Origin of the sequence: Allobaileyella intestinalis (genome assembly GCF_009695865.1) — a bacterium.
GTDB classification, from domain to species: Bacteria; Bacillota; Clostridia; order Peptostreptococcales; family Anaerovoracaceae; genus Allobaileyella; species Allobaileyella intestinalis.
In genome coordinates this window covers 172091-229761 of sequence record NZ_VUNB01000002.1, presented here as the reverse complement: position 1 = coordinate 229761, position 57671 = coordinate 172091, and the positions used below count along the sequence as shown (strand labels likewise).

The following is a 57671-nucleotide window of genomic DNA, read 5'->3' as shown; positions in this document are numbered from 1 at the left end:
AATAGTAGCGAACATTGACCCGATATATGCCGGCAGGCCAATTCTGTCCAGGAAAAGGATGATTGGAATGTCCAGGCAGATATTGACTATGATTCCGGTAAACTCGTTGAGATAGACTACCTTGTACCGCTTCATGCCCTGAAGCATCATGTTTATAACCAGCTGAAGGCTGAAGAAAATACATACCACCGCCATTACCGCAGTTACCAGACCGCCGTATGGACTTTTTCCATAGAAAATATCATATACTTCGTTGCGGAAAATGATTACGATGGCCGCCAGAGGTATCTCTGCAATGAGTATGGTGTTTATGGCTGTGTTGAAGTTCTTGTTAAGTCCCCGGATATCCTTCTCTACGTAGCAGGTTACCACGAAAGGAATTATGCTGGAGCACAGGCTGAGTGCAAGGGCCGTCAGGAGAACAGTTATCTTAGGAGCCCAGGTAATTACCACGCTTCCCAGAAGCTCGCTCTTCTCCGCAGAATAGCCGGCCATGTAGAGACCTTTTACAAGAAGCTTAAGGTCTGTCATCTCATAGATATTCTGAGCAAGAGCCACAATTATTACAGGAATCGCATATGTGATGATCTTCTTTATTATGGTCTTGCTGGAATCTGTGGCATCGGCAATAGATGTAAAGCCTTCTCTGATCTCCTTTCTGTTGCGATGGATCTTGATTCTAAGGTATACAAGGGCAGCCGCACCGCCCAGTACCGTTCCGGTAAGAGCCACTGCAACACCTACAGGCACTGGAGTGCTCAGAAGATTCAGGGCAACATAGGCACCGATCAGGGCAACGGCAACTCTTACAACCTGCTCTATGAGCTGGCTGAATGAAGAATTGGCCACATATCTGTTTCCCTGCAGGTATCCTCTGGTAACACTGAGATAAGGAATTACCAGGAGGCAGAAGGACAGAGTCCTGACTACAAGCTTAATGCTCTCTATAGAGGTTCCGCCTTCAATATCCCCTACAAAGAATTTTCCAATCTCTGCTGCAAAGAAGAACATCAGGAGGAAGGCCAGAGTTGACACTACTCCGATGAACTTATATGCCAGGTTTATTGTCTTCTCCTTGTCGTTATACAGCTTCATGGCACTGTATTCAGCCACTATAATGCTGACGGCAGTAGGAATGCCGCTGGTGGAAAGGCTGAGGAAAAGGTTGTATACATTGTATGCGTATGAATAAAGGACTCCGCCGGAAGTGCCTATGATCTTGTAAAAAGGGATCACGTAAATGGCGCCCAGCACCTTTGTGGTTATAATTATGATATAAGCCACAAGAGTTCCTTCAAGCAGTGAATTTTTTTTCATATTTCTCCAATTACCGTGTTTCGTAAAATCTGCACAATCATGTGATTATATATTATTGTTTGTGATGATTCAATGAACACAGGTGAGGACATTATGTACAGAAGGAAAGATAATGGAAATTCCTCTGTTATCTTCAACGGAATGCGTGTATTATGATATACAATGTTTTTTTACTGAAGACTCTCACAATTTGATTATAATATATAAGAATCTACTTAAATTTACTGGAGGAATCAAATGGGCAAAGCTAAATATCTTCTTGGACGGATCAAAAGCATGGACTACGGTCAGTTTTTTGACGCCATCAATACGGCGCACAAGAAGTCAGGCAGGAACAAGGTCTCACTGTTTTTTGATGTAATCGGAACAGGCCTTAAATACCAGGCAGGATACACAGACTATATCAGCGCAGGCATGTACAACATGACTCCTGAGCAGAAGGCCGATGTAATCACAAGAGGCGTAAACAACTCCTACGTAGTGAAATACAACGACCCGGCGTATTATCATTTTTTCAATGACAAGGCTGACTTCGACACTAAATTTGCCGACTACATGAAGCGGGACTGGATGGTCGTAAGAAGTGAAGCTGACAGAGACAAGTTTATGGAGCTGATTCAGGGAAAAGACCAGATTGTCATCAAACCTGCCGGCGGAATGGGCGGAGACGGAGTAAGCATTCAGCCTGCCGAGGCAGAGACTTTTGAAAAGTGCCTTAAAATGATACCTTGCATCGCAGAGGAAAAGATAATACAGGTTCCGGAAATGGCCTCCCTTAATTCCAGCAGCGTAAACACCGTAAGGGCTCTGACCTTCCTGGGAGAAGACGGTCCCCACATTCTGGCTGCCTTCCTGAGAATAGGAAGAGGGGGAGACGTGGACAACTTCTGCAGCGGTGGAATGGTAGCCCCTGTTGACCTTGATACCGGCCTTGTAACTTACCCTGCCGTTGACGGCAACAACGATGTTTTCAGCAAACATCCTATTACCGGAGAATCCATTACCGGATTCAAAATTCCTTTCTGCCATGAAGTAAAGGAAACGGTTCTCAAGGCTGCCACTGTAGTTCCTGAAATCAGATACGTTGGATGGGATGTGGCCATCTCTACAAAGGGTGTTTGCCTCATTGAAGGAAACGAATACCCGGCTCACGCCTTCTTCAGTTTCCCGGCCCAGCATCCTGACGGAAAGGGAATGAGACACATATTTGAAGGAATTATGAACGGGTCATCTTCAAAAGAATAGAACCAGTTCAGGCAAACAGATCCAGGATTTCTGATTCCTGGGGAGTAATACGCAATAAATTAACAGGGTGCTCATTTTTTTCAAATGGGCACCCTGTATCAGTTTCTTTATTTTACTCAGCTCTTAAGCATCTTGAGCTGGGTTTGTTTTGTCCCGGTTTATACCAGAACCTTATCCCAGAGTCCGGATAAGCTCAGCCTTTCTGTATTCATAGGCTTCCATTGCTTCTTTTTCAAAAAGGAGTGTATCATCCAGTCCCAGCTTGCGAAGAAGATACTTTGCAAAAGGCGGATTCATTATGAGGCATGGACCCAGGGAATAAGTGGCGAAGAAATTATTGTAGTGGATTCCTTCATCCTTTGTATCAGGGTTCATTCCAATACCGATGCTGATATCCAGCCATTTCTTGTGGCTGAAGTCTCCATAGGCAAAGGAGAACTGGCTTCTGTGACCCAGCATGGTCATCTCTTCCCCTTCATCGTTTACGAAAGTTCCTATGTACTGAGAGTTGTGGCGCTCCCTGTTCATGTATCTGGTAGCTGTAAAATCAAAGATACCCAGTGCGGGAATTACCCTGTCTCCGTCAGTAATTGATTCTCCGAAAATCTCAATGGCATTTCCTGTAATCAGGAACAATGTACCCTTGTCAATAAGCTCTCTTATTCTGTCCTTATAAGGCATGAGGAGGCTGATGATGTGTTCCTGTTTTCTCTCAGGACTGCAGCCCAGATAGATCATATCTACATCCCGGTCCACAAAGGCGGGAGTTTCTCTGTTGTTAGTTCTGATTACGTTTATATCAGAGCTGCATCTGCTGAGATACTCAATGCTGTAACTCTCACCGTAGATGTTGCAATACTCGGGGTATAACAGCTCAATATTTTTCATTAGTTGTCCCCCCTTTCATTAACCTTGTCCCCTTCGAAGGTGGAAGCATGGCCCACATGGGCTGCTGCTTCCGTTTCACCGGCAAGTTCCAGGGCTCTCTTGTAAATATTGTCTCGCCAGGTCTTGCCCTTGGTTACGAAGTCTATTTCGTAGAGAACATAGACTCTTTCTATGCCCTCTGTGTCCACGTACTGAGGCACCAGAGAATCATCCTCTACTGCCACGATTTTTTCCTCCGGTATGCCGGCCAGCAGAAGTCTCAGCTTGTGGTTCAGGTACATGTGACCTCCCACAATAATCTTTTTGATATTAGGACTGTTCAGGGCCTCGTAGTCTGTTTCGTAAAGCCAGGTCAGAGTTTCCGTAGGGTGGTTCTTGTCCTGAGCTTCATCCAGACAGAAAACCACGTCCTTGGCAGATGGCTCCTTGGCCATATATTCAAAGACAGTGGAAGCAGCGCTGACGTTCTGGCTCTTAGTTCCGTATGCGTAGTAACGGATTCCATTAAACTCCTTGTAGGTCTCACGGATTTCCGTAACCTTCTGCCTGGACAGGAAGTCGCTGATGTCCTCTTTCTTCTGGCCTGCAGATCTGAGAACTGCCACAGCAGATACTACGTTAAAGACGTTGAAAACTGTGTCCGAGATCAGCGGATAGGTTGTCACTTCTCCCTTCTCCCTGATCTTGACCTTCCTGTTATCCAGATCAAAGGACTCTGCATAGAAGTCTGCTTCCGGGGTTCTGAAATCACATTCAGGATTCTCACAGTAGAAATCCCCCAGATGGCGGTAGAACCTGTAATTATACTTGATGAAGCTTCCGCACTTAGGGCATACGGTTATGTCTTTTACAATGTTCTCATATGGATTCAGGCCCATATCTGCCATGCCGTAATAGACGGTCTTTGTCTTCGTTCCCTGAGTAAGCTGTGAGCTTATTGGATCATTGGCATTGAGAATCGCCGTGGTCTGATCCCCCAGATTCTCGAAAGTCCTCTTTATGCAGTCAAAGATATATTCCGGATGACCATTTCTTCTCAAGGAATCCTTGCAGATATTTGTTACAAGAATAAAGTCCGGCTTGATCATGGTCATGGCATCTGCCAGAGACTTTTCGTCTGCCTCCAGAACTGATGCATCCATTCTCGGCTTGTTGAAAATATTAACTGCCCTCATGAGATTAAAGCAGAAACCGGCAGAAAGATTTGCGCCCCAGTCGTTGAAGCTTACTGTGTAACCTGCGTCTCTCAGCTTATCTGTGACGAGAGTGCTGGTAGTGGTCTTTCCGTTAGTGCCTGTTATGGCAATCACAAGGCCCGGTTTGTTAATCCTGGCCAGAAAATCAGGGCATATCTTGCATGCCAGCAGCCCCGGTCTGTCGTTTCTTTCCTGTCCCCTCAGTTTGTACACCCAGGCAGCAAACTTGGATGCCCACAGGGCAATGAAAAATCTTACCATTCATTCCTCCAATTATCAGAATTATCCGCCGGACTAAATCCGGCACGGTGAATCCATATTATACCACCTCACATAGGAAATTGGGCCAGTTATCAGGAATTGTGTTCAGATTCCCATGAGATGGGGGGATTCTCAAATCAAGAAAAAAGAGATGCGGCGTTAAGCAGCAACTCCTTTTTCTTATATTATGGAACAACAGCTCATAACTAATTCAAAGGCAGGACTCTTTAACGCGCCTGCATGCAGCATTTATGTTACTTGCCAATAAACGAAGTCATCTTATTGCCGCATGCTAATGGGTAATCCCTGCGGTTTCATCCCCTTCCAGAGGAAGACTTTTCAGATCTTTTATGAAAGTCTCAACTGCTGCCTTCAGTCCCGCAGCAATGTCTTCTGCAGACATGCTTGGCGCACCACCTTTGATGTTAACTGTCTGCTGGGGCAGGAAAGGCACATGAATAAATCCGCCTTTCATTTCCGGATATTCTGTGTTGATTAAGTGCAAAAGGCGATACATCAAATCGTTGCACACGAATGTCCCCGCTGTATATGAAACCGAAGCTGGTATTCCAGCATCCTTCATGCTCTTCACCATGGCCTTTACAGGAAGAGACGTAAAATAAGCAGCGGGTCCATCTTCTTCCACATTCTTGTCAAAAGGCTGGTTTCCCTTGTTGTCAGGGATCCTGGCCTCCATCAGGTTAATGGCCACCTTTTCCGGGGTAATTCCATTTCTCCCACCGGCCTGTCCTACGCAGATTACTCCGTCAGGCCTGAAAGCCGCCACTTTTTCTTTAAGAACCTGTCCGTCCAGGCCAAAAACCGTCGGCACCTCCACTTTCACAATCTCAGCGCCATCAATAACATCAGGCAGTTTTTTCACTGCTTCATAGGCGGGATTGATTGTCTCTCCTCCAAAGGGATCAAAACCCGTAATCAATATTTTCATTGTTACTTCCTTTCTCTCAAACGTAAATCACCTGAAATACGAGAGACCTGGAACCCTCCACTTATCTAATAAACCTGAGGCTGTGGCACGATTATTCTTCCCGTAGAAATCAGCTTCCTGTTGTCTGCGTACAAATCGGGCTTCCTGGCTATCAAGTCGAAGTGTCCAGAGGCCTCATGAACCCCTCCCAAGGCGATATTCCTGCCGAACCCGATGTGAAAAGTTCCGTAGGCAGACTCGTCCTCTATGTAGCAGTTGCCTGTGCAGCAGCTAAGGGAATTCAGGCCGATTCCCAGCTCGCCGGCAACATACATATCTGGATCATTGTAGCTCTCTAGATATTTCCTAAGCCTGAGACCGTCCTTTGTCTCCTGTATTTCTGTAATCTTCCCTTCATGTATCACAATTCTGAAGGGCTCGTCAACCCGTCCGATGTAACCAAGAGAACCATCCACCACCATGACCCCCTCGGTCTTCGTTTCTTCAATAGGCACATAGACCTCAATGGAAGATGAGGAAAATCCTTTTCCAGCTCTCACGTCTCCGTTAAAGAAACCTGGAGTCCTGTCTTTCTTGGAAAAAGTCAGTTCCGACCCCCCTGGTGTGGCGACTCTGACCAGAGTTGCGTCATCCAGGTACTTCTTAAATATCTCAGCCATCAGTTTGCTCTTGCCGGTGTCCATTTTCAAAAAGGAATACTCAAGTACGTACCGGCCGTCGTTAGTGGAGCAAGGAAATGAAAGGAATCTGCCGCCCCTCTGTATCATTCTTTTTACAGATGTAGTTGTAACTATGGAATATGCAGTAGCACCTACCACCACATCATATGGATCGAAAATATCTTCTCTTTCGTCAAAATAGACTGAGGTAGTCTTGCCGCTGTCAGGACATATCATTATCTCCACAGATGAGGCATAGCTGCGAAATGCTTTCTGCATGATTCTGGCCACAAGATAGTCCTTGTTTGTAGTTACTATAAGAACCTTGTCCTTCCAGCGGAGATGCAGCCACCTTCTTCCGATGATGGCCGCATTCTCTTCCATTGCTTTTTTCCTTCCGTCAGATACATCCATAGATAATTCACTTCCGGTTTTACAAAAGTTATTTGGCGATAATCATATAGATAATCTGGAATACAATGAGGAACAGAGCCGGAACGATCTGGTTCTTGATAACGCCCCACTTGTCCTTCATGTCCAGCATAGCTACAGGTACGATGTTGAAGTTAGCTGCCATTGGTGTGCAGAGAGTTCCGCAATATCCGCATGTCAGGGCAATCATTCCGATGACCACCGGATTCGCACCGTAGTTAAGAACAAAAGGTGCACCAATGCCTACAGTCATTACTGTGATAGCGGCAAAACCGTTACCCATTATGATTGTAAAGAGCATCATTCCTATGGCAAACACGATAATGCCTACATTCACATTCCCTTGCGGTATAACTTTTCCTACCAGAGATGCGATGACATCGCCTACTCCGGCTGCAGTGAATATTGCGCCCAGTGATGCCAGAAGCATAGGGAGCATAGACAGAGGTCCTACTGCTGACATGAGCCTCTCCGAGTCGTTAAGGAACACCTTAGGCGTGTTGTCCCTGTCGAATGCAATCAGAAGAATAATGGATACGATTATTCCGGCTCCGATGCCCACGATTGCACCGATGGCAGGAAGGAAGATGGCAAACAAAATAGCGAAAACTCCGATGGACAGTGCTGGCAAGAACACTTTCATTCCTACCTTTTCAAACATGGCCTTCATGCTTTCTTCTGAAGGTGCATCTACCTTGCCGATCTTTACCTTCTTGAAAATAGCAGGTATGGTCATGATCAGAACCAGTACGCCCACTGCCTTAGGAGGGATCCATCTGCCAAAGGCCAGTACAACTCCCAGCGTGCACCAAAACAGTGCTGTTCCGAATCTCGATGGATTTTCCTTGTCGCGAGCATTTTTTATTCCTGTATAAAGTGTTATCAGTCCGATAACTATATAAATCACTTCCAGGAGCTTCTGTCCTGTAGTGAAATCTGAACTGGTGAAGAATGACATGTTTTTTCTCCTTTCGAGCTACTTCTCGTCGCCGTAATACTTTTTCCTCAGCTTCTTGTCCTTCAGATAGTAGTAAACAATGCCCACAACCACTGCGAAGATGGCCACAGGAATCTCCACCTTTGCCAGATCCAGAAGGCTCACATCATATCCCAGAGGAGCCAGTGTGGACTGAACAAGAAGTCCTCCGGCACCGCCTACGAACAGCACCTGGCAGAAGAACCATGCGATATTCTCCATTCCGGAGGCCATACCCTTCAGCTCCTCTACGTGCTCTTCATTAGGCTCGTGTCCTTCTGCCTCAACAGCGCCGATGGCCATTGGCATGATAATCGGCCTTACGAATCCGGCAACGCCGCCGAAGCTTACGTTGAAGGCTGCGAAAATACCTCTCATTATTCCGTAGGCTCCAATGACCTTGCCTGAAGATGCGTTCTTAACCTTTCCAATCAGGTGAGCTGCTGCATCTTTAAGGCCGTTTCTCTCCAGGGTACCTGTTACCAGCATGATGAGGATGAAAATTGCCATGCTCCGGTTCGCAACAAAGCTGGTGCCCAGAGTCTCCAGAAGTCCGCCTACTCCCAGTCCACCAAGCAGAGCTGTAGCCACAGAAGCCACCACTATGATGAGGATGGAATCAAGTTTCAAGGCGAACCCGACAATAACGATTAAAATTCCTAACAATACCAGATAATGCATAATTACCCTCCTTGGTTATTAAAGGCCTCCTGAGAGGCAATACTAATCTTACTGAGCGACCACAGGCCTCTTTCTCACGTGCTTCACAGCAGCATTTTCAGGTCCCTGCTCATCCTGGTTGTCGTAGACCTTGCCGGCCTTCATCAACATGTCCACCACTGCCAGGTCATGGATCAGATGAGCTCTAGCACAGGAGTGGAGATATTCTCCCTGAGCAGTTTCATCTGCCACCTCGCTGACATAATCCACGCTGAGTATCCATGGGTACCTGACAGATGGGTACCTGTGTGTCGGATCGTATACGTGAGGTATCCAGTAGGTGATCATGTTCTTGTAGTACGATGCCGGGAAGAGCTTAGGCATCCAGCCGTGTGCATATTTCTCGAACTGCCTTGCCCACATCAGGTTCTCCCTGGTGATTTCCCGGTCAGCCAGGAAGGCGTCTGCGATTACATCTTCCATCCTGTGACACAGATTCAGACTGCTCCTGTACTCATCTCCGGCAATGTGGAAAAAGTATCCATACAGCAGGGACCTCGGTAGCCAGAACCCCTTGAAGGAAGGTGATGTGTATCCGGAGAACTGCTGCTCCCACTCGTGGCTAGGCACTCCGTGATTATCCACTATTACATCTGGAAGGAGCCTCATAAAAAGCCGTCTCAGGCTCATCGCTTCAGTGTGTATGGTGTGGATTTTGAAGTGATCATAGTAAAATTCTTTTCCAATAGCGTTGAATCTTGCTACATGGAACTTCCAGTGAGGGTTATCCTTCTGAAGTTCATAGTGGATCGCCGCTCCGTCCACATTTTCCATAGGCACGATTGCCAGATTCATGTGTTCAGTAAGGTCTCTGTATTTGTCATCCGTAAGCAAAGCCTTTATGAGCATGAAAGCGGAATTGGTGCTGGACACCTCGTTAGCGTGATGCCTGGATGTTATAAGCTCTCCAGGGTATTCGGTTATCCTCTTTGTCCTGGAAACGTATCCTCTTCTATCGGGTCTGAACTCAACAGCATATATGGACCTTCCCTTATATGATCTTGCCGTTCTGTAGACATTAAGGCCTTTCACGTGTTCCAGCTGCCTGATGACGTTCAAGTACTCTTCGTACCCCATGAGCTCATTTTCGGCGATGTTCACATCACTGATGTTTATATTTTTCTCCGGAATCTCTGCCGGGCTGACACCGGCTCTGTATTTTCCTGAATCTGTAAAGAATTCCACAACATCAACGTCGTCAATCTGATGACTTATGGAAAGCACTCCCTTATCCATAAGAGCCGCATAGGACGAAACCAGTTCATCAGGTACACCAGCCACATAAATAGATGCCACGGTTTTTCCATCTTCGGAATAAAGGCCCTTGAGGCGCACATCCATATCGTCGTAATCGGCCAGCCTGGTAATGACAGACTTTTCCGTTTTTATTTCAGGCTGGTCTGACTGCTGGGCGAACACGGCTGCTTTTATGTATGCTCCCCTGCCGTTTATCTTTCTTATTCTTGGAAGGATAAGTCCCGGTGCGTCGGTTATCTCACCGCATTTCTCGTAGCCGTAGTTCTTGAAATAATCAGTTCCCACGAAGTACATGTCTTCATGGAGTCCGTCCAGCGAAGACATGAGATCTTCTCTGGATTTCAAACGTTCGTTAGGCTCACTGGTCTCAACCTGGATCTCCAGTTTGTTGAAGAAAGGCTGAAGGTCCGGAAGTTTCTCCTGTCTCCCGGCAGTCTTCTGGTCTACATACTCTCTTATATCCGGCAGAATCTGGCGCTGATAGACGTCCCAAATCTTCTCAACATCAGTTTCTATGTGCTCTTCGCAAGAAAGCTTTCCATCCCTGAAGATTCGTATATATCCTGTGGAAGGATGAACCAGGCCCATTTCTCTATAGGCATCAAGATAAGGTCTCTCATCCCATGCTGCCTTGTACATCTCTGACCACAGAACATCACCATCTTCGCTCATTGCTTTGAAAAGATATGTTATGTCCTGGTCGCCCTTGTATTCACTGAATTCCACGTCATCGCCGGAAATACCCAGACTTTCAGTCAAAATGTCCTCTACAGGATAGAGCTCCTGCAAGTATCTGATTGGAAGATCATACCATCTGTCCGGATCCCCGTTACCTCCTACGTTCGTGTATGAAGGGGTAGCTCCGTCCTCGTCCTGCCACTCGGTCTCCCCTGGTTTTAGGAACGGCTTGAAAGCTATCTCCACCCTGGAGATCTTTTTCCCTCCTTGTTTTTCTACGGTCAGGAGTTCCGGGATAACACGGTCCTGTATCCAGGAAAAGCCCTGTTTGTATGAGCAGTAGACTCTCACGTCGATGTTCTCCGGAGCGAGTTCTGCGATGTATTTCTTCAGATCTTCTCTTACGCTGCCATCCTCACTGACCGCAACGTCGATCCTCAGGTTCTCTCCGGACTCTTTTTCCAATAAAGCTCCAAGGCGCTCCTTCAGGTCGTCCACCTCCCATGAGAGGTGATATTCTTTTTCGTAAACCTTCTTTTCATCTTTATAGCTTACGAAGGAAAAATCTGGAAAAGCCTTTTCTACTTCCGATCTACGTCCGGGGCACATGTCAATTTCAGGGTCTACGAAGGCCTGTCCACTGCTGGCAAAGGCATCTGCATAGGCCATTTGCCCATCCAATGTGTTCATCCGGAGGCCTTCGCCAATCTCCTGGAGCCTGTCGCTCCAGTCATCGAATTGGCCTTGATACGGGAACTTTTCACACATTCTGGACACAAATTCCACCAGATGGTCCGGTCGGCCCTGCACTACTACAGTTATGCAGTCATCATTTCTCTGCCATGTGACCTCTTCTCTGGATCCTCTCTTTACGATGACCTTGTTTCCCTCTGTCTCCAAATCGCAACTCAGGAGCCTTCCACTATATGCAGTGACTTCCATGCCCCAACGAAAGGCCAGGTTGCACGCCGCTTCCAGCAGAAAAGGCTCATCAGAATCAAGGATCAGGTGAAAATCCATTTCATCCGGAAGCTGATCCAGGTCTCTGTCCACCAGCAGATCCCCTTTGGTGAAAAGAATCTCCAGTCCTTTCTCCTTACGCCAGTCAAAATCCGGCATAGGCCTGGCCTGATCTGACGCCGCCAAATACCCGTCAGGATGTATGCTCAACGAAAAATCTTCGTACTTGCCGAAGTCCTCGTACTTGTCCGGTACCTTGATTCCGCACTTTGACGAAGTTATCGGAAATTCTGCGGCTTCTGTCTGGAATCCCATGAATCTGGCGAATTCCACCGCCCTTTCCTGGTATTCCGGACTGTTGTCCGGTTCCAGCAAAATTGTATTGTCCCATTGTTTAATCACAATATCGCCACCTTTCCGGATTAACTATTGCATTTTAAAATCAGTATAGTATGTTTTATATAGTACTTCATTCCGTATTCTGTTCCATGTTTTGGTACAGTATAGAGTAATGTTAAGAGATTGTCAATAATAAATTGAAGTATCTGACCAGATAAAAAAAACACGAAAATCACGGCAAATGCTGTTAAAATAAAATCCTTAGATGTTAGACGGGAGGTCATCAAAAATTGAGATCAACAAGGAACACTGCAAAAGAGAAGATAATTGACGCTGCATGGGAACTGTTCCAGGAAGTGGGATACGAAAACGCCACTGTCAACGATATAATTAAAAAATCAGGTACATCCCGAGGGGCTTTTTACCATCACTTCCGGGCAAAGGAAGACCTCTTGTTCCAGATGGCCTGGTACTTCGATCAGGGATATGAAGGATGGCTGGAGAATCAACCCGAAGATCAGAATCCTATAACCACGTTATACAAATTCCTTATATTCACTTTGGAATCAGTGGAAAATAGCAAATATAAGGATTTTTTATCTCAACTTTACGGCTACGAGGTTATGACTGACGGCGACCGCCCTATCATCGATGAGCAGCGTCTATATTTCAAAACTCTGCTGAGTCTTTGCGCAGATGCGAGGAATAAAAAACTCATATCTGAAGAATGGTCTGAGTACACCTTGGCCAGAACACTGGCAGGACTGGGCAGAGGCCTGACTTACAACTGGCTTCTGGAAAAATGCCGCTACTCCCTGACCCGCACTGCAGAACGGGTCTTCAAATCTCTTCTGAAGAGCATTGCTACAATAGATGTGGATCTTACATAATTGAAATAAACCAGGTGGATAATTGGCAGCAGTCCTGTTGATTCCACTGATATAATCTGATTTGTATAAACTGGCTGAGCTTTCCATTGGATAAGGTATCAGCCAGCTTTTTCGAAATTTTACTGTTGACAATTATCCCTGATGCTGTTATTATAATAAGGCTTTGTGCGTCATTAGCTCAGCTGGCAGAGCACCTGACTCTTAATCAGGGTGTCCAGGGTTCGAACCCCTGATGACGCACCAGTTCAAAAGCCTGCAACTTAAGGGTTGCAGGCTTTTTTCGTGCCTGAAAAAAGAAGCCTCAAGGTGCTCAAATTTGCGCGATTTGGCACAGTAAGTGTGTCATTTGATGTGATACTTTTTGAAGTCACAGTGTATTCCGTTGTGGGGGCACGATACCCTGGAGGTTACAGCGCCGTTACGGAGGGGGCACGATAGGGTGAGGATGTGATCTGGGTGGAGTCTTGATTGGGTCAGGATGGGATATGGACGGGGTCCGGACTCCATGAATACCCCGAGATTTACAAAAACCGATATCTCAGGGTAAGGTACAAGATTTTTTTGTGGGAATGTACCGCGGGATTGCCAATTCTGCAAATCCCGCGGTATTCGTAACACCTAACCACGTAAAAAAGAGGCATCTGTACTCTTGAAATCTCAATATACTCGAGAAAACACGAAGTACAGATGCCTCTTTCCTTTCTTGCAGGACTGAAAAGTACAGTGGGATTCAAGAAATTTTCAATCCCGGGGCAGAAAATCTATGTTTTTTTGGACAGCGTACAGCAAAGTACAGCGAGATTTTGAAAATCCTGAATCCCGCCGTACCCTCCGTCCCTACCGAACAAGTGCAAGTCAAATGTCTCCTGTGCACCTGTCTCACAGCAGATAGGATTCTATTTCTCAGCAGAGGAGAATCCCATGTAGTGGTACCCTGTCTTTTCAATGACTTCCTGAACTACCTGTGGATCGACAGGCTCCCCTGTCTGGAACACCGCGTTGTTCTTGCGCCTGGACGCCTTTATCTTTTTCGCATCCGGAAAAGCCTTCCGGAGCTCATCGGCGATGTGGGATTCGCACATGCCGCACATCATTCCATCTATTTTTACTTCGTTCTTATACATCTCTTAATTCCTCTATTCTGTGCATGATCCGGTGCGTTACACTATCTCCCGTACAAACCGGGTATGGATAAGGCCACAAGGGAACGCTCCGCTGCGGACATCTGTTATTTTGTTTTTTCTGTTGTGCCGCAGCTGTGTCCGCAGGAACTGCAATTTCCTCCGCAATTTTTGCAGGAACTGCCGTTCTTAAGACTGTAGCCCATGGCCAGGACGGCCAGCACAGCGATCACCAGTGCAACAATAATGCTTGGAAAATTCATTTTCTTCACCGCCTTTGTTTATGCTTCTGTGGCCATAACGGCTCCATCCAGAGTGTTATTTTTCCTGTAAGGATTTCTGCGGAAGATGAAGTAAAGGGCTGCAACGATTAATGCAACTGCAACGGCAGTTCCCAGAGTGAAGGCGCCGCCAGATAGGAATGCGCCGATCTGATATGTGCACATTGCCAGGACATAGCCTATTCCCATCTGGTATCCCAGAGTGATCCATCCCCACTTCCTTGAACCCATCTCACGGAATGCAGTGGCGATAGCAACCATGCAAGGTGCGTCGAAAATATTGAACAGGAGGAAGCTCATTCCCACCAGCTTGCTGCCGCCGAACATAGCGTTGATGGCGGTGGCAACAGCCATCTCTGCATCGCTGGTAGCGTGAGCCAGCATTCCGAGAGTAGCTGTAGCCTGCTCCTTTGCCACCTCTGCGGATACCGAGGCAACGGCTCCCTGCCATGTGCCGAATCCCAGAGGCATGAATATCCACTTCAGTACCTCACCGATGTACCTCAGGAAGGAGCTGTCGATGTCGTCAGCCAGGAAACCGGACGGGCCGAAGTGCATCAGGAACCAGATGACGATACACATGGTGAAAATTATTGTACCTGCCTTGATGATAAACGCTTTAGCTCTCTCCCATACGTGGATGAGCACACCCTTTACTGTAGGAATATGGTATGCAGGAAGTTCCATTATGAAAGGTGCCGGATCGCTGGAGAAGTACCTGGTCTTCTTGAGGGCGATACCCGAGCAGATCACGATGGCCAGTCCCAGGAAATACATGCCAGGTGCAACGAACTTGCTTCCAGGGAAGCAGACCAGAGTCATCATTGCCACGATTTCCATTTTGGCACCGCAAGGCATGAAGGTTGAAAGCATAATGGTCATGCGGCGGTCTTTTTCGTTCTCTATGGTACGGGCCGCCATGATAGCCGGAACACCGCAGCCTGTTCCTATGAGCATAGGAATGAAGGATTTTCCGGACAGTCCGAAGCGGCGGAAGATACGATCCATGATGAAGGCCACTCGCGCCATGTATCCGGAGTCTTCAAGAATGGACAGGCACAGGAAAAGGAGGATCATCTGAGGCACGAATCCCAGCACTGTTCCCACACCGCCGATTATACCGTCAACCAGCAGGCTCTCCAGCCAGCCCGGAGCTCCAATGGCATCAAGTCCCGCAGTTGCACCGTTGGTTATCCATGTTCCGAAGAAAACATCATTGGTCCAGTCCGTGAGCCAGGATCCAAGGGTTGTAACGGAGATGAAATACACCAGCCACATGATTCCCGCAAAAACAGGCAGTGCAGCGTAGCGGTTGGTAACCACTCTGTCGATCTTGTCAGAAGTGGTCATGGCGTGCTTCGCCCGTTTTTTCTTTACCGTATGGGCCACCATATCCTGAATATATGTATATCTCTGGTTCGTGATGATGCTCTCAGCATCGTCGTCCATTTCTTTTTCGCAGTCCTGTATGTGGAGGTTGATATGCTTTATGAGCCCTTCCGGGAGCTGCAGCCCCTCTGTTGCTTTGGTGTCTCTTTCAAAAAGTTTTACAGCGAACCAGCGGAGGTTTTCGGGATCCACTGCGTCCTGTATTGATTCTTCGATATGGGCCAGGGCGTGTTCAACGCTGCCCGTGAAAACATGGGGCAGCTCCCTGTGGACTCCTGCAAGCTGTTCCTTTCTGAAGGCCTCTGCCTCCTGTATAGCCAGTTCTGCAGCCTTCTTCGTGTTCTCGCTGTGGAGTGCGCTGATTTCGATGGTCTTACACCCCAGCTCCCTGCCCAGCTTTTCTGTGTCAATCTTGTCGCCGTTCTTTCTTACAAGATCCATCATGTTGAAAGCCAGGACCACAGGCAGTCCTATCTCAACCAGCTGTGTGGTAAGGTAAAGGTTCCTCTCAATATTCGTGCCGTCCACAATGTTCAGAATCACATCCGGCTTCTCATTTACCAGATAGTTTCTGGAAACTACCTCTTCCATTGTGTAGGGGCTTAGGGAGTAGATTCCCGGCAGGTCCTGGATAATCACGTCCTTATGTCCGGACAAGCGCCCTTCCTTCTTCTCCACCGTTACTCCCGGCCAGTTGCCCACGTACTGGGTACTGCCGGTGAGATCGTTAAACAACGTTGTTTTACCGCAATTGGGATTTCCCGCAAGTGCTATTTTTATACTCATTCCTTCCTCTTTTCTGTACTATAGTTCTCCCCGTTTCTCATCTTTTCTCATCGTTTTTCATCTTAGCCCGGGGAGCTTTGATGTACTGTTCTCTTTTGTGAGCCCTTTTTGATCCGGGCTCTGAGATCTTTGAAAAAGCCGTATCAGGTTATCAGCTCATCTCAAGAATATCGGCATCTTCCTTGCGGACAGACAGTTCATATCCTCTGACTGTGACTTCCACCGGGTCTCCAAGAGGCGCCACTTTGCGGACATAGATCTCTGTACCCTTTGTAATGCCCATGTCCATGATCCGCCTCTTCAGCGCACCGCTGCCGTGAATCTTTATTACGGTAGCGCTTTGACCTATGGGAACATCTCTCAACGTTTTCATATCTCACCCTCCTTGTTCTTTTATATAAACAGGCCCTGAAGGCCTGATTCGTACCAGTTTTGAACCTGTGAGCTGCCAGATAACAGGCGATTCGCCGCATACCTCCGGCTACAGAATTACAAAGATTTTTTCTGCCATCTTTGAAGTCACCGCCAAGGTGGAATCCTTCACCTTGATAATAAGATTTCCCTTCCCCGGAGCCGAGACCACTCTCACCTCTGTGCCCGGAACAATGCCCAGGTCCTCCAGATGCTTTTTCGTCTCAGGACTTCCTCCAACCCGGGAAACCATCAGCTTTTCCCCTGCATTGGACATTGACAATGGAAGCATGAACTCATCTCCTTAACAAATAAAACTAATAAAACAGATATTTGATTAGATGCATCTAATTTTGTTATAATTATATAACTAAGCAAAAGAATGTAAATTTAATTATTATTTATTTGTTTATTTGAAGTTAGATTGGTTTTATGCACTTAGATTGTTTAACTTAAAGGGACGATACTGATATGAGGAGGTTTATTTGCAATGTCCAGATCTGAACAGATGAAAAGCATATACCGGACTTTTGAAGATTATCTGGAGGCCATACTTATAATAAAAGAACGCCAGGGCTACGTCCGTGCCACAGACGTAGCTTTGCAGCTGGGGGTTTCTCAGCCCAGCGTTTCATATTCAGTAAAAAGAATGGAAGAGAGAGGCCTTGTTTCCAGGGATCCCAACAACATGCTGCTCATCACAGAAGAAGGATTGAAAATAGCAAGGAGGACATACCAGCGTCACAAGTGTCTGGAAAAAATTTTTCTTTCCCTTGGGGTTGATCCGGAAACTGCCAGAAATGACGCCTGCACTGTAGAACACGATTTAAGCGAAGAAACTTTTCAGCTTCTGTGCGAACACTTTGAAAAAATACAATAAAGTCAGCCCGGCGACATTCTAAACTATGAACGTAAAGCGCAAAAAACGTCTGCCCCCTTCATGCTAGTCATTTTCATGGCACTTCGGGGAAACAGACGCTTCTTCATTTCTTATTTGCTTTCGTTCGCAGCCTTGCTGCTCTGTTTTCTACTTTTCTACCAGATCCATGCCGGCCTTCCAGGCACCGGCAACCTCTTCACCGTACCTGTAGTACTTGCGGCCGAAGGTATCGAAGATCAGTGGATCCATTTTTCTGATATCCACGTTGCCCTCTTCGTCCAGAAGGCTGTCGTCCACCAGCACTCCGAGGATGTCTCCGTACACGTGCAGACAGGTCTTGCCCTGGACAATCTCGCTGACCTTGCACTCCAGAGTCACCGGATACTCCTCAACAACAGGAGCGTCTACCTTCTCGCTTTTTACGGCGTGCATGCCGGATCGCTGGAACTTTTCAGGGTCCTTGTTGCCAGTAGCGATTCCGAAGAAATCAGACTCCTTCACATGGGCTCCATCAGCCACGCTGAGGGTGAATGCTCCTCTCTTCCTCAGGTTCTCCGTGGTCTTGTGACCCTCGCTTATGTTGAGCACCACTTCCTTGGAGCCGCAGACGCCGCCCCAGGCCATGTTCATTACGTCAACAGTTTCATTCTCGCTGTAGGTAGCGATCATCAGCACCGGCATAGGTGCCAGCAGCGGCTTTACACCCAGATCTTTTTTCATTTCCTGTTCCTCCTTTTAAAAAAAGTATCTCGCAAGCAGGTCATCCACGGCGGTCTTCCCTTTTCTACGGGAACCTGTGCCGTCAGATATTGACTTTCTCACGTTTATATCATATAAGTTTACTGCTATATTTTATCAGCTGAGGTCCGTCACTTCATCAATAAAATGATATATGAATCACCAGAACACCCTGTTAACGAGAAAACTCAAAAAAAACTGTTGACGTGGTCCCTCTGTAGTGGTAATATAATTGAGCGTTCAGCGATATGCGTCATTAGCTCAGCTGGCAGAGCACCTGACTCTTAATCAGGGTGTCCAGGGTTCGAACCCCTGATGACGCACCAGTTCAAAAACCTGCAACTCAAGAGTTGCAGGTTTTTTCGTGCCTTCAGAACGGGGCTTTCAAAGTCGTCTTTGTCAGCATCTTTTATCAGCTCTTTAAGCCTACTCTTCTCTTTCCGAGAACCGGAACATGGAATGTCTCAGCTCGTTTGTCTGGTCGTATCTCTTTCCGCCCCAATAGAGTCTGCCCTGTATCTCGCACTTAGGGTTCGGATGAACGTCTCTCATTATATATGACAGGAACTCTTCAAATCCGGTGCGGTCCACAATGTAACCGATGTGCTCCTTAGATTCTACCGCCTCTCTGTCCAGATACTTATCCAGATAATCGTAAACATTGCAGATGATCTTGAACACCGTATCTCTGTCTGCCCACTTCATGAAGTCCTGGGCCAGTCTTGGATTTTTCTTGCCTGTCCTGCCCAGAAGAACAACCCGGAAATACTCTTCCTCACTTCTGGTCCAGGCTCTTGTCGGGCAGTAGTTAATGCAAACACCGCATCCTATGCACTTGTTGGTGTCCCTCTCGACCTTTCCGTTTACGATTTTCAACGCTCCTACAGAACGCTTTTTACAGTACTTAACACACTGCTCGCAGCCGATGCATCTGTCTCTGTTGTACTGTGGCTCGGTCTGGCCCATTATGCCGAAGTCATTCAGCCTTACGTGAGCACAATCATTGGAACATCCGGTAAAAGCAATTTTCACATGGTGATCGTTAGGGAAGATCGCCTTGTCTATGTCCTGGGCAAATTTCTTGGTGTCGTAGCAGCCGAAAGGACAAAGAGAAGATCCAGGACAGGCCACAACGTTTCTTGTGCCCGATGCCGGATACCCTCCTTCGTACTGTTCCTGATTAACCCCTCTGTTTTCAATGATGAGCTGAAGGGCCTTGTTGACTTCTTCCACATCCTGCAGATCGATACCGGGAATCTCGAAGCCCTGACGGTTGGTGAGGTTCACCATTCCCTTCCCATATTTTCTGGCGATGTCCACCACCCTCTGCAGGGAATCCACGTCGATTTCCCCACCTGGGCAGCGGACCCTGGAAGCCGTTTCACCCCTGACCTTCGAATGGCGGAAGGCGTTTTTCTTCAGCTTCTTCATATTCGTATCATAGCTCGTTCTATTCATATCAAGGCCTCCCTAATCTACCAGCCACTTGTGATCCGAGAAGCGGAACACAGGTCCGTCAATGCATACGTACTTGTCGTTTATACGGCAGTGACCACATTTTCCAATGCCGCAGCTCATCCTTCTGGAATCTGAGATCCACACATTTTCCTCTCTCAGTCCCCTCTTCATCAGCTCTATCATGGAGAATTTAATCATTGGCGGCGGACCCACAACAATAGCCATGCAGCTTTCCATATCCCGCACAGGAACATCCGGAATGTACTTTGTGACCATTCCCACTTTTCCTTCATAGTCCTCAGGAGCACCGTCTACAGTAAGAGTCAGGTCTATCTGATTTTCCCAAGCTTTGAAGTCATCCTTGAACATGATCTCATCAGGATTTTTAAATCCCGCAATAAGGTGGCAGTCCTGAGGATGGTCTCCTCTGCACAGGTACTGAACTACTCCCCTGATTGGTGATACGGCAGTACCTCCAGCCACGATTATGATCTCCCCCTTGCTGTACAAGTCCACATCGAACCCGTTTCCATAAGGTCCTCTGAGGAAAAGAGTGTCTCCTTCTGTTACGTTTTCGAAGAGCCAGTCAGTGACTTTTCCTACGCAGCGAAGGGTCAGATCTACGTAGCCCTCTCCGATTCCGCTTACAGAGATAGGACATTCACCGACCTTCGGTATGGAGATCTGGAAAAATTGTCCTGGCTTCACCGGACCATTGTGGGAGAACCGGAAGGTCCACTCCTGGTCAGTGTGTTTTATCAGCTCCAGCACCTTTGAAGGAATTGGAAGATACTCGTTCTTACCTGCCATTCTGTTCTACCTCCAGTTCTTTAACTCTTCTATCCAGTTTGTTTATACAGTTTGACATGGAAATGTACTCAGGGCAGACTGTGTCGCAACGGCCGCACCCTACGCACATATCGTATCCAAATCTTTTACGGAAATCACTTACCTTGTGGAGAACTTTGAACCTCATTCTCTCTCCGTTGGTTTTCCTGAGCTTCAGCCCCCCTGCCACATCAGTGTAACCGTCGATCATACAGGAAGCGCAGACTCTTCTTCTCTCTCCTACCTTGCCATTGTCTGTGTAAAAGAGATCCTGAATGGTGAAGCAGGTGCAGGTAGGGCAAACCAGGGTACAGCGGCCGCAGTTAATGCATCTGGCGGAATACTCGTCCCACATACTGTCGTTGTAGATGCTCACAGGAATCTCCTCCGGTCTGGAAACTTCCTTTTCGCTCTTCTCAACGAACTGGGGAACAACCTTTTCCTCTTTTCCATCTGACTCTGAAAATGCCTTCCTCAGGCTTTCATCTTTTACATCGCAGAAAACCTGTCCATCTGCCACGTCAATAGAAAAAGCGTATTCATCGGTTTTGTTGCTTCCCATGCTCACGCAGAAACTGTTGGCACATGGCGTGCCGCATCCGATTAAAGCTAATTTAACCTTTTCCCTGCGGCGCTCATAATAATAATCATCATTCTCACCGTTTCCCAGAAACATCTGGTCCAGTCTCCTGACTCCGTGAATGTCGCAGCTCCTCATGAAAACTATGACCGGCCTCTGATCCAGGCTGGATTCCCTGATCTGATCTTCAGTGAAAAAGAACATGGTTTCAGACAGAGGAATCACAGCGTCTTTGAAGGAATAGTCAGACCGGATATCCAGTTCCATTTCATCAAGGCTGTTAACAAAGTCGTAACGGACTACATCTGTGTCTTTGAACCGTCCTTCTCCATTCTTCAGCGCTGGAGCGAAGATCCTGTAATCCGCGCTAAGATTGTGAAGAACCTGATCAAAGCTGTCTCTGCTCAGCACATAACCCATTGGGGCCTCCTTTTTGTGTTTATGCATATTTATGCATAAAATATACACCGTTAAAAAACTATCATTGTGTTCCTCGATTATATGTTACCCAGGCCCCTGATTTCTACCGTTTTCGGCCCATTTGCCTATTTTAATTCATTGAAAAACAAAGGCCGGTTCATGCATATTTTTATGCATGAACCGGCTCATATTGTTGCTTTTGCAACAGCATAATTCAGCTGTGTTATTTCGTCACGCAAAGGGGTCCCAGGCTGCAGGGTCATCTTTCACTCCCATACCCTGTTCTTTTTCTTCATTTCTCATGATGTTGGCTGCCTCGAGAAGGACAGCAGAAAGCTCTGTGTTTTTCATTGCAACAGCCTTGTCTGTAAGATTTTGGATGCAGTCGTAAGGCAGGAGCTTCCTGTCAAGGATGAACACAAGGGCCTGCTTGTCATTGCTGTCCAGGACCAGAGAACCGAATTCCTCTGGATCCTCCGAAACCATAGCTGAAAGGATTCTTTCTTTTTTCTCAGGGATTTTCCCCTGGCTGCCTCCTCCCCAGCTGCTCATAAACGTAAGGGCTGCCTGGTTCTGATACTTTTCTGGAAGGAGCTTTATCTGCTCCGGGTCAATATGGATTCTGCTAAGGGAGAATGCACCGGAGAAACAGTTCCTGTCTATTTCCTGAACCGTTTCTGGCACCCACACCTCCTTCAACTTCCCGCAGCTGCCGAACATAAAAGCATCCATTTTTTTCACCCCTGAAGGAATCCTGAGTGACAGAAGGCTTCTGCACTGAAGGAACACCTGGCTGCCCATTTCCTCCACCTGATCCGGAAGGCCTATGTATTTCATGGAGATGCACTCCCTGAAGGCCTCGTCCCCTATTATGCCAACAGACTGAGGAACCTGGAGAGCGGCCAGACGGCTGTTACCATAGAAGGCCCTTGCGGAAATTTCGTTGATGTAGTCCGGCACCTTATATTCATCTGTATCTATGTCGAAGCTTACCAGCTTCTTTCCTATAATCAGAGATGGCATCTGTTCTCCCTGTTCTTAATAAACTTCAGTTTCAGTTGTTATTTCTCCAGTTGGCCGATTCTTTCCTGAAGGTCCTTTTCTCTATCGTAAAAAAGAACTTCTTTATTGTGCCGGAAATATCCGTCACTGCCGTATTTTCCGATGAACCGGGAGCTGTATTTATTTTCTGTGAGAGTGGTTACGAACACCAGCATCTCGTTATCGTCTCCGTAGGCCTTTTCCAGGAAACCGAAGGCATTCTCCAGCCTGGCCGACCCGTTTTTAACCAGCTCTTCCTTCTTTCCGTTTCTTCCTCCCATGTATCCGCGGATTACAGACACCGGGTCGTCCCTGCCTGTGGTGGCACCTGAGCTTAAGAGTCCGCCTATTTCAGAAAGAGCAGAAATAACTGCCAGGCTGACTCTCTTCTGCCCTCTGGAGATGGAATGAGCTCTGCTCTCCCGCTGAACCTGGCTGCGCATTTCCTCTCTCCTCTGGTCCAGAAGGGTAACTGCCTGGGCACAGCCTCCCCGGGCCAGCCTGTCCCTGTCTCCCTTGATTATTTCCACCAGCTGGCCGATTACTTCGTCTTCCTCGTTTATTTTCCTGAAATCCGAAATAAGACCGTCGCTCAGCATTCTTATTATTGTAATTCTCTCGTCAAAGGCTGCTTCCCCTGCCTTTGCAGCAACATCCGGGTCCCATGTGCCATTGAGAATATCTGTCACATCGTATTCCTGGCGGAATTTGTAGAACAGGTCATAATAGGCCGCAAAATCTCTGGCTATTCTCTGGTCCTGAATGTACTGGCTTATGAGGTCGATGTCCACTGGAAGGTGGTTTTTCTCGTACAGATCTATGATGCCTGCCAGATCCACCCAGCCTCTTGCGGTGACGAACAGCTTTCCATCTACCGTTGTCTGAACCGAATAAAAATCGTCTTTTTTTATCTGCAGATAGCTGAGAACCGCACTGTTGACCCCTTCGTTTTGCGCATATTTCTGCCAGACAGCAAGGTCAGGCTCCACATCTATTCTCTTCAGCCTGTCCAGGGTCACAATGTCCATTTCCCGGACTGAATCGTTGTATTCCGGAGGATTTCCAGCTGTTACCACCACCCATCCTTCCGGCACCTTATGTCTTCCGAAGACCTTGTACTGAAGGAACTGGAGCATTGAAGGCGCCAGTGTTTCCGAAATGCAGTTGATCTCGTCGAGGAAAAGGATACCTTCCTTGATGCCTGTGTCTTCCATGGTGTCGTATACGCTGGCGATGATCTCGCTCATGGTATATTCAGTGGTCCTGTACTCCTGACCGCCATATTCCTTCTCATGAATAAAAGGAAGGCCCAGGGCGCTCTGCCTGGTGTGATGGGTCATAGAATAGGATACAAGGCCGATGCCCATCTCCCTGGCCACCTGGGACATTATGTCCGTCTTTCCGATTCCCGGCGGCCCTACCAGAAACAGAGGTCTCTGCCTCTCTACGGGCACAATGTACTCTCCGAACTCGTCCTTGCTTAAGTATGATATTACAGTATATTTAACCTGATTCTTTGCCTGCTCTATGTTCATGATATTTCTACTCCTCTGAAAATTCCACCTTCATGGCCCAGTCAGGAACCTGCACATCCTCCTGGTCATCAGTAAAGATAAAAGCCGTGTCGTAAGAAGGTTTCTTCTTTGGAAAAATTCCCTTTCCGTCTGTGAAATAAAGGAGCCCTCTCAGATCTCTGAACTGCCTGTCTTTAAGCATCTGATTCACATACCGGAACACAGGCCTGAAGTCCGTACCTCCCCGGCCCTTGATCTCCATATTTTCCAGATACCTGTCAACTTCATCTCTGCTGTGAAGGACTACTGCTTCCTGTATCATGGAATCGCACTGAATAAGATGAATGTTGAATTTCCGCCTGATAACCGTCTTGTTCTGCAGAATCTCAAAACTCTTCCTGATAAAGGATCTCACAAGGGGTCCGTCTGTGGACCCTGAAGTATCTATGGCGATGACCAGGTCACTGATCTGCTTCTCATCGCTGTATTCCAGAGGTTCCACCAGAGGCATGTCTCCATACAGCTCCATTCCGTAAGAATAATAGATATAATCGAAAGAATTCTGATCTATTTTCACCGTCTCCCGCCTTCTGGCGAACTTCCGGAGAAAAGTAGTAAAATCCACAGGTTTCCGGTGAATGTCAGCCAGGGAGTCTGCCAGGCTTTCCTCTCCTCCGCCGTTATCCCTGTCATCCATCTCGATGCCCGTTCTCACCAGATCGCTGATCTTGTCCCAGTCCTTTTCAGAAACAAGCTGAGAGCCTTCCTTCTCCCTGCTGTCCTCATCATCTGATTCCTCAAAGTCAAAAAAACTCTGGCTCTCTGAACTGTACCACAGCCTGTGATCGTCCACCTTGAAGATCTCACCGAGCCGTTTAATCTCCAGGTCCTGAACATCCCTTTCCTTAAAGGCGCTGTAAAGCCGGTCAGCCTTCAGTTTTCCGTACCTGCTTCTGAGAAGGGCCAGCTCCCGGCCTCTTTCCTCATCAGCCTTACAGGCGAAGCACTTCAAATTCAGCTCCATTATCAGCTCTTCCACCGCCACATCAGCCGCAAGATTCCAGAGCCTTGAATCGATTTTTCCGCTGACAAAATAATGCTTCAGTATGCAGTGAAGCAGAAGGTGCATGTAGTCGTGGGTCAGCCTTGAAATGGATTCTGAAGCTCTGCTGAGGATTCCTTCTGGTCCGTAAAAAAAAGATGTTCCGTCGGTCATCAGAAGGCGGCCGGCTGTTTCCTGGTCTTTCAGGGCAAACACAGCCGGATCCATGAAGCGCATGTTGGTGACCAGTCTCTTCTTGGTAATGGCCAGGGCCTCTGCCGCCAGAGCTGCAGCCTTGATTTCATCCGGGCTTTTTTCTTTAGTTTCTGAATACATGGTCTTATCTTTCATGGAAGTATTTTATCAGACTGCAAGTGAAAATATGTAAAAGAATCATGACTTTTTTGGTTTACATTAAGTTCAGGATTTTTTCATAGAACTGATTTTCCGAGCCTTCCCGCAAAAGTTCTTCTCCAATTCTGCCTTCCCTGATAATGAGGAGTCTCTGGCTTCTGGCTGCCAGTTTAGGATTGTGGGTTACCATAATTATTGATGTTCCCGTGTTTTCGTTGATTTCCGCAAGAAGATCTGCAACCATGTTTTCTGATTTTTCGTCCAGGTTACCTGTAGGTTCATCGGCCAGCAGTACTTCCGGGTTGTTTATCAAGGCTCTGCATATTGCAACTCTCTGCCTTTCTCCTCCTGACAGCTCGTAGGGAGCCTTGTCCAGAAGCTCGTCCCTCAGGCCTGCGCTTCTGCTGAGTTTCAGGGCCCGTTCCTTAAGGTCCGATTCATCTCTTTTGTCCAGTATCCCCGGCAAAATAATGTTGTCCATGGCCGTAAGGCTGTCCATCAGGTTAAAATCCTGGTAAATAAATCCCATCTTTCTCCTGCGCAGGTCCGCCATTTCATCAGTCCAGAGGTGGCTGGTCTTCTTTCCCATAAATGTCAGGTCACCTGAAGTAGGCCGGGATATGAGTCCCAGGATCCGGAGAAAAGTGGACTTTCCGCTTCCGGACCTGCCCATAATGCTCACGTATTCACCCTTGTTGATAACCAGATTGATGCCTTTCAGCACGTGAATTCTTTTCTTCGATTCATCGGCCATGCTTTTGATTACGTAATCTTTATGTATATCCTCAGCTCTGACCAGGGCCCTGTCCTCCGGAGCCTCTCTATCAGCTGGAATCTCTTTTTTCTCGTATATTTCCTTTGATTCACTCATCAGTATTGCCCTCTCCATATGAAATCACCTTACCCTCAGGCCTGGTTACCATCCATTTTGCTGATTTTCTTCTTCAGAATTTCCCTGAGTATTAACTGAACTATCAGGAAAACAAGCCACACTGCCATGGTGCCCACAGCCGAATTTCTCACCTGGTCCGGGGTGAACTGCCTCATGGACCAGGATATTTTCTGAAAAACCAGGGCTGTTCCTGCTGCTGTGGCAAAAGCAGGAAGGAAGTACGGTCTCAGCTCATTCCTGACAAACCTCTTCTTTGTTCTGGAATCTGTTCCCAGGTAGAAAAGGAGGGTGTATTTTCTCTTCAGTTCCTCTTCTTGTGTAGTGAAGCGGAGAACGGTTATCAGCACCGATGCGAACATGAGAATTATCAAGGTCATGGTATTCACCACAGTTCTCATTATTCTTTCAGTGGTAACATCCTTTATCATAGCCTTTTTGCTGTATACAGGTCTGATTTCCCGGTCCCATCTGGAATCAGCCTTATGGCGCCGGGTGAACTCCCTGGTCAGCCGGTTCATTTCATCTGAGTGGCCTTTAACCTTGTCTGTATTAACCAGGTACATAACATCAGGCCCTTCTTTCTGGGATTCTCTGATGCTGCTGAAATACCTGTCGCTGACTACTACGAGATTTTCCTGTTTTCCCCGGTTGAACACTCCGGTCAGGACTGCATACTCACTGCTTTCTATCTTGTGCTCAGGATAAACGTTCTGCCTGTTCATCCAGTTGTATGAATCCAGTGGCTGTCCAATACGGAAGTTAGGCTGACCGTGATACATCAGCCACTCGAAAGGATGGGCTTCCAGGGACGAGTCCTGCTGGAAAACCACATGTACATCACTGCCCTTCAGGTTCAGCTTTCCATCTGACAGATTCGCCTTGTAATTCCTGCTGTTCCTGCTGTCACCGGATACCTTGTCCTTCAGCATATAGTATTCAGACTCAGGAATCATGAAGTGCTGTCCCTGAGGCCACAAAACTCCCATATTCGTATTTGCCAGAATGTCCGCCCAGGTATAAGGCCCTCCGTGAGCCGTAGTAACCCGCACTCCCGGAACCTTCAGCACATCCGCTCCAATTTTTTCCATCTGCAAAACAAGGTCACTGTCCTTCTCGTCCCCCATCATCACCTGGTCATATGGGAAAAGTCTCTCTGGTTTCTCTGCCATCAGAACATCCCCCTGCCTTATGGCGTAAGGGCCCAGAATGGCAAACTGAATTCCTGTAAGAATGATCATGGTCATTGCTGTGGTCATGAAGTGGTACGTCATGGCCGAACGGCCGGTTCGGAGGAGCTGGTTCCCCTTCCTGGTGTATCTGGCCAGCATTCCGCTGATTCCGTACATTATGAAGCCAGCCCCCAGAATAGAATAAAACATGTATTTCAAATCTTCTGAGGACAGCTTTCCTCCGTAGGAAACAATGCCTGCTGTCATGAACACCACACCGGCGCCCAGAGATGCCCCTGTCTCCCACTTCCTCGGCAGCCTTTCTTTTCTTATGGAAACTGTTTCTGAGTTGGTCTGCCAGTTTGAAATCTGGTAGTTCACCATCAGGGAAAAGAAGGTGAGCACTCCGTAGAATCCCAATGTGATCAGGTACATAACCGGCGACAGCGGGGCTCCATTAATGCTTGCTGCTTCCGAAGCCCAGTGTTTTATTGAAAGGACGATTACCGTACCAGCACCGCAGCCCATGGCAACGCTTATCAGTGAGCTCACAATATATTCCATCACTCGATCCACAACGAGAAGATCTGACCTGGCCCCCAGGTTTTTCAGTCCTCCCATGGCTCTCCGCCTGCTGGATCCGTAGACTCCGTATGCAAATGCCATCAGAATGATATTCAGAATTATGGCCGTCATCATGGTGTCTTTTATTATCTGTTCCAGTCCTCCGCCGATCAGAAGGTTTTCACCAGTATGAACGGTCTGGAACATTCTTCTGATACCCAGCGCCGCAAAAAGGAAGGTAGAAGAAACGCCTCCGCACAAGGTCAGAAGTATGTACTCGCCTCTGTATGCTCTGGCCACACCTCTCAGTATCCGGTATATGCCGGATGAATAGCGGCCTCCAAAAGCAAGCCTTTCCTTTCGTTCCTGCTTTTCTTCTATGTGCTTTTTGTCCAGAGCCTTGCTCCGCCTGTCCATCTCCTTGTATTCGAGCGCATATTTATTCAAAATAAAATCCACTATTGTGATGAAGGGCCACATGTATCCCCAGGCAGTACAAGGTACGCTGAAGCTGAAAAAATAGGCCATATACACTACGGCGCATCCGCAGTTAAAGTGGGTTATTCTCACAAGAGACTTTGTAAAACCAGTTCCCCGAAAGAGGCATATGGCCTTCACCAGTGCAGCTATGGCTCCCGCCACAGGCGCAGCAAATAAAACAGCGGACATCAGGGAGTAATCTGCTGCTCCTTTGAGTACATGAACCTCATATTGAAATATGGTTTCGCTGCCTCGGCTGGTCTTTATCCAGGGCAGCAGAACAAGGGCGAAAATCCACAGATTTATTATTGCGCCAAGGATCTCCAGTGCCCTGTCTTTCCTCGTCTTCTCCATAATCCAGTTACTTCATTTCTATTGTTTACAGTCATTTAAGTTTACAGACATTCTAGTTTACAGACATTCAAGGTAGATCTGATAAATTTCATCATGATCCAGCTGCCTGTATGCCCCCTTGGAAATTCCCGATGAATCTGCTGCTTTCTTCAGGATTTCCTTGTCAGTTATGCCCATTTCAGTGAGGGATGAAGGCAAACCTGATTCTTTAATAAAGTCTTCCAGGGCCTGAATTCCCGCCAGGGCCATTTCCTCATCAGTCATGCTCCCCTGCTGGATGCCCCACACGTTCCTGGCAAATCTTACGAATTTCCCAAGGCCGTCTTTATAAATGTGGTGATAGTATACGGGATGGAGAACAGCCAGTCCCTCTCCGTGATTGCAGTCTGTAAAGGCGCTGAGCTGGTGCTCCATGTTGTGTGCCTGAAAGTCCTTGTCTTTGCCCATTTTGATTATTCTGTTCTCAGCCATGGATGAATCCCACATCAGGTTGCTTCTGGCATTGTAATCTTCCGGGTCGGCAATGGCTTTTCTCATGTTTTCGATTGTGTTCTTCATGAGAGCTTCTGAAATATCATCAGAAACGTTTCCGTCATCAGGTCCGGAAAAATACGTTTCCATAATGTGGCTCAGGATGTCAAAACTTCCTGCCCGGAGCTGCTTCATGGAAACACTGTAAGTATATTCCGGATCCAGAAGGGAAAACTGTGCATTTGCTTCCACATAGTCTATGTCTGTCTTTATTCCTGTTTCAGTGTTGGTCAGCACAGAACCGCCGTTTACCTCGCTGCCTGTTGCTGCTGCCGTTACAACAATGCCCAGTGGAATCGGCTTGTGATTTATGGTTCCCTTTTTTGCCCAGTATTCATCCCAGGGTTCACCATCGTAAAAGGCGGTCATGGCTATGGCCTTGCAGCAGTCCATTACGCTTCCTCCGCCTACTGCCAGAATCAGATCAATATCTTTTTCCCGGGCCAGTTTACGACCCTCCATCATCTTCTCATATGTGGGATTGGCCATGATTCCGCTGAACTCAATTACATTTTTTCCTGAGTCTTCAAGGACTGAAATCACCTGATCATATATGCCGTTTTTCTTGATGGATCCCGTTCCATATCCCAGCATAACGTTTTTGCCGTAATTCTTCAGAATTTCCGGAAGGCAGGTGTTTACACAGCCCTTCCCAAAGTAGACTTTAGTTGAGTTCTCAAATATAAAATCTTTCATTGCCTGTTGACCTCTTGTGACATCTCATCTGATGATCCGGCAGTATATATCCCGGCTGAACCGGCCTTTTACCTGACTGTGAAGGCACCGGCAGCCTGAAGCCCACCGTGATTTAATACGGGTATAATTATATTCTTTCCCGCTGATTGTGTTCAATAATTGTGTTATAATTCTGAAAAATATTGTGTTATTCAACAATTGATTGCCGATTGTAATATGCTATCTCACAAGGAGGTATTGAAATGAACGTTGAAGCAAGGATTAAAGATCTGGGAATCACCCTCCCTCTTTCCTCACCGCCTAAGGCAATGTATGTTCCAGTAAAGAGAACGGGAAACCTGCTTTTCGTTTCCGGGCAGCTGCCAACCAAAGACGGCCAGCTTCTCTACACGGGAAAGGTGGGAGAAGATGTTACCCTGGAGCAGGCTCAGGAATGTGCCAGGTACTGCATGATCAACCTCATGTCTGCCCTTAAGGCTGAGCTAGGTGATCTGGATAAGGTAAAGAGCATCGTAAAGCTTCAGTCCTTCGTTGCCAGCAAAACAGGATTTGATCAGCAGCACATCGTTACTAACGGAGCCAGCCAGCTTCTGTTCGATGTATTCGGTGAGGCAGGGAGGCACGCCAGAACTGCAGTAGCTGTTAACCAGCTTCCTCTGGATTCCCCAATAGAAATCGAGGCCGTAGTTGAGGTAGAATAACGGTTTCTGTCCAGATAATACCGTGTGAACACCGGTATAAAAATAAAATTTAACAAGTTGCTGTTTCCCTTGGTCTCATCTCGTAGTAAAATGTCTACGAGGAATGTCAAGATAAAGGAGGACATGCTATGGAATACATTGAATACTTTGAAGAGATCAAGAAGCATCAGTCCTGCAGAGACTTTACAGAACAGGCCGTAGGAGCCGATGAGCTGAAGGAACTGCAGGAGTACTTCCACAGATGCAGAAGACTGATTCCTGATCTGAAGATGGAGATGCTTGTCTATAACGGTACAGCTGCTGATAAGATTGGCAGAGCAGCAGGATACAACGGATTCCTGGTATCTGCACCTAATTATCTCCTTCTCTTCTCTGATACAGGTGATCACTGGCTGGAGAACGCAGGATTCGTTGGAGAAGCTCTTACACTGAAGCTCACACAGCTGGGCATCGACTCATGCTGGATGACCATCAACGATGGATCAGCTATCAAGGAAGCCCTTGTTCCTGACACAGACAAGGAAATCGGCGTTCTTATTGCCTTCGGCTACAAGGCTAAGGAGGAGAAGCTGGCCAGACTTGACATCAAGAGCCCTTCAAACGTAAAGATGCACAAGAGAACAGGCCCGTACGCTGCACCTAAGATTGAGCTCAGCGATCTGCTTTACGACAAGAAGTGGGGCAAGCCTGTGAATGTTGATCTCATCTACAGAGATCTGAAAGAACCTCTGCTGGCTCTGGGTGTTTCCCAGTCCTTCTTCAACCGTCAGCCATACAGAGTTATTATGGACGATGATATTATCAGCCTGGTTGCTGTTCCTGACGAGATGACATCTGATTCTGATATCAGACTGGGACACGGAATTGCCATGTTCAACTTCCAGGCAGTTCTGGCAGCTCACAGACCTGCAGACACTCAGTGGAAGTTCGATGCTCCTGACAGAGATCTGGGACTCCCTGAAGATGTAAAGTTTGTGGCATGGTGTGCAATCTAAGAATTGCCTCTTCTGCAGAAAATAATTGGTTTTTATTGTTTACTGAGTGAGTTGAGTATGCTATTATCAGGTCAGGTAAACAATAAGGATACAGCAGGATTCACATTGGTCCTGTTACGTTTCAGAGATCCTTTGGGATCCCGAAAGGAGAATTCAAATGAAGAAATATGTATGTGATGTATGCGGATATGTTTACGATCCAGCAGTTGGTGATCCTGACAACGGAGTAGCTCCTGGCACAGCTTGGGAAGATGTTCCTGAAGATTGGGTTTGCCCTCTCTGCGGCGTAGGCAAGGACTCTTTCTCTGAGGAAGAGTAATTCCAGTTACTGGCTCAACCGGAATTTTGAATTGAATAGGGAAACCTCCCGTATCTGGATTCCAGAACGGGAGTTTTTTTATTGAGATTTCTTTGGTAACGATACTAACGATACTTCTTTCAGCATTAATTATTTTCAAGGGCAAGGGCCAGGGAATCATCTCCGAAGAAGGTATCGCTGTTATACAGGAACAGCACTTTTGTTACTCCTTCAGAATCCATGAGCCTGTCGATGTTGTCGAAATAGTACCTTGGATCCACTACAACTATCTCGTAGTAGTCCTGGGTCAGGAACGGTATGAAGCTGTTGGCATAGGAATCTTTAACTATGAGCAGTCTTTCCTTTGATTCCACCGGTGTTTTAATAGTATATTCCGGATGGTTGCTTCCTCCGAAAACAGTGTATTTGTCCTTCTTCTTCAGGTTCTTCAGCTTGTAGAACTTTGTGGTTCTGGTCTGGGTGTCGCTGAAGAATATAACAGAAGACTTATGATTGCTGTAATCCGGCAGGAAAAGGGTCACATCATCGTTTCTTCCGTTGGCAAAACCGCTTTTTGACGCCAGGCTTCCTCTGAAGTTATTTGCCACAACTTTTCCAGTGTACTTTCTGGCAGGTATGCCCAGGGATGGAGCAGCCTTCTGATATGCAATATAAGCTCCCTCCGTTGTCCAGTGATGGTCTGTTCTGTAGTACACCTGAGTTCCTTTGTCTGCAGCCTTCTGAAGTTCAGGACGAACATCTATTGCTCCAATTCCTGCTCCGTTCAGGGCCTTGAAGAACTGATCCATATACTTGTTCTGATCTGCCATTCTCACCGATGCAGGAAGCTTGTCCGCCATAATGTTCCCTGCCGTAGGTGCCAGCAGGAAGTTCATCTGAATATTGCCGTGCCTGGCCTTAAAGTCTGCCAGGGCCTTTTCAGTCCTGTCCAGGTCGCTCTTATCCGGCTTTGTTACATCCTCAATAAGGTATCCGTCTCTTGCCTTGTATACCCCGTTGGCTTCAAGGCCACCAGCTGCTACATCGGCTGCGGATTTAACCCTGACAAAAATATTCCTTCCCGGAAACTGGTCGTCAGCATACTTCTCCATCCTTGATTCAAACCTGCCTTCAACGTACTGAGAAAAGCTGAGATCAGGAAACTGCTGAAGCATGCGGTTCTCGGTAACGGAAAAGCTCTTGTCCTTTATCAGGATGCCCATGACTACCATGAATCCCACCATAAATATGAAGCAAAGTGCTGCTTTTTTGTAATAGCTCTTATTATCCATTTATACCTTCTATCAGAATCTGAAGTAAAGGAACGGATTGTATGATCCGAACACCAGATATGAAACTGACAGCACGAAGATTCCTGTCATCAGTGCCAGGCCCGGCCACTGAGCGGTACCAGCGATTTTCCTGAATCGTTCTCTGGCTGCCGGCGTGCTGCAGATGGCAGAAGCTGCCAGAAGAACAAAAGAAGTTCTTAACAGATACAGTGTCTCCACATCTGCCAGCGGCTTTCCAGCCATGAAAAACATGGTCTTCAGGTACTGGAAGGCCTGGCCTATATCTGTAATGCTGAAGAACACCCAGCTTACAATAACGATAAGCATTGTATAGGTATGCTGAGCCCAGAGGGGAAGCCTGCTGATCTTTTTCCCGTAAATATACTTCTCAAGTATCAGAAGGATTCCGAAGTATGTGCCCCACATAATGAAGTTCCAGTTTGCTCCATGCCACATTCCGGTCAGAGACCACACAATGAGCAGGTTAAGAATATGCCTGTGAACCGGCACCCTGTTTCCTCCCAGTGGAATGTACACATATTCTCTGAACCAGCTGCTGAGGGACATGTGCCATCTGCGCCAAAAGTCTGTGATTGATGTGGCAATGTAGGGATAGTTGAAGTTTTCCAGGAAGTGGAAACCCATCATCCGTCCGAGGCCGATGGCCATATCAGAATATCCGCTGAAATCGAAATATATCTGGAAGGTATATGCAATAATGCCTATCCAGTATGTGAGTACTGTAACCTTGCTGTCCGGCAGTGCTGTGACGCTTGCATAGAGTGCTCCCAGATTGTTGGCCAGTATCACCTTTTTGCCCAGTCCGAAAACAAACCGCATTGCTCCACGGCCGAAATCCTCCAGGCTGTGACTCCTGTTTTCCAGTTCCTCTGCCACGTCTCTGTACCTTACGATAGGTCCGGCAATGAGCTGCGGGAACAAGGACAGATACAGGGCGAACCTGAAGAAATTCTTCTGAGGTGGAACGTCATTTCTGTACACGTCTATTACGTAGGACATTGCCTGAAAAGTATAGAACGAAATGCCTATTGGCAGGGCCAGGGCCGTGTATTTAATGTGAGCACCTGTAACGCTGTTGATGGTGTCCATCAGGAAGCCGAAGTATTTAAAGAATCCCAGGATGAACAGGTTCATCACAACTGCGAAAGTCAGATTTTTTTTGCCTGTTCCCCCTTTTCTCTGTTCGCTTTTGACCTGAAGGGCGCAAAAGTAATTGAGAAATGCGCTGTAGATCATAAGGAGCACGTATACCGGCTCTCCCCAGCTGTAAAAAATCAGGGAAGCTGCCAGAAGAACTGCATTTCTTGCCCGGAGATATCTGGAGGGAATGATGTAATACAGTCCCAGTGTAAGGGGCAGGAAAAAGAATATGAAGATGATGCTGCTAAATAGCATTTTTGAACACCTCCTCATATTTCTCCGGTGATTTTGCTGTGCAGTAGAAGAGATATCTGCCCTTCTTCCTGATTATTGAATTGTCCAGCTCCTTCACCTGTTCCGGGCCGTAACTGTCGAATTTTCTTATCTGACTGTCCACCCTCTTGTCCACGGCATCCTGGACGGCAGTAAGATCCTGGGGATCCTTGGCTTTTACAATAAGGAGCTCATCAACTCCCAGAGCTTCACCACTCTTATAGTAAATGTATGAATCATAATTTCTGTAATCCAGGCCCATAAACTGCAGCAGGTCCCTGTCGCCACAGGCCTTCATGTACTTGTCGATGTCCGTCTCCTTCTCCATCTTCTTTCCGATGTCGCTGACAGCCACATCCCTGGCTGAATTGCTCTTGTATACAACCACCAGGAAAAGAACCATCAACGCTACAAGAACAATCTTTATGATAAGCCCGCCTCTTTCGGCAATAATCTCCTTATCAGATGGATGTTTTTCACTGAAAGATCTGTTCTCTCCCCCGTTTCTGATTGACGGGCCGGAGGCAGTATTCTTCTTGTTCTCCTTAAGAGAATCTTTACTGTGATTTTCAGCAAGGCGGATTCCTGCCAGGCTTCCCTCACCTCTTGAGTTGCCGGAAGTTCTTTTTCCCCTTAAAACGGCCGTAAGGCCGGCAGTTCTGCCAGCCCTGTACGTCACCTCATCAATGTATTCAGATAAATGTTTTGCTTTATATTCTTTCATTATAATTGTGCCGCCTTTGCCATTTCATCCATCCAGAGAGGATAGTATTCCGGGCTGGCGTGTATGCCGTCACCTGCATATAGTTCAGGATGGTCCTGAAGAATAGCAGTATCGTTAACGAAAATATACCCTTCCTTATTGCACATTCTTTCCAGAGCCTTGTTGAACTTTTTGTAATTTCCAATAGAGCTGTTGCTATTAATGGCGTCCTGACTAGGTGTGGAAATAGAGCACACAAGGATCTTGGAATCAGGAGATTTTTTCCTGAAAGCCTTAATAAGAGAAGAATATTTCTTGATGAACGCCGTTGAATCTCCTGAATAGTTTCCCATGTCGTTCATTCCAAAGGCGAAAAATGCCGCCTTCGGCTCTGTTGCTGCTGCCTTGTCGAAAAGGTCGCTGCTGTTGAGTACCGATGCACCGATCTTGCTGTACACCTGCTCTTCACTGAGCCAGCCGTACACAGACAGACCTTCTGTCAGAGAGTCCCCTGTTACAGTACAATTTCTGAACAGCTGCTGGTATCTCGTCTTCCTGTCATCTGACAGGCTTCCGCCGTTGGCTGCGCTGTCCAGCTGATCAACTGCGTGCTCCACATCAACGACGCTGGCCTTCTGAAGGGCTGCCGCCGCACTTATATTTCCCTCCATTTCCTTCTCACTGTGCCTGCCGTTTAAATTAGGCCTTACCAGCTGAAAAATAAAAACCAGGAAAAGCAGTATCACTACTGCAGAAATCACCGCTGCCAGCCTGTTTCCAGGCTTTCTGGCGTTTTCCGTCATATTTGAAATCTTGTTCTTTATATCTTTATTGTCTTTCAACCAGATCACCTCTGTACAACCATTCATCCCGTAACTACCCATTCCGGGAATCAATCCTATTCATGATAACAAATCATAATTTTTTTGCAACCGCATACTGACCTCTCCTGCCCACAGCCATATTCCTTCACCTGCCCTTAAACATTCTCCGCCCCCAGCTTCAAGGCTTTATCAGCCCACTGAAAAAAGCGGCTTCCGCCGCTCTTCCAGTGTAATGTTATTCCTTCCGGACACTCTTCCCCAAGGCATCCGGAAAATTGTATAAGGAGAATTTTTATTAACAAGCCAAAATCTGATGGCGTCGATTCCGGCCTTGCAATAACTTGTTTACTTTACCTTGAACAGGCTCATCTTGCCCAGCCTGTCGAAGGCTCTGCCCAGCTCCTCTGACGGAAGTGTGCAGCACATTCTCACATAGCCTTCTCCGCATCTGCCGAATCCGCTTCCCGGAATCATCAGAACGTGAGCCTCTTCCAGCATTCTACGGCACACTTCCTCTGAAGTCAGGCCTGTGTCTTTAATATTAATGAAGAGGTAGAATGTGCCTTTTGGCGGATACGGAACATGCATGTTTCTAAGTTTGTTCACCCGCTGTGAAGCATAATACATCCTCTTCTTGTATTCCTCTACTACAGGAGGCTGTATCTCGTGTCTCATCCTCAGAGCCGCAATGGCTGCCCTCTGAGAAACTGAAGGCGGTGTAAAGGTTACGGCCTCGTTGATTGTAGCGATCGTATCGATAATGTGTTTCGGAGCTACAATATCTCCAACTCTCCATCCTGTCATCAGGAAATCCTTTGAGAAGGAATTGATGGTAATACTTCTCTTGTCCATTCCAGGAAGAGTCATAAACGGAACGAACTTCTCCTGATAGCTGAAAGAAGTGTAGATGTCATCGCAAACTACCAGCAAGTCGTACTTCTCCGCAACCTGAGCCAGCTTTTGCATGGTCTCAAGGCTTAATGTGCTTCCTGTAGGATTGTTAGGAGAATTGATTACAATGGCCTTGGTCCTCTCATTGATCATGTTCTCCAGCCTCTTCACATTAAACTGATAATCTTCCTCCTCCAGGGTGTCGAATTCCAGGGGAATGCCTCCGGCCAGCCTGACCTGATTAGGATAAGGCAGGTAATAAGGCGACTGGATAATAACCTCATCCCCCGGATCCAAGATGGCCTGCATTGCATAGAACATTCCGATATTCCCGGATGCGGTAATCATTACGTTATCTATAGGAAGATCATAGCCGTACTCCTCTCTGTAGAAGTAAACCAGCTCTCTCCTCAGTTCCACGTCTCCACGCTGGGGAGTATAGTGGGTGTGTCCTGCTTTAGCATCTCTGAATGCTGCTTCTGTAACCCTCGGGTCGGTAGTCAGGTCCGGGTCTCCCACTCCAAGGTTGATGATATCCTCATAGGCCGCCGCCTTCTCAAAAACATTCTTCAGCGGTGTTGAAACGTCCTTCCAGTATTTCTTGGCAATATACTTATCCTTCATTTCCTGTTTCCTCTTAGTACCCTGTTCTACGGATCTGCTGCCAGCGGGCCCTTGTGAACCCGTCCCCTTTCGTTTCATTTAATATAGTGCAAACATACCAAATTTGCAAGAATTATTTGTGTATTTATTTAAATATTGTGTGTTTTTTTGATTAGCCTCACAATCTCATGTAAAAAAACCGGCTCTTTCGAGCCGGTTTATGGTTTATCCTTCGTTGCCGGCACCTGCCGGTGTGAAAGAATTCTCATCTGTCCGGGATTATTCCCGGTATGAATTTTACTTGTGATCCAGGCCTGTTACTCCCCACTTCTTGCAGAGCTTGTCATAGGTTCCATCCTTCATGACATCTTCAAGGCCCTTGTTTACCTTCTTCAGAAGCTCATCGTTCTTCTTGCTTACTGCGATTGCCAGCATGCTGTCATCTGCATTTGCTGTAGAAATGGCTCCTGCAGTCTTGTATGTTCCAGGCTTCTTGTTCATGTACTCATCCAGTACAGGCATATCACCGGCAACTGCGTCCACATCTCCGTTCTCCAGCTGGAGTACACATGTGCTGTATTCATTCAGGGAAACTACCTGTCCGATCTTGCCTTCCTTCTGAAGCTTCTTCAGGTATTCCTCAGTAGTTGTACCAATCTGAACTGCAACCTTTGTGTTTGAATTCATATCTGCTTCAGAGTTGATGGCACTGTTGTTCATTACCATGTAGAACTGACCTGCATTGTAATATGGATCTGAGAAGTTTACGTGCTTTGCCCTTGAAGGAGTCTTGTTCATTCCTGCAACGATCAGATCAGCGTTACCAGCCTCTACAGCCGGTACCAGGGAGTCGAAGCTCATGGTCTTCATCTTTACCTTGAATCCCTGATCCTTGGCGATGGCATTGATGAGGTCGATGTCGAATCCAACCAGCTTGCCATCATCATTTGTGCTCTCGAATGGAGGATATGTAGGCTCGGTTACTGCCACATACTCATCCTTGCTTCCGCTCTTACCACATGATGCCAGCATCACTGCCATGATACAAGACAGGCTTACCAGCAGAACCTTCTTAAATAAACTGCTCTTCATTTCTTTGCTCCTTATGTCTTTCTGAACTAATATTTATACATTGTCATACAAAAGCTTTTCTTAACGTAAGTATAATATAAACCCTGAGGGCAATCATGTCAATAATTTTTATTAATTATTTTGTATATTTTTGCATTAAAGGTTAAACAAAAACACCGGCAGGCTTTTTCCCCCTTGAAATGTCTGCCGGTGTTGCCATACTATGCAGTTTTTCTTCCAGACCTGCGGATTCTGTTCCACAGAAGTGACAGATACTTATTGAAGATCTCGATGATCATGAAGCCAAGGGCAATTGCCAGGCAGGTTACAATAAGATCTATACCCTGAGTCTTTGCCATATGGTTGTCTCCTAACGCAAGGCCGTACATCATCCAGTAAAGCTGAGCTCCCGGAATAACCGGAAAGATAGGAGCTGTAAGGAAAACTGTTGCCGGTGCTTTATTAACCCTCGCCATTATCTGAGCGTATCCGGCAATTACTATTGAAGCAACCATAGTTGCGTAAAAGTTACTTGGATTGTAGTGGTATACGATTACATAAACTCCCCAGCAAATAAAAGCTCCGATACTTGAGTACACCACCTGTTTTCCTCTGATGTTGAACCAGAGGGCAAACCCTGTACATGCTATAGTACTGGAAATAAGCTGGACCAGTACACTTGGACTCATTGGTGCCATATTAAATAATCCCCTTGAATATCATCAGTGAAACAACGATTCCTGCAGCGATTCCCGTAGCTCCCAGAATGGAATTGGTAACGTTCAGGATTCCAGACAGAATATCCCTATGCAGCATATCCCTGATTCCGTTAGTAGTTCCCAGGGCACTGACCAGGAGCATTACCACTCCTGTTGTAATGCTGCCCACATGGTGAGCCAGCCCGAAATACACAGACCATACAATGAAGGTTTCAGCGATGAACGCCAGAATAGCATTGTATATCATCGGGTTTTTCTCCACCTTGCCAAGGCTTAATCCCAGCAGGACTACGATGGTAGATGCAAGAGCTGCAATTATGGTATCCTTCACATCGCAGTTGAAGAACACTCCGAATCCGGCACCACCCATGATGCCTGCCAAAACGGTGATCCATACCGGCTGCTGCCTTCTGTTCAGAACTTCCCTGAGTTTTGCGTCCAGGGTTTCTTTGTTAGGCTTAAAAGAACAAACGTACCTGGACAGGTTGTTCAGGTAATCCAGTCTGTCCATGTTTGCACCGCCAAGAGGAATGTGACGAATCTGGGTAATGATCTTGCCATCTACTGTTTCAACGGTGGCCTGGATGTTGGATGAGATGACCCACACGTTGATGCGCCTGAATCCGTATGCAGCACACATTCTGTACATACTTTCTTCTACCCTCTTGATCTCTGCGCCGCTTTTCAGCATTTCCTCGCCGATATCAAGGAGGCCCTGGAGTATTTTTTCCGGTTCCATATTAACTAATGTATTCCTTTCCCTAGTAATAGATCTCTAGTCTTTTCATATGTAGTTCATGGCAGCCATGAACGCAGGAATAAGCTGCTTTTTCCTGGAAAGCAGTCCTGGAACGTTTACGGCATTGTCCTTCTGTTCCAGATTCGGATATGCGTTGCTCACCACATCTGGGGCCCGGTCACCGGCAAAGAGGATTTCTGATGAACTGGTTTTAATATTGGTCAGCAGGAAAAAGGCCATGGAAATATCTGTTTTATCCAGTTCTTTCTGCAGCACCGGCTGAATTTTCTCCTTGATGAGCTCCAGCTCATCTCCGTCCATGGAGCTGATCTGCCCTACGCCGAAGCTGTGGCCAGCCATGTTGAATTTCTTGTAGTCCTGGAAAAATATTTCTTCTGCTGACTTGTTCTTCAAATCTGAACCTGCCTTGAACATGGCCTGGGCGAAGTCTTCAATGTTTATCTCCGCAATCAGAGCCAGTGCTCCTGCAGCCATTTTGTCATGAAGAGTACAGGTTGGGGACCGGAACATCAAGGTGTCCGAAATAATGGCCCCTGCCAGCAGCCCCGCTATGTCACGAGGAATGTCCAGTCCTTTTTCCACATACATCTGATAGAGTATGGTGGCAGTACATCCTACCGGCTGGTTCACGAAATATATTGGCTGAAGGGTCTGAAGGGTTCCCAGGCGATGGTGATCGATTATCTCCAGAATCTCTCCTTCATCAATATTGTCTACGGCCTGTGATTTCTCGTTGTGGTCCACCAGGATCAGCTGTCTCTTCTTGATGCCCAGCAGGTTTCTCCTGGATACTGTTCCGATGTAGTTTCCTTTGCTGTCCACTACAGGAAAGGCTCTGTGCCTGGTGCTGGCCATAACGGACCTTAGCTTGTCCGTGTAATCGTCAAGCCTGAAAGAATCGATGTCGTCCCTGATCATGATGGCCTGAAGTGGAACGCTTTTGTTGATCTCCCTGGTAACGGAATAGGTGTCCATGTCCGTCTCCATAATTACAGATCCCATGGAAGCGGCTTTCTCCACCGTCTCCTTGTCTGCTGATGCACCCAGGCAGAGAATCAGGCAGCCTGCCCCCTTTTCCAGTGCTGCGATATGGTTCTCGTTTCTGTCCACGAGAATTACCAGGTCTCCGGCTTCTACTACCTTCTTCATTCTCTCTGGAACGGCTGCTCCCACAAGAACCTTGCCGTGGTCAAAGATCTTCTCAGGATCGCCGGTTACAATTCTGGCCTGAACCCTTTCTGCAATGTCTCCAAATCGGGTTCTGGCATCTGAGAGGAAGTGGGTATTGTCCATGTCCATAAAGGTTCTGGCAATATCTCCCTTAGTCACAAGACCGATGACCTTCCCGTTTTCTGTAACAGGCAGGGTTACTGCATCTGTGTCGTTCATCAGATCCCAGGCGGTGCCGATGGACATTTCCTTTGGCACTCCGGGGGTCATTCTTATTTCCATATCCCGGACCTGTGTGGATACATCGCTTATGTATTCCGGATCAGGAACATCGAAGTAATCCAGAACGAATCTGGTTTCGCTGCTGATCTCGCCGGCTCTCCCCGGCACGTACTTGTGGCTGTGACTAACACGGTTCTTAATGTCCGCATAGGCGATTGCCGAACATATGGAGTCTGTATCCGGATTCTTGTGTCCGATTACAGTGATCTTTCTTTCGATCTTTCTGTGCTCCGGTTTTCGCTTCTCCTTATTCTCCTGTTCTGATTTCCCCATATACACCCGTACACTTTCCCGGCTGACCAGCAACCTGTGACCTGCGGTCCGCCGTTTTTTCTAAAAAGCCCGGGCATTACGCCCGGGATATTCTGCTGTCCGGAGATTCCCGGTACTACTTCATTCTGATTGACTTGATCTTCTGGTCTTCCAGCGGCTTATCGAAATAATCTCTCTTAACGTTGACAATTCTGTCAGCAACGTCCATTCCGCTGGTAATCTTGCCGAAAGCGGCATACTGACCGTCCAGATGAGGTGCATCAGATGTCATAATGAAGAACTGGGAACCTGCTGAATCCGGGTCCATTGCTCTTGCCATGGAAAGAACTCCTCTGGTATGCTTCAGGTCGTTCTTAAATCCGTTAGCAGTAAATTCTCCCTTGATGGTGTATCCCGGACCGCCCATTCCGTTACCCTGAGGGCAGCCTCCCTGAATCATGAATCCTGGAATAACTCTGTGGAATATAAGTCCATCATAGAAATTCTTCTGGATCAGGCTCTCGAAATTCTTAACTGTCTCAGGAGCAATGTCCTCGTACAGCTCGCCTTCCATGATTCCGCCATCTTCCATTTCAATAATGAATTCCTTCATCTATAATCCTCATTCTTTCTGTATAAATTAATTTCTGTTCTCGCAGTGAAGGAATCTTCCTGCAAGACACAATACCACTGGTATCTTACCATGTAATTAAATGTGGCTCAACGGTGGCAGCCCTTCAAAGGGCCCTGAAAATTGTTTATTTTAATAAGGTTGTCACCTTAATATAGTATTGACATGTATTCTTTATTCACTGTAAAATAAGCTGAAATTTAATATTGCGCAATTGAATTGTCTCCTGCCATTTCATGGGTCAGGAGGCCCTGTACTCAGCGAATACGGAGAAACAGATTGTGCAGGTAATCATAATCAAACAAAGGATCACCTTTACGATACACCACGAAATAATACGAAATAATACGAAAGAACATGAAAGGAAATAATACTATGGCCGCGCCTGAAGATAAATACGATAAGCTGAAGCTGGACCATCAGCTGTGCTTCCCCCTTTACGCCTGTGCAAAGGAACTGGTAAAACAATACAAGCCATTTCTCGATCCCCTGGGCCTTACATACACCCAGTACCTGGTCATGATGGTCCTCTGGGAAGAACGGGAGATCCGGGTCAAGGACCTGGGCAGTCGGCTTTTCCTTGATTCCGGCACACTTACGCCCCTTCTCAAGAGAATGGAGGGCAAAGGCCTTGTTACCAGGCGCCGCCCTGAAGAAGACGAGCGGAACCTTATCATTACCATTACGGATAAAGGTTTTGAACTGCGAGATGAGGCGGTGAAGATTCCTTCACGAATGGCCTGCATTCTGCCAATAGGTCAGGACAGAGCCCGCAGCCTTTATAATACCCTCTACGATCTTCTGGGAATCATGAACGGAACTGAACAGAACAAATAGCGGAAATAATGCAAAACCGCTCCGGCCGGCGATATTCCACGGTCAGAGCGGTTTTTAATACCTGTTTCATTGTCTTTTCATTGTCGTAAACGAATCAGAAGCTCTTGCCCAGCCTGTATGCCTGAGCCGGATAGCTGGATTTCATTACATCTTCAGCACACCCGCAGCCCTGGGCAGCTATGATTCCTTTATTTTCCCAGCCGAAATACCTGAGCATCAGCTGATATGTATTTACGCATCCTGTGCAGGAATCTTCTTCATCATCTGCAAAGGCCGTAATGAAAGCCGCCTTCTTGTCCTGTTCAAGAAGCTTGTCGTTGAAAGCGTAAAACCTGTTTACAGCAGCAGCCAGCTGGGCGTTCATGCCAAAGTAATAAACCGGCGTTACGAAAACCACTGCGTCGGACCCAAGTACCAGAGGTCTCAGCTCTTCCATATCGTCCTTGAAAACACACCCGTCTCCTGTCTTGTGGCACCGTTCACAGGCCATGCATGGATGGATGCTCTTAAAGGAAGCTTCAAAACAGTCTACCTGATGTCCTGCTTCTTCTGCTCCCGCAATAAAATTCTCTGTCAGCAGAGCGGTGGATCCGCTCTTGTGAGGGCTGCCTGAAATAACTAATATCTTCATCGCAAACACTCCTTTCGCGTACATCCTCCTGTATACACTAGAATTGTACTCCAACTGACACACTATTACCAGCCAGCCACCAGGCCAGTGTGATAACAACCATAACTCCAAGAACCTGCTTTTCAACAGGCTGCCAGAGGCCCTGGCCCATCAGTATCCCAGGCCCAGGTCTATGAGATGATCCAGCTTCTCCCCTTTTCTGTAGTGGTCAAGGTTTCTGCAGAACTGGCCTATTATCAGTTCCCTTGTGTATCTCAAAGTCATGTTTCCCGCCACATGAGGAGTGACGATGCAGTTCTTCATAGTCCAAAGAGGATCATCCTCAGGCAGGGGCTCATTTTCCATAACATCAAGAGCTGCTCCCCAGATTCTGCCTTTTTCCAGGGCTTCCACCAGATCCTTCTGAACCACTGAAGAGCCCCGGCCCACATTAACAAGTACCGCTGAATCCTTCATTGCTGAAAGGATTGTGCTGTCCACCATTCCCGCTGTCTCTTCTGTGCCCGGAAGGCTCATGACCACTGCGTCCCCCTGGCCAATAACATCCTTCAGCTCTCTGAATGTATGCATTTCATCATATACTCCCGGGCACCGTTCTTTTCCAGACCGGCTTACGCCCATGATCCTCCCTGCTCCCAGAGCCTTTGCCTTCTTTGCAAAAGTCGTACCTATATTCCCGGTTCCCAGCACTACAAAATCCGATCCCATTATGGACTTCATCTCAACCCTCGGTCCCCAGCTGTGTTCCTGCTGACACCGGTTGTAATCCCACTGGCGCCTCCAGAGCATGAGAAGAACCATGATGATGTGTTCACTGATAGTTGGGCCGTATGCCCCGGAAGAATTGGTCAGCATTACTCCTGAATGAGGCATTATGGAACTGCCATCTTCTCTTGGAAAATATACGTCTATGCCTGCGTAGGTATCGGCAGCCCATCTCAGGTTCTGGCTGGTCTGATCCACAAATCGCCCTCTTGAAGTAAGGATGATTTCAGAGTCCCTCAGCCATTCCAGCTGCTCTTCCTTTTCCCTTACGCTGATTTCATCTCTGTCCATTAGATGCCTGTCTATGAACCGGATGGCGTATCCCATGTCTTCAGCCTTTTTCTTAAGCTCCTCCCTCAGGTCCGGCTCAAGAAAGGTCACAGATGCAGCCACTTTTCCAGTTGTATATTGATATCCCATTGCTATCCTCTCCTTCTTCTCTAGTTGCTTCAATAATACAAAAAAGAAAAGTGCGGCACAATTGCCGCACTCCCACAGAACAATCAACATATTTGGTTTCTTGTAACCTGGCCGGACATCAGCGTATAAAACCAGGCACAGGGATTAGCTGAGTACCGCTGCAGGCAGCATGAACATCGTAACGAAATAAATAAGCAACAGAACTACTACCATCTTCATTGCCCTTGTTCTTCTCATTTCGCGACCTCCTTGCGTTTCCCCTTCACACGGAATCAGAGTTCTATCTGCCTGTTGAAAGGATTCATCTATAATCTCCTCTCTTGCCTGCATTATAGTTGCAAGGAATAATTGTGTCAACACCTAAATTTATGGTGCAATTCTGTGTTGTAATGACAATTTTATTTCAATAGTTATGTTGTCACTTTTGTTGTCTCTATCTGCCCTTTCTTATGACCTTTTTTAACAGGAAAAGAGGAGTGGCGATAACAGCTCCGGCGATAACCGTTGCTGCCTGGTTAAACCTTCTGTCCTCAGGGGAGATTCTCGACCTGTCTGACAGAGGCTTTCCTCTTCTTTTTTTCAAGTCTTCTTTCAACATCCCTGTCTCTTTCCTGCTTCCAAAGTTAGTGACCATGGAGGCAGGCTTTCTATCCTGGCCCTCAGATTCTCTTCCTTCACCTGGCAGCTCTGCCCCGGCCTGTTCCCTTTCACTTTCCAGGCGGTCCATCATTTCATTGAAAAAGTTAACAGCGCTCCTTATCTCCATAGCAGATGGATGTTTCAGCTTTCCGGAGCGGCCGTTTACTGAAATGGACCCTCTGCAGCAGTAGGCACCTGCCACACCTGCTGCCCGCCCTTTAGCCATTTCCATGAGAGGCTCGAGATATGAATTCTTGCCGGAACCACTGGTACATACGAAAAACACTTTCTTGCCTCTTGGCAGATCCTCTTCCATGATTCTCATGATGGCCTTGTCAATACTTCCGTAATAAATTCCCGATGCGAAGCCGATAAGATCGTAGTCCGAAAGATCTATGTGATTACACGACCTTGCGTTATACAGGTCTATATTGTTTCCCGCTGCTATGGCGTCCACCAGTATTCGCGTATTTCCATTGTTTCTGGAACTGTATACTATTGCAGTTCTGATATTACTTTTGCTCATGATAAGATCCCCTCTTCAACCATTTGAACTTGACTAAGGGATATCATGTTATCCTATGTCCTGTCAAGATTCCCCCTCAGTGAAGATTCTTAACTTTCCTTGTAAAAAAAGAATGGATGCCGCACAGAATGCGGCACCCACCTACAGGTTTATTTATTTGGACAATAAACGGAAAAGTGCCTTTTGCCGGCAGTCCCCCGCTGGTGAACAAAATTTTTACAAAGACTACTGAATTCCGAAGATCTTCATGTCGTCTTCTACACTTGAGATTCCTGCAATACCGAAGTTCTCTACCAGTACGTTTGCAACGTTTGGTGACAGGAATGCAGGCAGTGTAGGTCCCAGGTGAATGTTCTTCACACCCAGGTGCAGAAGTGCCAGCAGTACGATAACAGCCTTCTGCTCATACCATGCGATATTGTATGCAATAGGAAGCTCGTTTACATCTTTTACTCCGAAAATCTCTACCAGCTTGAGGGCGATAAGAGCCAGGGAGTAAGAATCGTTGCACTGACCAGCATCCAGAACTCTTGGAATTCCGTTGATATCCCCCAGATTCAGCTTGTTGTACTTGTACTTGGCACATCCTGCTGTGAGAATTACTGTGTCCTTAGGCAGAGCCTGTGCAAACTCAGTATAGTAGTTTCTGCTCTTCATGCGGCCGTCGCAGCCTGCCATTACAACGAACTTCTTGATAGCGCCGGACTTAACAGCCTCAACGATCGGATCAGCCAGAGCGAATACCTGCTCATGAGCAAATCCTCCTACGATCTCTCCTGTCTCGATCTCTGTTGGAGCCGGGCACTCCTTTGCCTGCTGGATGATAGCTGAGAAATCCTTTGTCTCGCCATACTTTCCGTCGATGTGTCTGCATCCTGGATATCCAGCTGCACCTGTGGTCCACAGTCTGTCCTTGTAGCTGTCCTTAGGTGGAACGATGCAGTTTGTTGTCATCAGAATAGGTCCGTTGAAGCTCTCGAACTCTTCCTTCTGCTTCCACCATGCGTTTCCGTAGTTTCCTGCAAAGTTGTCATACTTCTTGAAGAATGGATAATAGTGGGCTGGCAGCATCTCTGAATGTGTGTATACATCAACGCCTGTTCCCTTTGTCTGCTCAAGCAGCATCTCCAGGTCCTTAAGATCGTGACCGGAAATGAGGATTCCAGGGTTCTTTCTAACACCGATGTCTACCTTTGTTATCTCAGGGTTTCCGTATGTATCTGTGTTTGCCTTGTCCAGGAGAGCCATTCCCTGTACGCCGAACTTACCTGTTTCCAGTGTGAGGGCAACCAGGTCGTTAACAGTAAGGCTGTCGTCAAGAGTCTTAGCCAGAGCTTCCTGAATAAATGCGTCAACCTGCTGGTCCTCATGAAGAAGAGCGTTAGCATGCTTCATGTATGCAGCCAGACCCTTCAGTCCGTAAGTGATCAGCTCTCTCAGTGATCTGATGTCTTCATCCTTTGTAGCCAGAACACCTACGCCGTTTGCTGCAGCACCATACTCATCTCTTGAAACGCACCACTTTGCTGCTGCAGGAAGAGTGGAAGAATCCTTAACCTGCTCAAGGAGCTGAACCTTTGTGTTCAGAGTCATCTCAACTCTGTCTGCAATCTCCTCGAGATCGAAGTTTGCATTAGTAATAGTTGTGAACAGGTTTACTGTAACCAGGTGGTTAACCTCTTCTGCAACCTTTGTTCCCTCTGCTCTAAGCTGTGTAGTTACTGCAGAAAGTCCCTTTGTTACGTAGATCAGCAGATCCTGCATTGCTGCAACCTCAGGGGTCTTGCCGCATACGCCCTTGATGGTGCATCCGCTGCATCCTGCAGTCTCCTGACACTGATAACAAAACATCTTGTTCTCCATAATCATTACCTCACTGTTATCCTAAGCTGTACTTTATCTTTCTATGTATTACCGTTTCCTTTTGACGCCATTATAGTAACCCTGTGGCGGAAGAGTGTATGTTGCCTGTGCAACGCATTTGTTATATTATAAAAAAAGAATTTTAAGAGGCCGGACTGTAGCGAAATCTAAACAACTGCTGCAGAAACTTCCGGGCCAGGGGGCATCAGTACTGCTGACTGTTTAATCGAAAAGCAGGTGAATAGCATGAAAAAAACACCAGACATCAATTATCAGGACATTCCTCTGTTCGAAAATATTTCAGAAGAGGATCTTAATACCCTTCTCCTTTGTTTACGGAGCTACGAGCGCTCTTTCAACAAGGGGGAAGTGATTATCCTTGACAATGAAAGCGTTCATTATATTGGCATCGTCCTCAGCGGAACGGTCCACATGATCAAGGAGGATATCTGGGGCGAAAAGGCTCTCATGACATACATGGAACCGGGAGAACTGTTCGGCGAATCCTTTGCAGTACGGAGAAACTCCCAGTCCAGTGTGACCTTTACTGCCGGCAGAGCCTGCAACATCCTGTTCGTTCCTTCTGCCAACATTATTCACAGCTGTCCACGCCGCTGCACCTTCCACACCCAGCTGACTCAGAACATGTTTGACCTGCTGGGCCTTAAGAGCCAGCAGCTTATGGAAAAAATAGAGATTTCATCAAAGCCTTCTATGCGGGAAAAAATCCTGGCCTATCTTTCCATGCTTTCCCAGCGCCAGGGGTCCAGATACGTAAAAAGCCCTCTGACCCGCACCGGACTTGCAGAATACCTTTCTGTAAACCGGAGCTCCATGACCAGGGAGCTTTCAGCCATGCGGGACGAGGGACTTATTGATTTTGACAAAGATACCTATGTAATTAAAGACAGGGGCTAGCTGTCAACAGGAAAACATTCGTCCTGGGATTAAGCTGCCTTTACAATGGCAAAGCCTGTGCTTCCTTCTCTTACTACATCAAAGCCGGCACCGGATGCAACGCCCTTCATGTAAGCCAGTCTCAGCTCATAATACCAGTCAGGGTTTCCACCTACAGCGTCCCAGTGGGTTCTGTGAATGTCCTGGGTCTGATCCCATGCGACGCAGTTTTCTTCCTGTCTGTTTACCACGTTGATTCTGTCACATGGCATTCCGTTCAGGAGAGCATCGTCCAGGTCCTTGTATATATCGAAGGCTGAAGACCCTTCCCTTGCGCTGTTGTTTTTTCCTTCCTCAAAGGCCAGAACCTTCAGTGCTTCCATTCTGTCTTCCTCTGCGTTCAGCAGTCTTGACACCAGGCTTGCATATTTTCCTTCAGCATCGTTGATCATACCCTGAAGCCATCCGTGAATGTTGCCCAGGTCGATGGCCTCCTCAAGAGGCCTGTTGCTGCTGCCCTTGTATTCTTCTGCCTGCTTCTCTGTTATCCAGCCTCTGTTTACGGCCAGATTGCTGATATCCTCAGTCATCTTCTCCTGTACCTGAATCTTGTTGTACATCCAGTAGTGGATAGGTCCCAGAAATGCGCTCATAATATCCTCCCTGTATCTAAACTCTATGTTGTTCTATGTTATGTCCTTGTTGTCTACAGCCAGATAATACAACTTGACAGGAACAGTCACTGTTGCAAGAGCAACAAAGATTCAGTCATTGCCGGAGTCCGGTGTTTTAGCCACAAAATCAGCCGTAAAAAAGCCGCCAGTTCTTTGAAGATTTTTCAAAGAATCAGCGGCAGATCATTTACCATTTCTCATGACCGCAAATCTGGCTGCAGTCAGAGAGCTGTTTTTTTCCTAGTTCAAAACGAATTTCATTACAACCGGGTTGTGATCTGAGTTCTTAAATGACAGGTTCTGGGTTTTTACTGAGTTCACAGTAACGTTATCTGAAACGATGAACCCGTCGATGCTGTAGTACTGGAATTTGTCAGGGTCAGCACCTTTGAAGGCTCTGTCCAGGGACCTGCAGCTTGGATCGGAATTGTCCATAAGGAGCCTGTATCCCTTGAACTGGCTGTAGTCCAGAACTCCCGGCTTCCATGTTCCCGGATACTGCTTAAATGCTGTCACATCGGCCTCAGAGAAACATTGGTTAAAATCGCCTCCGGCAATTACATAGTTACCCTTGGCTCTTTCCTTATCCATTACGTCTCTCAGCATTTTCGTCTGTTTGATCTTTCCTGTTCCACTGTCGTAGGCCTCCAGGTGAAGGTTTATGAGGACCAGCTCTTTGCTGCTTCCATTGATCTTCACCCTGTCCACCATCAGGCAGCGCTTGAGGTTTCCAAGGGAAACAGGCCACTTAAACGGACAGTAAAGCTGTCTTCTTACAGAATTCTGTATCTTATAGTCGGAGCTGGTGAGGATTCCAGAGTTTACCTTGCCAATAGGAGGCACAGGATATGGAATGAACTTCACCCTGAAATTATATGCAAAAGTAGAATCTCCATTGCTGCGGCCATTGCGGATAAGCCTGGCTTCGTCAATACCACTGGACCGGTGGGAGTCTCTGTCCACCTCCTGGAAGAATGCGAAATCAGGATCAATGGCACTCACTTCTTCGCTTATGCCCTTCATGTTCTCCATCACCCGCTTTTCATCAGCGGTCTTTACTGATTTACCGCCGTCCATGAAAAAATCTGCGTTATCTCCCAGGGCGCCGTATCCTATATTCCAGGTGAGAATCGATAATTCTTTTCCCTGGTCCACCTTGTTTATAGCATCTGTTCCACTGGTAACTCCCAGGTTCTCCTTTGCAGCCGGTTTGAACTCTGTTGCTGTCAGATAACCGAACAGAAGGGCTGTGGCTGCCAGAACAGCCAGTACGAATATCCAAAGTACTCTCAGGACCTTTCGCAGACCCGAAAGCTCCCTCCAGGGTCTGAGGCCTTTTTTCTTTGTGGTTTCCATATTGATAGCCAACACTTTCCTAATTATCCAAAAAAACATAGTACATGGCCTGCCAGGAAATTCACCGGCAGAGCCAATATGTACTATGATACAGACAAATCACGTACGTTTAAAGGTGCAATTTCAAATAATGTTCAAACCTGCAGTTTATTGGATCTTCTGAAGGAAGCAAACGGTCTCTATCTCCGTGGTCCACGGGAACATGTCGAAGGGAATTGCTTCCGCAAATTCATATCCCATTTCCCCCAGCTTCCTGATATCTCTTGCCATGGTTCCCGGATCGCAGGAAACATATACAATCCGGTTTGCCCCTGTGGTGCCGGCTGTTTCCAGGAGTTTTTCATCACAGCCCTTTCTCGGCGGATCAAGGATAACAACCCTGTCTTCTGTATCCTGCCACGGAATGCCAAAGGTATCGTTGTCTCTGACTCCACTCTCCAGCTTGTCCAGAAGTTCCGGCAGCACTTCCTCGGCCTTTCCAGTATAGTACCGGGCGTTGACAATTCCGTTTATGGCTGCATTCCTGTTGGCGTCAATTATGGCAGGTTTTATGGATTCGATTCCGATAATATATCTGCTGCTTTCTGCCAGAGGGAGGCCCAGGGTTCCGATTCCGCAGTACAGGTCAAGGATCACCTTATGTTTGTCAGGTTCTGCAAATTTGCAGACTTGTGAGCACAGGTTTCTCATCTGCAGCGGGTTGATCTGGTAAAAAGCCAGCGGGGAAATTTCGTATTTTATCTGGTTTTTCATTGCCGGCTGGCTGAATTCTGCCAGGTCGGTGATTGTGGGTGTGCCGGCCAGGGTGGTCAGGCGTGGTGAGAAATCACGGAGGTTTTTGTTTTTGTTGGTGTGGAGGACCACGCTGGCCAGGTACAGATCGTCTTCCGTTTCTTCTACGGCCTGGTCAATGGCTGTAATTATTTTTTCGGCAGATGGCATTTTTGTATCTGCTGCTGTGAAAATCACCATCATCTGTCCTGTACCCAGGGCCCACTTAACGGTTACCTGGCGCAGGAATCCTCTGGCTTTTTTGTCGTCGTAGGCCTTCAGAGTTCTGTCATTAAGGAATTCACGAATTTTGTTGCACACAGCCATAACAGATTCCGGCAAAAGCTGACAATCTGTTATATCTGCTATCTCGTGGCTGCCCCTTTTTCTGAATCCAATATGGGCACCTTTGACAGCGAATTCCACCTTGTCCCTGTATCTGAAAAGTTCCGGTGAGGCAACTGTTTCTGCCACCTGAGGGTTTTCAACGCCTCCGATTCTGGACAGTTTATTGATCACCTGTCTTCTTTTTATTTCCAGCTGCTTTTCATATTTCAGCTGTCTGTAGGCACATCCGCCGCATTCTCCTCTGCCATCTCTGCCCTGGAAAAAAGGACAGTCGGACTCTCTCCTGAAAGGAGATGGTGAGACTACCTCTTTAGTTACTGCCAGGGCGAAGTTCTTCTTCAGCTTTTTTATCTCTGCCAGAACCCTGTCTCCGGGAACTGCTCCTTCCACAAAAACGGCCAGGTCTTCTGCCCGGCCAAAACCTTTTCCATCATCGCTGACGTCTGTTATGTCCAGTTCGATGATCTGTCCTTCTTTTATATCCATCTATTCCTCCCCTAAAGTCTCTTCTGCCAGCTGGTGTATCCTTCTGAATCTCTTGTTGACTCCCCCTTTCTGAATGGGAGGATTGAGGGCCTCTCCTATTTCAGTAAGGCTGGCTTCAGGCCTTTCCAGGCGGAGAACCGCTACCTGCCTGAGCTGCTCCGGCAAACCATCGATTCCCATTTTTTCCTGGATGGCTCTAATGTCTCTAAGCTGTCTTTCTGAGGCGTTCAGCGCTCTGTCCACATTGGCATTGTCGCAGTTTGCTATTCTGGCAGCCTCTCCCTTTATGCCTCTTTCTATTTTGATGTTCTCGAATTCCAGCATGGAGTTGCTGGCTCCCATAATGCCAAGCATATCTCCTATATAGTCGGCTTTCTTGATGTAGACAACCCAGTCGCTTCCCCGCTCTGTTACGGAAGCGCTTAAGTCTGTAAATGTGCCTATGAGTTTTTTCAGATCCCAGGCCACCTGCCTGCTGTCCAGGACAAATTCCATGTGGTAGCCCTTGTGAGGATCGGAAATAGTTCCGCAGCCCAGGAACAGCCCTCTGATGTAGGCTTTCTTGCAGCCCTTGTTTCTCACAATAGGCTGGTAGATGCCATCAGACAGGTAGTCGTTTCCTTCTCTGATAAGCATCATTCCCGTCTCCCGCAGGATCTTCTCGCTTTTGTCCTCCGGTCTGATCCTCAGGGCGTACCGGTATCCTTTTTTCTCTGCCTTACCAGGCATCTGTGACATGCCTACTTCCAGGCCGGGATTGCAGTCGAAATAATCTCGTATCAGCATTTTGTAGTGCCGCGCCACAGCCGGATTCTCCGTTGCTGCCAGTATGGAAAATTTTCCTCCTCCCGCAAGGCGAAGGCTCCCGGAAACACGCAGGAATCCGGAAATCTCCGCAAGCATGTGATCCTTGTTTTCCACGTTAATACGAGCCAGTTCTCCCTTAAGCTCTGATGAAAATGACACTATTTCTTAGCTCCTTTTCTGACAAAATCCAGATCTCTGTGATTCAGGGTGACTATGTAACCCTCATTCTTGAAGATCTCCGCCATGGCGTTTGCCACTGCCACGGAACGGTGGTGGCCTCCTGTACAGCCGAAGGCAATGTTGAGGTGGTACTTTCCTTCGTTGATGAATCCTGGTATCAGGGAATTGATCATCTTGTCACACTGGTCTATGAAGTTTTTCGTAATGTCGAACTTCATTACGTAGCTGCTGACCTTCCGGTTATTTCCTGTAAGAGCCCGGAGGCTGTTTACATAGAAGGGATTGGGAATGAACCTCATGTCGAAAGTAACATCGGTTTCAGACGGAAGGCCGTATTTATATCCGAAACTGGTGACGTTTATGTTGAACTTGCTGCCGCTTTCATCTCCCAGGAAAATCCTGTTCATCTCAATGTTGAACTCGGACACTTTCTTCTTGGTGGTATCTATTACGTAGTCTGCCTTCCTGCGGATTGGCTCAAGTTCATGGCGTTCTTTTTCGATGACTTCCCGGGTAGCCTTCCCCCCTGAAAGAGGGTGCTGCCTTCTGGTCTCGTTGTAGCGGTGAACTAGCGAGTCGGTGGATGCTTCCAGAAAAAGAACCTTGCTGTCCACTCCCTCCATGCTGCGGAGATTGTCGATGCAGGTTACCAGGTCTTTGAAAAAATCTTTTCCTCTTACGTCAGCTACGAATGCGGCCTTTTCGATACCTGTTTTTCCTGCGGCAGTGAGTTCCAGGAAATTGCCTACCAGTGCAGGAGGCATGTTGTCGATACAGTAATATCCCTGATCTTCAAACCAGTCTGCTGCTTTGGTCTTACCTGCTCCCGACATTCCGGAAATGATTATTACCTTCATCTCTGTACCTCCCTTTTTGCAAGATTCAGTATTCTGCTCAGATCTATTCCTGCCTCTTCAGCTCTTGCCACGCTGTCCACATAGCGGCCCACCTGGTCAGGTTTATGGGCGTCACTGCTGATAACAAAATCCACGTCATATGAAGCTGCGATTTTCAGTTCTTCTACAGTCATATGCGTGTGCCTTGCGTTTATTTCCATCCAGGTTCCTCTCTCCTGGCAGGTTCTGGCCAGAGCATCAATGTCGAAAGGCCCCTTGTCTCCCGGATGGGTAAGTATCTTGATATTATTTCTTTCCAGAGCATTTACAGCCATTTCCGTGTTTACCGCCCGGAGGTGCTCCCTGCTTCCTGAAGGTCTTCCGGCTTTTGAATCCACCATGTTTGCAGGCATGTGGCATCCCGGCAGTCCGTAGTGATAGCCGCAGTTAACAAAATCGAAGAGATCAAACCATTCAGGCTTTACGTCCAGGCAGTTTCCTCCGTTGTCAACTATGTTGGCCTCCACTCCCAGGAGGATTTTCATGGCTGGGAAAGCTGCCTTGGCTGCTTCAATGTCCTTCCTTACCTGAGGCAGCTCCTTCATGCTGAGGCCGTAGAACTTATGGCCCGGGCCGTGGTCTGTAATAGCTATTTCCATGATTCCCTGGTCAAAGGCTGATTTCACATTTTCCATAACGGTACCCTTACCGTGTCTGTATGGACCCATGTGAGAATAAATTGTATGGGTATGGAGGTCAAAGGTCAGTCTCCATTCGTTTTTTATTGATTCCAGATCTGTCACCAGATTTTTCCTCCTTTGTCCCTCAGAAGTTTTTGTTCAATTCAGTTCCGTCTTTTCCTATAATGCGCACCTCCGGCTCCAGGCGGATTCCGGAATCCTGAAGCACCTTGTCCCTTACTTTTTCCATGAGAGCAAGAACATCACTGCAGGTGGCTCCTCCGGTATTTATCACAAATCCGGAATGCTTTTCCGAAACCTTAGCCCCTCCTACAGAGAACCCTTTAAGTCCGGATTCCTGAATCAGTGCAGCTGCGTATCCCCCAACTGGTCTCTTGAAGGTGCTTCCGGCGCTAGGATAGTTAACAGGCTGCTTGGAATTTCTCTTCCTGTTCAGCTGGCTCATAGTCTCTCTGATTTCCTCCTGGTTTCCCTTGTCCAGAGAAAATACTGCAGACAGAACAATAAGTTCTTTCTCCTGAAGGATGCTGTGTCTGTAGCCGAATTTCATCTCTTCCCCGGTCAGGGTCATTACGCCGGAGCCATTGGCTTTCATCAGATCCACCGACTGTACTCTGTCTTTCAGCTCCCCTCCGTAGGCTCCTGCGTTCATGTATATTCCGCCGCCAACAGTGCCAGGAATGCCGCAGGCAAATTCAAGGCCAGTAAGACTGTTATCTGCTGCAAAGGAGCTGAGTCTTGACAGTTTGATTCCTCCTCCTGCTCTGATAAGGCCTTTTCCGTTGGTGCCATCTTCCCATTCTATGTTCAGGAAGTCTCCTTCCAGTATAAGAATTACACCTTCATAACCTTCATCACTGAAAAGGAGATTGGATCCGTTTCCCACCAGCATGTGGCAGATCTGGTCTTCTTCCAGCAGCCCCAGGATCTGGCTGAGTTCAGAAGGGCTGCAGATCTTGATCATAAGCTCCGCCGGCCCTCCGATCCTGAAGGTGGTGTGGGCAGAAAGGGCCTCTCCTGTAAGGATTCTGTCCTCAGAAATACCGGCCTCTTCTGCTCTTTTTATGATTTTATTCTTAGTTTCAATGTTCATGTTATATCCTGTTCTGATCTGATTTTTCTACCTTGACTATTTCCGGTCTTTACTTTCTCCGCCATGATCGTCCAGTCCCGGGATTACCTCTCCAGTGCTGTTAATACCGAATTTGCTGAAATCGTAGTAATCGTCTGTGGCAGAAAGCTTTTCTTTTCTTACCAGCCGGTGAGATGCAATCTTGTTAACGTATTGATAGATTACAGCAAACACCGGAACGCCCAGAGCCATGCCTATAAAACCGAAGAGCCCGCCGCCGATAAGGACGGAAATAAGAACCCAGAAGCTGTTTATTCCGATTACACTTCCAACAATCTTAGGTCCGATAACGTTTCCATCCAGCTGCTGTATCACAAGGATCATAATAGCAAAGTAAAGGGCCTGAACGGGATGTCCCTGAATAAGCAGGAGGCCGAAGGACGGTATGGCTCCCAGAAATGGTCCGAAGAACGGTATCACATTGGTGATTCCCACAATAACACTGATGAGAAGGGCCAGTGGCATCTGGAAGATTGTCATGGTCATGAACGTAAGCACGCCGATAACGATGGCATCCAGGATTCTTCCAACAATGAACCCGATGAATGTTGTATTGATGATATTTGCAAACTCATAAATGTTTCTGGCGGTCTTTTCAGAAAAATTAGCTGCCGTCAGCTTCCTTGCAATGGCACAGAGTCTCTCCTTGTAGTTAAGAAGATATATGGCAATGAGCATGCCTATAAAAACATTTATTACGGTGTTTACAAAAGCGAATATCTGGCTGGAAACAACGGCTGCAATGCTGGATGCATGTTTTTTAAGTATGTTAGTCTGAATCCATGTGATGATCATTCCGCCGCCGGAGTCAGCCACCTCGTCGATTTTCTTAACTACCTGAGGATACTTGTGCAGGTTATGGTGAGCCCATTCTGCGAAG

53 protein-coding genes and 2 tRNA genes (2 of these 55 running past the window's edge) are annotated in these 57671 nt (G+C 47.2%); 10 read left to right on the top strand and 45 right to left on the bottom strand.

Going from position 1 to position 57671, the window contains the following annotated elements:
- A protein-coding gene (locus tag FYJ66_RS02990) for a polysaccharide biosynthesis protein (RefSeq protein ID WP_154572024.1) crosses the window boundary here: on the bottom strand, positions 1–1317 show its 5' portion. The gene continues 315 nt to the left of window position 1, outside the view; 1317 of the gene's 1632 nt are visible here — the first part of the coding sequence; it begins with the start codon at positions 1315–1317; the stop codon falls past the left edge of the window.
- 237 nt (positions 1318–1554) lie between these two features.
- Here FYJ66_RS02990 and FYJ66_RS02985 point away from each other — a divergent pair, with 237 nt between their 5' ends.
- Positions 1555–2562, top strand: coding sequence for a sugar-transfer associated ATP-grasp domain-containing protein (locus FYJ66_RS02985; protein ID WP_154572023.1), 1008 nt, complete (start codon positions 1555–1557; stop codon positions 2560–2562).
- Positions 2563–2733: 171 nt separating this feature from the next.
- Here FYJ66_RS02985 and FYJ66_RS02980 read toward each other — a convergent pair whose 3' ends face one another.
- From FYJ66_RS02980 to FYJ66_RS09400, 7 genes are all read right to left on the bottom strand, one after another.
- Positions 2734–3450: a hypothetical protein gene (locus tag FYJ66_RS02980; protein ID WP_154572022.1), complete on the bottom strand. Its 717-nt coding sequence runs from the start codon at positions 3448–3450 to the stop codon at positions 2734–2736.
- Positions 3450–4907 carry a MurT ligase domain-containing protein gene (locus FYJ66_RS02975; RefSeq protein WP_154572021.1) on the bottom strand — a complete coding sequence of 486 codons (1458 nt, stop codon included), beginning with the start codon at positions 4905–4907 and terminating at the stop codon, positions 3450–3452. Before FYJ66_RS02975 ends, FYJ66_RS02980 begins: the two co-directional genes overlap by 1 nt.
- Before the next feature lie 292 nt (positions 4908–5199).
- Positions 5200–5856: a pyroglutamyl-peptidase I gene (gene pcp, locus FYJ66_RS02970; RefSeq protein ID WP_154572020.1), complete on the bottom strand. Its 657-nt coding sequence runs from the start codon at positions 5854–5856 to the stop codon at positions 5200–5202.
- A gap of 65 nt (positions 5857–5921) precedes the next feature.
- Entirely contained in the window at positions 5922–6929 is a 1008-nt protein-coding gene (locus tag FYJ66_RS02965; protein ID WP_235897334.1) for a 2,5-dihydroxypyridine 5,6-dioxygenase NicX family protein, read from the bottom strand.
- A 28-nt stretch (positions 6930–6957) separates the two neighbouring features.
- Entirely contained in the window at positions 6958–7905 is a 948-nt protein-coding gene (locus tag FYJ66_RS02960; RefSeq protein WP_154572019.1) for a DUF979 domain-containing protein, read from the bottom strand.
- Between the two features lie 18 nt (positions 7906–7923).
- Positions 7924–8604, bottom strand: coding sequence for a DUF969 domain-containing protein (locus FYJ66_RS02955; RefSeq protein ID WP_154572018.1), 681 nt, complete (start codon positions 8602–8604; stop codon positions 7924–7926).
- Positions 8605–8652: 48 nt separating this feature from the next.
- The gene (locus FYJ66_RS09400; protein ID WP_154572017.1) at positions 8653–11940 is read right to left on the bottom strand and encodes a M14 family zinc carboxypeptidase; all 3288 of its coding nucleotides are present in this window, start codon (positions 11938–11940) and stop codon (positions 8653–8655) included.
- Between the two features lie 227 nt (positions 11941–12167).
- On the opposite strand from FYJ66_RS09400, the gene FYJ66_RS02945 reads away from it, so the two are divergent.
- A complete protein-coding gene (locus tag FYJ66_RS02945) occupies positions 12168–12767 on the top strand; it encodes a TetR/AcrR family transcriptional regulator (protein WP_154572016.1) in 600 nt (199 codons plus the stop codon).
- 167 nt (positions 12768–12934) lie between these two features.
- Positions 12935–13010 (top strand) — tRNA-Lys (locus FYJ66_RS02940).
- A 653-nt stretch (positions 13011–13663) separates the two neighbouring features.
- On the opposite strand, the gene FYJ66_RS02935 is transcribed toward FYJ66_RS02940, so the two are convergent.
- The 5 genes from FYJ66_RS02935 to FYJ66_RS02915 form a co-directional block, all read right to left on the bottom strand.
- Positions 13664–13891, bottom strand: coding sequence for a heavy-metal-associated domain-containing protein (locus FYJ66_RS02935; protein WP_154572015.1), 228 nt, complete (start codon positions 13889–13891; stop codon positions 13664–13666).
- Between the two features lie 104 nt (positions 13892–13995).
- Complete coding sequence (locus tag FYJ66_RS02930; protein ID WP_154572014.1) at positions 13996–14151, bottom strand: FeoB-associated Cys-rich membrane protein; 156 nt, start codon at positions 14149–14151, stop codon at positions 13996–13998.
- Positions 14152–14169: 18 nt separating this feature from the next.
- A complete protein-coding gene (feoB, locus tag FYJ66_RS02925; RefSeq protein WP_154572013.1) occupies positions 14170–16344 on the bottom strand; it encodes a ferrous iron transport protein B in 2175 nt (724 codons plus the stop codon).
- Between the two features lie 151 nt (positions 16345–16495).
- Entirely contained in the window at positions 16496–16717 is a 222-nt protein-coding gene (locus tag FYJ66_RS02920; protein WP_154572012.1) for a FeoA family protein, read from the bottom strand.
- Positions 16718–16825: 108 nt separating this feature from the next.
- The gene (locus FYJ66_RS02915) at positions 16826–17047 is read right to left on the bottom strand and encodes a FeoA family protein (protein WP_154572011.1); all 222 of its coding nucleotides are present in this window, start codon (positions 17045–17047) and stop codon (positions 16826–16828) included.
- A 198-nt stretch (positions 17048–17245) separates the two neighbouring features.
- Here FYJ66_RS02915 and FYJ66_RS02910 point away from each other — a divergent pair, with 198 nt between their 5' ends.
- Positions 17246–17635, top strand: a complete 390-nt coding sequence (locus FYJ66_RS02910; RefSeq protein ID WP_235897333.1) for a metal-dependent transcriptional regulator — start codon at positions 17246–17248, stop codon at positions 17633–17635.
- A 147-nt stretch (positions 17636–17782) separates the two neighbouring features.
- On the opposite strand, the gene FYJ66_RS02905 is transcribed toward FYJ66_RS02910, so the two are convergent.
- Positions 17783–18355 (bottom strand): flavin reductase family protein, encoded by a 573-nt coding sequence (locus FYJ66_RS02905; protein WP_154572010.1) that lies wholly within the window; start codon positions 18353–18355, stop codon positions 17783–17785.
- Between the two features lie 268 nt (positions 18356–18623).
- Between FYJ66_RS02905 and FYJ66_RS02900 the strand changes: the two genes are divergently transcribed.
- Positions 18624–18699: transfer RNA gene (locus tag FYJ66_RS02900), tRNA-Lys, on the top strand.
- Between the two features lie 100 nt (positions 18700–18799).
- Here the strand turns inward: FYJ66_RS02900 and asrC are convergent.
- The 9 genes from asrC to FYJ66_RS02855 all read right to left on the bottom strand — a co-directional run bounded on the left by asrC (position 18800) and on the right by FYJ66_RS02855 (position 30296).
- Entirely contained in the window at positions 18800–19831 is a 1032-nt protein-coding gene (asrC, locus tag FYJ66_RS02895) for a sulfite reductase subunit C (protein WP_154572009.1), read from the bottom strand.
- 12 nt (positions 19832–19843) lie between these two features.
- Positions 19844–20641, bottom strand: a complete 798-nt coding sequence (asrB, locus tag FYJ66_RS02890; protein WP_154572008.1) for an anaerobic sulfite reductase subunit AsrB — start codon at positions 20639–20641, stop codon at positions 19844–19846.
- On the bottom strand, positions 20631–21659 hold the full coding sequence (gene asrA / locus FYJ66_RS02885; protein ID WP_154572007.1) for an anaerobic sulfite reductase subunit AsrA: 1029 nt from the start codon (positions 21657–21659) through the stop codon (positions 20631–20633). The genes asrB and asrA overlap by 11 nt, the downstream gene beginning before the upstream one ends.
- Positions 21660–21890: 231 nt before the next feature.
- Positions 21891–22682 carry a leucine-rich repeat domain-containing protein gene (locus FYJ66_RS02880; RefSeq protein ID WP_154572006.1) on the bottom strand — a complete coding sequence of 264 codons (792 nt, stop codon included), beginning with the start codon at positions 22680–22682 and terminating at the stop codon, positions 21891–21893.
- A 38-nt stretch (positions 22683–22720) separates the two neighbouring features.
- On the bottom strand, positions 22721–24235 hold the full coding sequence (locus FYJ66_RS02875; protein ID WP_154572005.1) for an ATP-binding protein: 1515 nt from the start codon (positions 24233–24235) through the stop codon (positions 22721–22723).
- Between the two features lie 7 nt (positions 24236–24242).
- Entirely contained in the window at positions 24243–25607 is a 1365-nt protein-coding gene (locus FYJ66_RS02870) for a vWA domain-containing protein (RefSeq protein WP_154572004.1), read from the bottom strand.
- 58 nt (positions 25608–25665) lie between these two features.
- Positions 25666–26481 (bottom strand): ABC transporter ATP-binding protein, encoded by an 816-nt coding sequence (locus FYJ66_RS02865; RefSeq protein WP_154572003.1) that lies wholly within the window; start codon positions 26479–26481, stop codon positions 25666–25668.
- 35 nt (positions 26482–26516) lie between these two features.
- Positions 26517–29069: an ABC transporter permease gene (locus tag FYJ66_RS02860; protein ID WP_154572002.1), complete on the bottom strand. Its 2553-nt coding sequence runs from the start codon at positions 29067–29069 to the stop codon at positions 26517–26519.
- A gap of 57 nt (positions 29070–29126) precedes the next feature.
- Positions 29127–30296 (bottom strand): iron-containing alcohol dehydrogenase, encoded by a 1170-nt coding sequence (locus FYJ66_RS02855; protein WP_154572001.1) that lies wholly within the window; start codon positions 30294–30296, stop codon positions 29127–29129.
- Between the two features lie 242 nt (positions 30297–30538).
- Between FYJ66_RS02855 and FYJ66_RS02850 the strand changes: the two genes are divergently transcribed.
- From FYJ66_RS02850 to rd, 3 genes are all read left to right on the top strand, one after another.
- Positions 30539–30997, top strand: a complete 459-nt coding sequence (locus FYJ66_RS02850; RefSeq protein ID WP_154572000.1) for a RidA family protein — start codon at positions 30539–30541, stop codon at positions 30995–30997.
- A gap of 128 nt (positions 30998–31125) precedes the next feature.
- Entirely contained in the window at positions 31126–31992 is an 867-nt protein-coding gene (locus tag FYJ66_RS02845; RefSeq protein WP_154571999.1) for a nitroreductase family protein, read from the top strand.
- 157 nt (positions 31993–32149) lie between these two features.
- Positions 32150–32311, top strand: a complete 162-nt coding sequence (rd, locus tag FYJ66_RS02840; RefSeq protein WP_154571998.1) for a rubredoxin — start codon at positions 32150–32152, stop codon at positions 32309–32311.
- Between the two features lie 125 nt (positions 32312–32436).
- Here the strand turns inward: rd and FYJ66_RS02835 are convergent, their stop codons facing one another.
- From FYJ66_RS02835 to FYJ66_RS02795, 10 genes are all read right to left on the bottom strand, one after another.
- On the bottom strand, positions 32437–33582 hold the full coding sequence (locus FYJ66_RS02835; RefSeq protein WP_235897332.1) for a DHHW family protein: 1146 nt from the start codon (positions 33580–33582) through the stop codon (positions 32437–32439).
- A 12-nt stretch (positions 33583–33594) separates the two neighbouring features.
- A complete protein-coding gene (locus FYJ66_RS02830; RefSeq protein ID WP_154571997.1) occupies positions 33595–34998 on the bottom strand; it encodes an MBOAT family O-acyltransferase in 1404 nt (467 codons plus the stop codon).
- Positions 34988–35740: a DUF4358 domain-containing protein gene (locus FYJ66_RS02825; RefSeq protein ID WP_154571996.1), complete on the bottom strand. Its 753-nt coding sequence runs from the start codon at positions 35738–35740 to the stop codon at positions 34988–34990. Before FYJ66_RS02825 ends, FYJ66_RS02830 begins: the two co-directional genes overlap by 11 nt.
- Positions 35740–36561 carry a GDSL-type esterase/lipase family protein gene (locus FYJ66_RS02820; RefSeq protein WP_206156976.1) on the bottom strand — a complete coding sequence of 274 codons (822 nt, stop codon included), beginning with the start codon at positions 36559–36561 and terminating at the stop codon, positions 35740–35742. The genes FYJ66_RS02825 and FYJ66_RS02820 overlap by 1 nt, the downstream gene beginning before the upstream one ends.
- 327 nt (positions 36562–36888) lie before the next feature.
- Positions 36889–38058 carry an aminotransferase class I/II-fold pyridoxal phosphate-dependent enzyme gene (locus FYJ66_RS02815; RefSeq protein WP_154571994.1) on the bottom strand — a complete coding sequence of 390 codons (1170 nt, stop codon included), beginning with the start codon at positions 38056–38058 and terminating at the stop codon, positions 36889–36891.
- 276 nt (positions 38059–38334) lie between these two features.
- Entirely contained in the window at positions 38335–39129 is a 795-nt protein-coding gene (locus tag FYJ66_RS02810) for a basic amino acid ABC transporter substrate-binding protein (protein ID WP_154571993.1), read from the bottom strand.
- Between the two features lie 200 nt (positions 39130–39329).
- Complete coding sequence (locus tag FYJ66_RS09265; RefSeq protein ID WP_235897331.1) at positions 39330–39806, bottom strand: threonine/serine exporter family protein; 477 nt, start codon at positions 39804–39806, stop codon at positions 39330–39332.
- Position 39807: 1 nt separating this feature from the next.
- Entirely contained in the window at positions 39808–40566 is a 759-nt protein-coding gene (locus FYJ66_RS09260) for a threonine/serine exporter family protein (RefSeq protein ID WP_235897330.1), read from the bottom strand.
- 45 nt (positions 40567–40611) lie between these two features.
- Positions 40612–42312 carry a putative manganese-dependent inorganic diphosphatase gene (locus tag FYJ66_RS02800; RefSeq protein ID WP_154571992.1) on the bottom strand — a complete coding sequence of 567 codons (1701 nt, stop codon included), beginning with the start codon at positions 42310–42312 and terminating at the stop codon, positions 40612–40614.
- Between the two features lie 115 nt (positions 42313–42427).
- Positions 42428–42904, bottom strand: a complete 477-nt coding sequence (locus tag FYJ66_RS02795; RefSeq protein WP_154571991.1) for a peptidylprolyl isomerase — start codon at positions 42902–42904, stop codon at positions 42428–42430.
- A 393-nt stretch (positions 42905–43297) separates the two neighbouring features.
- Between FYJ66_RS02795 and FYJ66_RS02790 the strand changes: the two genes are divergently transcribed.
- On the top strand, positions 43298–43759 hold the full coding sequence (locus tag FYJ66_RS02790) for a MarR family winged helix-turn-helix transcriptional regulator (protein WP_154571990.1): 462 nt from the start codon (positions 43298–43300) through the stop codon (positions 43757–43759).
- A 94-nt stretch (positions 43760–43853) separates the two neighbouring features.
- Here the strand turns inward: FYJ66_RS02790 and FYJ66_RS02785 are convergent, their stop codons facing one another.
- The 4 genes from FYJ66_RS02785 to hcp all read right to left on the bottom strand — a co-directional run bounded on the left by FYJ66_RS02785 (position 43854) and on the right by hcp (position 48603).
- Positions 43854–44390 carry a flavodoxin family protein gene (locus FYJ66_RS02785; protein ID WP_206156975.1) on the bottom strand — a complete coding sequence of 179 codons (537 nt, stop codon included), beginning with the start codon at positions 44388–44390 and terminating at the stop codon, positions 43854–43856.
- Positions 44391–44540: 150 nt separating this feature from the next.
- Positions 44541–45575 (bottom strand): D-2-hydroxyacid dehydrogenase, encoded by a 1035-nt coding sequence (locus FYJ66_RS02780; protein ID WP_206156974.1) that lies wholly within the window; start codon positions 45573–45575, stop codon positions 44541–44543.
- A gap of 433 nt (positions 45576–46008) precedes the next feature.
- Complete coding sequence (locus FYJ66_RS02775; RefSeq protein WP_154571987.1) at positions 46009–46740, bottom strand: flavodoxin domain-containing protein; 732 nt, start codon at positions 46738–46740, stop codon at positions 46009–46011.
- 225 nt (positions 46741–46965) lie between these two features.
- Positions 46966–48603, bottom strand: coding sequence for a hydroxylamine reductase (hcp, locus tag FYJ66_RS02770; RefSeq protein WP_154571986.1), 1638 nt, complete (start codon positions 48601–48603; stop codon positions 46966–46968).
- Between the two features lie 246 nt (positions 48604–48849).
- Here hcp and FYJ66_RS02765 point away from each other — a divergent pair, with 246 nt between their 5' ends.
- Positions 48850–49521 carry a Crp/Fnr family transcriptional regulator gene (locus tag FYJ66_RS02765; RefSeq protein ID WP_154571985.1) on the top strand — a complete coding sequence of 224 codons (672 nt, stop codon included), beginning with the start codon at positions 48850–48852 and terminating at the stop codon, positions 49519–49521.
- 29 nt (positions 49522–49550) lie between these two features.
- On the opposite strand, the gene FYJ66_RS02760 is transcribed toward FYJ66_RS02765, so the two are convergent.
- The 8 genes from FYJ66_RS02760 to FYJ66_RS02725 all read right to left on the bottom strand — a co-directional run.
- On the bottom strand, positions 49551–50153 hold the full coding sequence (locus FYJ66_RS02760; RefSeq protein WP_154571984.1) for a hypothetical protein: 603 nt from the start codon (positions 50151–50153) through the stop codon (positions 49551–49553).
- A gap of 261 nt (positions 50154–50414) precedes the next feature.
- Positions 50415–51542 carry an endonuclease/exonuclease/phosphatase family protein gene (locus FYJ66_RS02755; RefSeq protein WP_235897329.1) on the bottom strand — a complete coding sequence of 376 codons (1128 nt, stop codon included), beginning with the start codon at positions 51540–51542 and terminating at the stop codon, positions 50415–50417.
- Positions 51543–51677: 135 nt separating this feature from the next.
- Positions 51678–53135, bottom strand: coding sequence for a 23S rRNA (uracil(1939)-C(5))-methyltransferase RlmD (rlmD, locus tag FYJ66_RS02750; RefSeq protein WP_154571983.1), 1458 nt, complete (start codon positions 53133–53135; stop codon positions 51678–51680).
- Positions 53136–54101: a DNA-binding protein WhiA gene (gene whiA / locus FYJ66_RS02745; RefSeq protein ID WP_338071104.1), complete on the bottom strand. Its 966-nt coding sequence runs from the start codon at positions 54099–54101 to the stop codon at positions 53136–53138.
- A complete protein-coding gene (gene rapZ, locus FYJ66_RS02740; RefSeq protein WP_154571982.1) occupies positions 54101–54979 on the bottom strand; it encodes an RNase adapter RapZ in 879 nt (292 codons plus the stop codon). The genes whiA and rapZ overlap by 1 nt, the downstream gene beginning before the upstream one ends.
- Complete coding sequence (locus tag FYJ66_RS02735) at positions 54976–55761, bottom strand: PHP domain-containing protein (RefSeq protein WP_154571981.1); 786 nt, start codon at positions 55759–55761, stop codon at positions 54976–54978. The genes rapZ and FYJ66_RS02735 overlap by 4 nt, the downstream gene beginning before the upstream one ends.
- Positions 55762–55783: 22 nt before the next feature.
- A complete protein-coding gene (gene murB, locus FYJ66_RS02730) occupies positions 55784–56752 on the bottom strand; it encodes a UDP-N-acetylmuramate dehydrogenase (RefSeq protein ID WP_154571980.1) in 969 nt (322 codons plus the stop codon).
- A 36-nt stretch (positions 56753–56788) separates the two neighbouring features.
- Positions 56789–57671, bottom strand: partial view of an AI-2E family transporter gene (locus tag FYJ66_RS02725; protein WP_206156973.1) — the 3' portion only. The gene runs 614 nt beyond the window's last position; 883 of the gene's 1497 nt are visible here — the last part of the coding sequence; its start codon lies off the right edge, out of view; it ends in the stop codon at positions 56789–56791.

What these genes read in the sequence shown, in the direction of transcription:
- FYJ66_RS02785 (WP_206156975.1), bottom strand. Translation starts at nt 44,390, where the DNA reads ATGAAGATATTAGTTATTTCAGGCAGCCCTCACAAGAGCGGATCCACC.
- rapZ (WP_154571982.1), bottom strand. Translation starts at nt 54,979, where the DNA reads ATGAAGGTAATAATCATTTCCGGAATGTCGGGAGCAGGTAAGACCAAA.
- FYJ66_RS02760 (WP_154571984.1), bottom strand. Translation starts at nt 50,153, where the DNA reads ATGAGCGCATTTCTGGGACCTATCCACTACTGGATGTACAACAAGATT.
- FYJ66_RS02775 (WP_154571987.1), bottom strand. Translation starts at nt 46,740, where the DNA reads ATGAGCAAAAGTAATATCAGAACTGCAATAGTATACAGTTCCAGAAAC.
- FYJ66_RS02790 (WP_154571990.1), top strand. Translation starts at nt 43,298, where the DNA reads ATGGCCGCGCCTGAAGATAAATACGATAAGCTGAAGCTGGACCATCAG.
- FYJ66_RS02795 (WP_154571991.1), bottom strand. Translation starts at nt 42,904, where the DNA reads ATGAAGGAATTCATTATTGAAATGGAAGATGGCGGAATCATGGAAGGC.
- FYJ66_RS02875 (WP_154572005.1), bottom strand. Translation starts at nt 24,235, where the DNA reads ATGAACATAGAGCAGGCAAAGAATCAGGTTAAATATACTGTAATATCA.
- FYJ66_RS02905 (WP_154572010.1), bottom strand. Translation starts at nt 18,355, where the DNA reads ATGAAAAAAGATCTGGGTGTAAAGCCGCTGCTGGCACCTATGCCGGTG.
- FYJ66_RS02845 (WP_154571999.1), top strand. Translation starts at nt 31,126, where the DNA reads ATGGAATACATTGAATACTTTGAAGAGATCAAGAAGCATCAGTCCTGC.
- FYJ66_RS02935 (WP_154572015.1), bottom strand. Translation starts at nt 13,891, where the DNA reads ATGTATAAGAACGAAGTAAAAATAGATGGAATGATGTGCGGCATGTGC.
- FYJ66_RS02910 (WP_235897333.1), top strand. Translation starts at nt 17,246, where the DNA reads ATGTCCAGATCTGAACAGATGAAAAGCATATACCGGACTTTTGAAGAT.
- FYJ66_RS02835 (WP_235897332.1), bottom strand. Translation starts at nt 33,582, where the DNA reads ATGGATAATAAGAGCTATTACAAAAAAGCAGCACTTTGCTTCATATTT.
- asrA (WP_154572007.1), bottom strand. Translation starts at nt 21,659, where the DNA reads ATGGGTTATGTGCTGAGCAGAGACAGCTTTGATCAGGTTCTTCACAAT.
- FYJ66_RS02780 (WP_206156974.1), bottom strand. Translation starts at nt 45,575, where the DNA reads ATGGGATATCAATATACAACTGGAAAAGTGGCTGCATCTGTGACCTTT.
- FYJ66_RS02860 (WP_154572002.1), bottom strand. Translation starts at nt 29,069, where the DNA reads ATGGAGAAGACGAGGAAAGACAGGGCACTGGAGATCCTTGGCGCAATA.
- FYJ66_RS02915 (WP_154572011.1), bottom strand. Translation starts at nt 17,047, where the DNA reads ATGCTTCCATTGTCAATGTCCAATGCAGGGGAAAAGCTGATGGTTTCC.
- FYJ66_RS02955 (WP_154572018.1), bottom strand. Translation starts at nt 8,604, where the DNA reads ATGCATTATCTGGTATTGTTAGGAATTTTAATCGTTATTGTCGGGTTC.
- FYJ66_RS02870 (WP_154572004.1), bottom strand. Translation starts at nt 25,607, where the DNA reads ATGAAAGATAAGACCATGTATTCAGAAACTAAAGAAAAAAGCCCGGAT.
- FYJ66_RS02920 (WP_154572012.1), bottom strand. Translation starts at nt 16,717, where the DNA reads ATGAAAACGTTGAGAGATGTTCCCATAGGTCAAAGCGCTACCGTAATA.
- FYJ66_RS02800 (WP_154571992.1), bottom strand. Translation starts at nt 42,312, where the DNA reads ATGGGGAAATCAGAACAGGAGAATAAGGAGAAGCGAAAACCGGAGCAC.
- FYJ66_RS02855 (WP_154572001.1), bottom strand. Translation starts at nt 30,296, where the DNA reads ATGAAAGATTTTATATTTGAGAACTCAACTAAAGTCTACTTTGGGAAG.
- rd (WP_154571998.1), top strand. Translation starts at nt 32,150, where the DNA reads ATGAAGAAATATGTATGTGATGTATGCGGATATGTTTACGATCCAGCA.
- FYJ66_RS02810 (WP_154571993.1), bottom strand. Translation starts at nt 39,129, where the DNA reads ATGAAGAGCAGTTTATTTAAGAAGGTTCTGCTGGTAAGCCTGTCTTGT.
- asrB (WP_154572008.1), bottom strand. Translation starts at nt 20,641, where the DNA reads ATGGCAGGTAAGAACGAGTATCTTCCAATTCCTTCAAAGGTGCTGGAG.
- FYJ66_RS02985 (WP_154572023.1), top strand. Translation starts at nt 1,555, where the DNA reads ATGGGCAAAGCTAAATATCTTCTTGGACGGATCAAAAGCATGGACTAC.
- FYJ66_RS02865 (WP_154572003.1), bottom strand. Translation starts at nt 26,481, where the DNA reads ATGAGTGAATCAAAGGAAATATACGAGAAAAAAGAGATTCCAGCTGAT.
- FYJ66_RS02930 (WP_154572014.1), bottom strand. Translation starts at nt 14,151, where the DNA reads ATGAATTTTCCAAGCATTATTGTTGCACTGGTGATCGCTGTGCTGGCC.
- FYJ66_RS02960 (WP_154572019.1), bottom strand. Translation starts at nt 7,905, where the DNA reads ATGTCATTCTTCACCAGTTCAGATTTCACTACAGGACAGAAGCTCCTG.
- FYJ66_RS02850 (WP_154572000.1), top strand. Translation starts at nt 30,539, where the DNA reads ATGAACGTTGAAGCAAGGATTAAAGATCTGGGAATCACCCTCCCTCTT.
- FYJ66_RS02880 (WP_154572006.1), bottom strand. Translation starts at nt 22,682, where the DNA reads ATGCCATCTCTGATTATAGGAAAGAAGCTGGTAAGCTTCGACATAGAT.
- pcp (WP_154572020.1), bottom strand. Translation starts at nt 5,856, where the DNA reads ATGAAAATATTGATTACGGGTTTTGATCCCTTTGGAGGAGAGACAATC.
- FYJ66_RS02825 (WP_154571996.1), bottom strand. Translation starts at nt 35,740, where the DNA reads ATGAAAGAATATAAAGCAAAACATTTATCTGAATACATTGATGAGGTG.
- feoB (WP_154572013.1), bottom strand. Translation starts at nt 16,344, where the DNA reads ATGAGTATAAAAATAGCACTTGCGGGAAATCCCAATTGCGGTAAAACA.
- FYJ66_RS09265 (WP_235897331.1), bottom strand. Translation starts at nt 39,806, where the DNA reads ATGGCACCAATGAGTCCAAGTGTACTGGTCCAGCTTATTTCCAGTACT.
- hcp (WP_154571986.1), bottom strand. Translation starts at nt 48,603, where the DNA reads ATGGAGAACAAGATGTTTTGTTATCAGTGTCAGGAGACTGCAGGATGC.
- FYJ66_RS02815 (WP_154571994.1), bottom strand. Translation starts at nt 38,058, where the DNA reads ATGAAGGATAAGTATATTGCCAAGAAATACTGGAAGGACGTTTCAACA.
- rlmD (WP_154571983.1), bottom strand. Translation starts at nt 53,135, where the DNA reads ATGGATATAAAAGAAGGACAGATCATCGAACTGGACATAACAGACGTC.
- FYJ66_RS02980 (WP_154572022.1), bottom strand. Translation starts at nt 3,450, where the DNA reads ATGAAAAATATTGAGCTGTTATACCCCGAGTATTGCAACATCTACGGT.
- FYJ66_RS02830 (WP_154571997.1), bottom strand. Translation starts at nt 34,998, where the DNA reads ATGCTATTTAGCAGCATCATCTTCATATTCTTTTTCCTGCCCCTTACA.
- murB (WP_154571980.1), bottom strand. Translation starts at nt 56,752, where the DNA reads ATGAACATTGAAACTAAGAATAAAATCATAAAAAGAGCAGAAGAGGCC.
- FYJ66_RS02975 (WP_154572021.1), bottom strand. Translation starts at nt 4,907, where the DNA reads ATGGTAAGATTTTTCATTGCCCTGTGGGCATCCAAGTTTGCTGCCTGG.
- FYJ66_RS02965 (WP_235897334.1), bottom strand. Translation starts at nt 6,929, where the DNA reads ATGGATGTATCTGACGGAAGGAAAAAAGCAATGGAAGAGAATGCGGCC.
- asrC (WP_154572009.1), bottom strand. Translation starts at nt 19,831, where the DNA reads ATGAATAGAACGAGCTATGATACGAATATGAAGAAGCTGAAGAAAAAC.
- FYJ66_RS02765 (WP_154571985.1), top strand. Translation starts at nt 48,850, where the DNA reads ATGAAAAAAACACCAGACATCAATTATCAGGACATTCCTCTGTTCGAA.
- FYJ66_RS09260 (WP_235897330.1), bottom strand. Translation starts at nt 40,566, where the DNA reads ATGGAACCGGAAAAAATACTCCAGGGCCTCCTTGATATCGGCGAGGAA.